The organism is Streptomyces sp. NPDC006193 (assembly GCF_040613915.1).
Lineage (GTDB): Bacteria > Actinomycetota > Actinomycetes > Streptomycetales > Streptomycetaceae > Streptomyces.
Genome location: NZ_JBEXTB010000023.1, coordinates 53652 through 107542 on the forward strand (window position 1 = coordinate 53652; position 53891 = coordinate 107542).

Here is a 53891-nt window from a genome sequence, read left to right on the forward strand (position 1 = left end):
TCAGCCAGTTCACGCTGTACGGCGACGCCCGCAAGGGCCGCCGGCCCACGTGGAACGCGGCGGCCCCGGGCGAGGTCGCCGAGCCGCTGGTGGACGAGGTCGTGGCCCGGCTGCGGGCGCTGGGCGCGACGGTGGCGACGGGCCGGTTCGGCACGCACATGCGGGTGTCGCTGACGAACGACGGCCCGTTCACCGTGCTGCTGGAGGTCTAGCGGGTCGCGCTTACGCCGCGCGCCCCCGGCCGGCCCCTACGGTTCCACGACGACTTCCTGCGCGGCCGCCGTGTCCCCGGCGAGCAGGCGGGCGTCGGCCGGGACGTTGCGCTTGACGAGCGCGAGGGCGACCGGGCCCAGCTCGTGGTGGCGCACGGACGTGGTCACGAAGCCGATCCTGCGGCCGTCGGGGCCCTCGTCCGCGAGGCGTATGTCCGTGCCGGGCGCCGGCAGGTGCACCTCGCTGCCGTCCAGGTGCAGGAAGACCAGCCTGCGGGGCGGCTTGCCCAGGTTCTGCACGCGGGCGACCGTCTCCTGGCCGCGGTAGCAGCCCTTCTGCAGGTGCACCGCCGTGCCGATCCAGCCGAGTTCGTGCGGGATGGTGCGGTGGTCGGTCTCGAAGCCCAGCCGGGGGCGGTGGTGCTCGACGCGCAGCGCCTCGTACGCCAGCAGACCGGCCGCGGGACCGTGCCCGGCGGCGAAGTCCTCCAGCGCCTCCCGCGGCAGGAACAGGTCGCGCCCGTACGCCGTCTCGCGTACGACGGCCCCGTCCGGCGCCTCGGCGATCGACCCGGCGGGCAGGTGCACCACGGCGATGTCGCCGGTGCGGTCGGCGACCTCCACCCGGTAGAAGAACTTCATCGACTCCAGGTACGCGACCAGCGCCTCCTGGGTGCCCGGCTCCACGTGCGCCCAGACGGTCGCGCCGTCGTCCACCAGGTACAGCGCGTGCTCGATGTGCCCGTGCGCGGAGAGGATCAGCGCCTCGGTGGCCTGCCCGGGGGGCAGTTCGCTGACGTGCTGGGTGAGCAGCAGGTGCAGCCAGCTCAGCCGGTCCTCGCCGCTGACGGTGACGACGCCGCGGTGGGACAGGTCGACGAATCCGGTGCCGTCGGCGAGGGCGCGCTGCTCGCGGAACAGGTCGCCGTAGTGGGCGGCGACGCCTTCGTCCACGCCCTCGGCGGGGACGGCGCCGGGCAGGGACAGCAGGGGGCTCTTCATACCGCAAGCCTACGACGTGGTAGTTGAACCCTTCAGGGAACAGTCCCGGCACCGGCCGAAGATCGCGAAGTGCTTCATGTCGGTGTCGAACCCGAACCGGTCGCGCAGCTTGGCCGTGAACTCCGCGGCCACGTCCAGGTCGGCCTCGATCACGTTCTCGCAGTCGCGGCAGACCAGGTGCAGGTGGTGGTGGCGGTCGGCGAGGTGGTAGGTGGGCGCGCCGTGGCCCAGATGGGCGTGGCTGACCAGGCCCAGCTCCTCCAGCAGCTCCAGCGTGCGGTACACCGTGGAAATGTTGACCCCCGACGCCGTCTTCCTCACTTCCACGAGGATGTCGTCGGGGGTCGCGTGCTCGAGCGCGTCCACGGCTTCGAGGACAAGCTGCCGCTGCGGCGTCAGCCGGTAGCCGCGCTGCCTGAGGTCGCTCTTCCAGTCGGTGCTCACCACACCGAAGAGTCTAGGACCACTCGGGCGGACCTACCGGGAGACGGACCTGCGCGGTGGCGGGCCTACTTGAAGAAGGCGATGCCGTCGTCGGGGAGGTCGTCGGGGAGGGCCTTCGCCCAGCGCTCGACCTCTTCGGGGGTGACGACCTTCTTCAGCTGGGCGGACATGTAGGGGCGCAGCGTGACCTCGGGGGTCTGCTTCTCACCGACCCACATCAGGTCGCCCTTCACGTACCCGTACAGCCGCTTGCCGCCGCTGTAGGGCTGCGAGGCGGGCGTGCGGGCGACCGCGTCCGTCGCCAGGTCGATCTGCGGCTTCTTGTCGGCCAGCTCGCCGTACCAGATCTCCACCACACCGTCGTCGCGGACCATGGTGACCTCGACCTTGCGGTCGGCGTCGATCCGCCAGTAACCGTACTCCGACTCCAGCGGGCGGACCTTCTCGCCCTGCTGGTCCAGCACCCAGGTGCGGGAGTGGTACTCCAGGAAGTCACGGCCGTCGTGGGTGAAGCTGACCTCCTGCCCGAAGTTGCACTTCTGCGAGCCGGGGAAGTCGTGCACGCCCGCGCCGGCCCAGTTGCCGAGCAGGAAGGCGAGCGGGACGAGGTCCTTGTGCAGGTCGGACGGGATCTCGATCATGTACGGCAGCTTTCCTAGGGGTGGGTCAGCGCTGGCCCTGGTACAGCTTCTTCACGGTCAGACCGGCGAAGGCGAGCACGCCGACGCAGACCAGGACCAGCAGGGTTTCGAAGAAGATCTCCACGGGTGCTCCTTGAGCGGGGTGGGCGGACGACAGAGCCGCAGCCCAGCTTACGCGGCCGGGCCCGGGGCTCCCCTGGCGAGGTGGGCCGTAGGGCTACGCTGCCCGCATGGCGAAGAAGCTGGTGATCAAGGTGACGGCCGGGGCGGACGCCCCCGAGCGCTGCTCGCAGGCGTTCACGGTGGCCGCGGTGGCCGTGGCCAGCGGGGTCGAGGTCTCGCTGTGGCTGACCGGGGAGTCCTCCTGGTTCGCGCTGCCGGGGCGGGCCGCGGAGTTCGAACTGCCGCACGCGGCGCCGCTGCCGGACCTGATCGACTCGGTCCTCGCCGCCGGACGGATCACGCTGTGCACGCAGTGCGCGGCCCGGCGGGAGATCACGGAGCGGGACGTCATCGAGGGCGTGCGGATCGCGGGCGCGCAGGTGTTCGTCCAGGAGGCCCTGGAGGACGGCGCCCAGGCGCTGGTGTACTGACCCGCGCCGGGACGGCCGGCCCCGGCCGGCCGGGTTGCCGCCGCGCGCGGGAGCTAGGGGCGCGGGCGCTTCCTGCCGTCCAGCTCGTCCCACCACTCGTCGGACTGCGGGTCGCCGGAGGGGTCGTCCCACCAGCGGTCCTCCGGGCCCCGCCGGTTGGCGACCATCGCCGCGACCGGCGGGATGACCATGGCCAGGACGCACAGGCCGACGGCCGCGGGGACGGACCAGAGGCGTACCACCCCCCACGCCAGGACGAAGAGGCCGATACAGGTCCCCATCATGGCGAAGTAGACGTGCCGTCGCCGGGCGTACATGCTTCCAGGGTAGGTCCGGCGGGCCCGTCACGACTGATCCACAATCCCCCGCGGGCCGGGGCCGGCCGGGTTACCGTTTCGGTGCAGCACCGCTTCCTGAGACCGCCACCGACCCGGGGGAAACCACCACATGCGCGCCCTGCGAATACTTCTGATCCTCGTCGTGGTCCTGGGCGGGTTGTTCGTGATCGCGGACCGGGTCGCCGTGCACTTCGCGGAGGGCGAGGCCGCGGAGAAGCTGAAGGCGAGGGAGAACCTGTCGTCCACCCCGGAGGTGGACATCAAGGGCTTCCCGTTCCTCACCCAGCTCGCGGGCGGCTCCCTGGACGACGTCGAGGTCGGCATCGAGGACTACGAGGCCGCCACCGGCGCGCCCGGCCGGACCCTGCGGATCGACGGCCTGAAGGCCGACATGAAGGGCGTCGAGTTCTCCGGCGACTACAGCTCCGCCACCGCGGCCACCGCCACCGGTACCGCGACGGTCTCCTACGCCGAACTGCTGAAGACCGCCAAGCCCGAGCCCACCGAGGTCGTCCCCGGCCTGAAGGCCCAGGTCACCAAGCTCGCCGACGGCGGCAACGGCAAGATCAAGGTGACGGCCCACCTGTCCGGCTCGCTCGGACCCGTCCCGGTCGACCAGACCGTCTCCGTGCTCAGCTCGGTGAGCGTGGTGGACGGCCGTGTCGAGGTGCACGCCGACTCGCTGCCCCAGCTGGGCGCCGCCGCGATCGCCGAGAGCCGCGTCCGCCGGATCACCGACTTCCGGCAGGCCATCGACCGGCTGCCCGGCGGCATCGAGCTGGACAGGGTGGAGGCGGCGCCGGACGGCGTGAAGATCCACGTGAAGGGTTCGGACGTCAAGCTGGCGGGGTAGGGATCGGCGTCGCGGCCCCGCGGCCGCCGGTGGGCGTCCGCTGTCCGCCTGGCGAGACGGTTCCGTCCGCAGCGTAGATACGACGCCCCGCACACGCGCCCGGGAGGCCGCCGGCCGGCCCTCCGGGCGCGTTTTCGTTCCGCCATACGGACAATCGTGTCTCGCCATGTGACACACCGGTGACACGCCCGCCCGGACGTCCCTACGATCGGGACCATGAGGCGACAGGCGGATCTCACGAAGCGGCGGGCAGTGGACCTGTGCCGCGTTGCCGCCATGCTCTGTCGCCCGTTCTGAGCGGACCCCGTTTCCGCGTCCCACCCCGCCCCGCATCAGGGCCCCCGTGCGCCGCTCGGCCGTCGAGCGCGCCCTCTCCAGTCGCACGCCCCGCCGCAACTGCCCCGGAGGAGAAACAGCATGAGCCGCAGCGACGTCCTGGTCGACGCCGACTGGCTCCAGGAGCACCTGGACGACCCGACCATCGCGATCGTGGAGGTGGACGAGGACACGTCCGCCTACGAGAAGAACCACATCAGGAACGCGATCCGCATCGACTGGACGAAGGACCTCCAGGACCCGGTCCGCCGTGACTTCATCGACCAGGAGGGCTTCGAGAAGCTCCTGTCGGAGAAGGGCATCGCCAACGACCACACGGTCGTCCTCTACGGCGGCAACAACAACTGGTTCGCGTCCTACGCCTACTGGTACTTCAAGCTCTACGGCCACGAGAGCGTCAAGCTCCTCGACGGCGGGCGCAAGAAGTGGGAGCTGGACGCCCGCGAGCTGGTCCCCGGCGACGAGGTGCCCGAGCGCCCGAAGACCGACTACCGGGCCAAGCCGCAGGACACCTCGATCCGCGCGTTCCGTGACGACGTCGTGGCGGCCATCGGCTCCCACAACCTCGTCGACGTCCGCTCGCCCGACGAGTTCTCCGGCAAGCTGCTCGCCCCGGCCCACCTGCCGCAGGAGCAGTCGCAGCGCCCGGGCCACGTGCCGAGCGCCAAGAACATCCCGTGGTCGAAGAACGCCAACGACGACGGCACCTTCAAGTCGGACGAGGAGCTGAAGGCCCTCTACGCCGAGGAGAACGTGGACCTCGCCAAGGACACGATCGCCTACTGCCGCATCGGCGAGCGCTCGGCCCTGACCTGGTTCGTGCTGCACGAGCTGCTCGGCGTGGAGAACGTCAAGAACTACGACGGCTCCTGGACCGAGTACGGCTCCCTCGTCGGCGTGCCGATCGAGCTCGGCTCCGGCAAGTAACCCACCCAGCCACCCATCCCGACCGACCTCCTGGTCAGACCCTTCTGGAGAAACAGCATGTGCGGAGCGAAGGCCGGCGGCCCGGACGCCTCGACGATCAAGCCCGGTGAGACCACGATCCAGGGCCAGGTGACCCGCGACGGCGAGCCGGTGACCGGATACGTCCGACTGCTCGACTCGACCGGCGAGTTCACCGCGGAGGTGCCGACCTCCGCGACCGGTCAGTTCCGCTTCTACGCCGCCGAGGGCACCTGGACGGTGCGCGCCCTGGTGCCGGGCGCCACCGCCGACCGCACGGTCGTCGCCCAGAAGGGCGGGCTCGCGGAGGTCGCCATCGCGGTCTGAGCCGCCTTCGAACGGGCTCTGTGACGGCTGAGGGCCGCATCCCCTGGGTTGGACGCCGGTGGGGGTGCGGCCCTTCGGCCGTTTCCGGTGTCCCCGGTGGCCGCGGGCCCGTTCAGCAGCGCGTCCGCACCGCCGCGAGGGCGACCGCCGCGAGCAGCGCGGCGACGCACAGGGCGGTGAGCACGCCGCTCATCGCCGCCCCGTCGGCCGTCCGGCGCCCGGACCGCCGCCTGCGGCGACGGCCGGAGCGGGCGGCGTGCCGGGCGACGGGACCGCCGCGGGCCTCGCCGGGGCCGGGACGGAACGGCGGGAGCGCGTAGCCCGGCCACGGGGCCGCCGCGTCCCGCGGCGCGGTGCGCCGCCCCTGCCGCCTGCACTCCTCGTACGGCAGACCCCCGGTGGCCGTCATGCGCGGTGCTCCTTCCCGTGGTGCCGGCGCAGCAGCACGTCCGCGTCGGTCTCGGCGCTGCGGTCGTACGCCGCCCGCGCCGCCTCCCGCCGCTCCGCCAGCCGCAGGCAGACGGCGCAGCCGGGGACGGGGCGCGGCGGCCGGACCGCGTCGCCCGGGAGCGGCATCGGCACGGCCCGGGTGCGCCGGTTGACCGCCCGGACGCTCGCGTCCAGCCGCTCCCGGTCGCTGGCCGGACGGCACAGCTCCGGGTCGGCCTCCCACTCCGGCCCGCCGCCGAGGGGGCGCAGCAGCAGGTAGGGCCCGGCCGCGTCCCGGTACTCACCGACCTCGCCGGTCGCCGGGTCGTAGAGGAGGCGTCCGGGCTCGTGGGGTTCCGGCTTCGTCGTCACAGGGCCGGCTCCTTTCCATGAAGGCATGAGCGCAGCGCGAAGCTGCAGCTACGCTGCGTGTTCGGGGGTGCTCACGAGCATGCCGCACGGAGAGGGCCGCCGAGCCGACGAAGGGGCCAAATTCAACGCAGGGCCCGCCAAATTCAACAAATTCAACAGGAGCGCGATGCCACAGCGGTTGGTGATCACGGGACGCAGTCAGGAGCCGAGGGCACGGTTCACCGAGGAGCTGCGGCGCCTGCGGAGCGAGCGCGGGCTGAGCCTGCGCGACCTCGCGAAGGAAGTGGGCTGGGACTCCTCCCAGTTCAGCAAGATGGAGAGCGGCCAGACACTCGGCGGCCCCGAGGTCGTACAGGCGCTGGACCAGTTCTACGGAACGCCGGGTCTGCTGGTCACCCTGTGGGAGCTGGCGGTGGCCGACCCGACCCAGTTCAAGGAGCAGTACCGGCGGTACATGGTGCTGGAGTCCGAGGCGATCAGCCTGTGGCACTACGCGGTAAGTGCGCCACCCGGACTTCTGCAGACGGCAGGCTATGCGCGCGAGGCGCTCGGTGCGGGCTGGCTCAAGGGCCCGGAACTGGACCAGCAGGTCGAAGCACGCCTGGGACGACGACAATTGTTGGAGGGCGATGACCCCCCGCCGTTCCGTGTCATCCTCTCCGAGGCGGTGCTGCGCACGTCACTGAGCAATGTGAGGGCGTGGCGCGAGCAACTGAAGTACCTGACGGAGGCTGCCGAGCGCCCGAACATCACTCTTCAGGTGCTGCCCTTCAGCGCTGGTCCCCACGGCTTGATGAACACGACTGTGAAGTTCTTGCGACTGCTGGACGGCCGCACGGTCGCGTACACCGAAAACGATCTGCGCGGCGAACTGGTCGAGGAAAACGGCGAAGTTGAGCTGCTACAGCGTAGGTACGATGCGATGCGCGACCTGGCGCTGTCCCCTGCCGAGTCGCGTGACTTCATCCTGCGGATGCTGGAGGAAATGCCGTGCGAGCCATCGACCTGAGCGGTGTGGCCTGGCGCAAGAGCAGCTACAGCAATACGAGCGGCGGTGACTGCGTCGAAGTTGCCGACGCCGTCCCCTCCGTCGTCCCCGTCCGCGACAGCAAGGCCCCCGCGCGGGGAACGCTCGTCTTCCAGGCCGGCGCCTGGGCCGCCTTCGTGGACGCGGTCAAGCGCCAGGGGCCCCGGTCCCGCTGAAGGCGTAGGCGCGCTCCACCCGGGCGATCTCGACGCTGTAGGAGGCGTACCAGCGTTCGCGCCCGAGCCGCTGCGCTTCGAGGTGTTCGGGATGCGCCTTCCACGCCGCTATCGACGCCTCGTCCGCGTAGTAGATGACGACGAGGTCCCGGCCGTCCTCGCCCGTCAGCGACTCGCGGCCGAGGTAGCCGGGCTGCGCCTCGCCGAGTTCGGCCATGCGCGCGCTCATCGCCGCGTAGCCCTCGGAGTCCGCGGTGGGGCGGGTGGTGATGATGACTGCGTAGTACGGAGGTTCGGGGCGGACGAACGAGGCGGTCATACGGGCGGCCCTCCGCGGGTAAGGAGCGTATGCCGCCAAGGCTACTGACAAGATCCTCCGGTGACCACCGCGTCGGACCGAGGGCCGGACACCGGAGCGGATGCGGGAGGAAGCGCCGTGCGAACCATCGACCTGAGCCACGCCCAGTGGCGCAAGAGCAGCTACAGCAACTCGGACGGCGGCGCCTGCGTCGAAGTCGCCGACGCCGTCCCCTCCGTCGTCCCCGTCCGCGACAGCAAAGCGCCCGCGCGGGGAACGCTCGTCTTCCAGGCCGGCGCCTGGGCCGCCTTCGTGGACGCGGTCAAGCGCCCGCGGCCCTGACGACGGCGTAGGGACCGTCTAGCCCAGCACCTGCCCGAGGGCCCAGACCGCAGGGGCCGCCGCGGACAGGGGGAGGGCCACGCCCGCGGTGAAGTGGACGAAGCGGGACGGGTAGTCGTAGCTCGCCACGCGGTGGCCGATCAGGGCGCACACCCCGGCGACCGCGCCCAGCACCGCCCCGCCGGTGCCGTAGCCGGTCATCCCGCCGACGGCGATCCCGGCGCCCGCCGCGGCCAGCAGGGACACCACGACCGACGCCGGGGTCGGCAGCGGCAGGGACCGCGCCAGGACGGCCACGGCCACCGCCGCCGCCCCCACCGACACCGCGTGCGCGTGCGCGGCCAGGTAGCCGGTGGCGAGCACGGACAGCGCCGCCGAGGCGACCGTCGCCATCAGGCCGTACATCCGCTCGTCCGGCGAGGCGTGCGAGCGCAGACCGAGGACGAGGGACAGCAGCACCCAGAGGCCGAGCGCGCCGAGGATGGCCACCAGGGCGTGCTCGCGGCCCGCCGCCAGGACCGCCACGTCGGCCGTCAGCGCGCCCGCGAAGGCCAGCGCGATGCCCTGCCGGGCCGGCCACATGCCGTTCAGCCGGAACCAGCCGGCCGCCGTCACCGCCTGCAGCACCACGAGCGGCACGACGAGGGCGTACGAGGCGACCGGCGCCGCCGCGGCCAGCAGCAGACCCAGCAGCGCGGTCAGCGCCGCCGGCTGCATGCCGGGCTCGATGATCGGCGAGCGGCCCTCCAGCCGGGCCCGCTGGGCGTCGGTGATCCGGGCGTTGCCGCCCATGGTGGCGGGGCCGTAGGCCGGCCCGTCCGCCGGCGCGGGCGCCGGTGCGGGCGCCGGTTCGGGCTGCGGCGCGGGCGCCGGTTCGGGCTGCGCGGCGGGCGCGTAGGCGGTCCCGTGCCCCTCGCCGTACGGCCCGCCGTAGGCGTCCGTGTACTGCTGGCGCGGCTGCTGGTAGGGCGCCTGCTGGTACGGCGCCTGCCCGGTGGGCTGCGGGTACGCCGGCTGCTGGTACGGCTGCTGCTCCAGCCGGGGCATATACGCCGTCTCCGCCGCGTGCACCGGCGGCTGCACGGCCGGCTGCACCGGCGGCTGCATCTGCGTCTCCCAGGTCTGCCCCTGCCACTGCTGGGTGAGCTCCGGGTCCTGGCCGGGCTGCTGCCCGTACTGCTGCGGGTCGTGCTCCGGCCAGTGCTGCTGCTGGTACGGGTCGTGGCCCTCGTACGGGCCGTGCCGGTACGGCTGATCGCTCATCGCGCCCCTCCTGCGAACGGCGGAAGCACCTCGACCGTGCCGCCCTCGGCCAGCCGTACCGTCTCGTGCGCGCGCGTCCCGACGGGGCCGCCGTCGACGAGGAAGGAGCATCGCTGCAGCACGCGCGTCAGTTCACCGGGGTGGCGCGTACGCACGGCCGCCAGCGCACCGGCCAGCGTGTCCGCCTCGCACGGTTCCTCGGCGACCCCGGCCGCGGCCTTGGCGGCGGCCCAGTAGCGCACCGTGACCTTGGGCATCTGAATCCTCAATCGACGGCAAGGAAAGACAATGGACAAAGACAGTGTGGGATCAGGCTAGCCCGCCGCCGACACCGCCCAGGCCCCGATCCGGGCCAGCAGGGCGTCCGGCGCCGCGTGCTCCGCGTGCCCCATGCCCGGTTCGACCCAGAGCTCCCCGTGGCCGCCGGCCGCCTCGGCCAGCATCCGGGGGTGGTCGAGGGGGAAGTAGCCGTCGCGGTCGCCGTGCACGATCAGCAGCGGCGTCGGGGCGATCCGCGCGGCCGCCTGCACCGGGGAGAGGGGCACCGGGTCCCAGTGGCGGTGGTGGATGCGCGTGCGCAGGCCGTAGCGGCCGACCAGGCGGCCCTCGGGGCGGGTGACCAGCCAGTGCAGCCGGCGCATGGGGGCCGTGCCCCGGTAGTACCAGCGGGCCGGGGCGCTCACCGAGACCACCGCGTCGACCGCGCCCGGGTGCAGCGCCGCGTGGCGCAGGACCACCGAGCCGCCCATCGAGAAGCCGACGGTGGCCACCCGCGCGTGCCCGAGCTCCCGGGCCCACTCCACGGCGGCGGCCAGGTCCAGCACCTCCTTGTCGCCCACCGTGGAGCGGCCGCCGGAGCGCCCGTGGCCGCGGAAGGAGAAGGCGACGACCGCGCCGTGGCCGCGCAGGACGCCCGCCACCCGGCGCACGTGCGGGCGGTCCACGTCCCCCGTGAAACCGTGGGCGACGACGAAGACCGGGCCGCGACCGGACGGACCGGAGGGGTCCGCGGCGGGCGCGGACCCGGCGGGCCCGGGGTCGTACACGCAGTCCACGGCGATGCCGTCGGCCGTGCGCAGGAACGTCCGCAGCCGGCCCCGGCCGCCCGTCTCGGAATGCGGACGAACGGTGGAACGCGCCCCATGACCTGCCGGACCGTTGCTCATGTGGGCTATTCTGCTGGGCAGAGGACTCGGGCAGCGCAGCCCCCGGGTCCTTTTGTGCTTTCGGACGCGTTGTATGCGCAGCGGAGAACCTCAGGTGACCGCGGTGTACGGGGCCTTCGGGAACGCAGAGCAGTACCCGTCCGCACAGTCCTCGCAGGACCGAGGAGGAACCAGACGTATGAGTTCTCTGCTGCTCCTGACCAACGCCCTCCAGCCGTCGGCGGAGGTGCTGCCCGCCCTCGGCCTGCTCCTGCACAACGTGCGGGTGGCCCCCGCCGAAGGCCCCGCACTCGTCGACACCCCCGGCGCCGACGTCATCCTGGTCGACGGCCGCCGCGACCTCCCGCAGGTGCGCAGCCTGTGCCAGCTGCTGCGCTCCACCGGCCCCGGATGCCCGCTGCTCCTCGTCGTCACCGAGGGCGGCCTCGCCGCCGTCACCGCCGACTGGGGGATCGACGACGTGCTGCTCGACACCGCCGGTCCCGCGGAGGTCGAGGCGCGGCTCCGGCTCGCCCTGGGCCGCCGGCAGATCGCGAACGACGACTTCCCGACGGAGATCCGCAACGGCGACCTGTCGGTGGACGAGGCCACCTACTCCGCCAAACTCAAAGGCCGGGTCCTGGACCTGACCTTCAAGGAGTTCGAGCTGCTCAAATACCTCGCCCAGCACCCGGGCCGGGTCTTCACCCGGGCCCAGCTGCTGCAGGAGGTGTGGGGCTACGACTACTTCGGCGGCACCCGGACCGTCGACGTCCACGTGCGGCGGCTGCGGGCCAAGCTCGGGCCGGAGCACGAGTCGCTCATCGGAACCGTGCGGAACGTCGGTTACCGATTCGTTACGCCGGAGAAGCCCGACCGGTCCGCCGACGAGCCCGCGGCCGAAGCCGGCCGGGCAAAGACGGAGGAGGCGGACGCAACCGCCGTCCTCGACGGCGCCGAGGTCCCCGCCGAGGCCTAGACCGCCCGAGGGGCTTCCCGCACGGGCACCGCGTCCGCCCTGCCGAGAAGGCGATAAGCCCTGCCCAGAGCGGTGCAATCCGCGTAGACTCCGCGCCGTGGCCAAGGTGACTCGGGATGACGTGGCACGGCTGGCGGGGACCTCCACCGCCGTCGTCAGTTACGTCATCAACAACGGACCCCGGCCGGTCGCCCCGGCCACGCGCGAGCGCGTCCTCGCCGCGATCAAGGAGCTGGGGTACCGGCCCGACCGGGTGGCCCAGGCGATGGCCTCCCGGCGCACCGACCTCATAGGGCTCATCATCCCGGACGCCCGCCAGCCCTTCTTCGGCGAGATGGCGCACGCGGTCGAGCAGGCCGCCTCCGAGCGCGGCAAGATGGTCCTCGTCGGCAACACCGACTACATCGGCGAACGCGAGGTCCACTACCTGCGCGCGTTCCTCGGCATGCGGGTCTCCGGACTCATCCTCGTCTCCCACGCGCTGAACGACCTCGCCGCCGCCGAGATCGACGCCTGGGACGCCCGGGTGGTGCTGCTGCACGAGCGCCCGGAGGCCATCGACGACGTCGCCGTGGTGACGGACGACCTGGGCGGCGCCCAGCTCGCCGTCCGCCACCTGCTGGAACACGGCTACGAGTACGTCGCCTGCCTGGGCGGCACGGCGGAGACACCGCCCGTCGGCGACCCGGTCTCCGACCACGTCGAGGGCTGGCGCCGGGCCATGGCCGAGGCGGGCCTCCCCACCGAGGGCCGGCTGTTCGAGGCGCCGTACAACCGCTACGACGCCTACCGCGTCGGCCTGGAGGTCCTCGGCGGCCCCGACCGGCCGCCGGCGATCTTCTGCTCCACCGACGACCAGGCGATCGGCCTGCTGCGGGCCGCGCGCGAACTGCGCATCGACGTGCCCGGGCAGCTCGCGGTGGCCGGCTTCGACGACATCAAGGAGGCCGCGCTCGCCGACCCGCCGCTGACCACGGTCGCCTCCGACCGCTCGGCGATGGCCCGGGCGGCGGTGGACCTGGTGCTGGACGACGGGCTGCGGGTCGCCGGGTCCCGCCGCGAACGGCTCAAGACGTTCCCGTCCCGCCTGGTGGTACGCAGGTCCTGCGGCTGCGCCTAGCCCATACCCGGCCCGAGCAAGGCGGTGCGCTCGTCGAGCAGGGCGCGGATCTGCCCGCACGACGGCCTGGCCAGCTCGGTGTGCGGACATACGTGGCGGGACTGACGGCCTTGCCCGGCCCCGGACGGCGGTGAGTCATGAACACCGGCCAGCGGGATCGTCCCGTGAGCAGCCGCGCGATGCCGGCGGCCCAGCACACGGTGGCCGGCATGAATGCGTGATGGAGGGGCCTGCAGGTGATCGCTCCATGCGCGAGGTCTCGGTGTGATGTTGCGTCGGGCTGGTGCGGTTGAGGCGTCAGCGGGTGGTGATGTGCTGGGTGAGGAAGAGTGCGGCGCGGTCGAGTGCCTGGTCGGCTTCGTCCAGGGTGCCGCCGGCGAAGGCCTGGAAGACGTGGGGGGCGTCGGCGGTGATGTCGAGGATGACGTCGACTCCGGCGTCGCGTGCGCGGGCGGCGAGACGGGTGGAATCGTCGAGGAGGATCTCGTTGGTGCCCACCTGGATGAGGAGCGGGGGGAACCCGGTCAGGTCGGCGAAGAGAGCCGGACTGAGCAGGGGCTGCTCGGGGTCCTGGCCGGCGAGGTACATGGCCCCGGTGTGCATCACGGCCTCGCGGGTGAAGATCGGATCGATGCCGTCCTTGGTCGTCATGCTCTCCCCGGTACGAGTGGCGTCCAGCCCCGGGGAGAAGGCCACGATCGCGGCAGGCAGCGGAAGCCCCGCGTCGCGGGCGGCCAGGGCGGTGGTGACCGAGTAGCCGCCACCGGCGGAGTCCCCGGCGAACGCGATGGCGGACGGGTCCAGGCCGTTGTCGAGGAGGGCGCGGTAAGCGCTCAGGTTGTCCTCCAGGCCAGCCGGGAACGGGTGTTCGGGGGCCAGCCGGTAGTCCACCGAGTACGCGTCGAACCCGGTCCTCGAGACGAGCTGCGCGGTCAGTGACAGCGCGGTCTCGGGGGAGCCGAAGACGAAACCGCCACCGTGGAAGTACAGGATCGCGCCCGGACGCGCGCCGTTGTCCGGTGCGACGTGCAGGGCGCGTCGGCCGCCGAGCGTGGTCGAGGTGGTGCGGACGCCGTCGGGGACGATCATCGTGTCCATGAGCGCCCTGAACCCGGCGCGCAGTTCCTCGACGGAGCGCTGGCCCTCGGGTCGGGGCCGGCGGAGCATCGCGTCGACCTTGGCGAGCTGTTCCTTGCTCATCTGCTTCCTCCTGTGGAATGGCTTCCTCTACACTATATGCCGTGGCATATAAATCAACCGGCGTTGCCGACCTCCAGAGCTTCTTCGCTGACCTCGTCCGCTGCGAGACGCGCCTGTACAACGCGCTGAACGACCGGCTGCGCGAGCGGCACGGGATCGTGACGTCGCAGTTCGAGTTCCTGCGGTTCCTGCGCGATCACCCGGGGTCCCGGGTGGCCGACCTCGCCACGGAATTCGCCATCGGCGTCGGCGCGACCAGCAAGAGCGCCGACCGCCTGGAGAAGCAGGGATGGATCGCCCGCCAGACCAACCCGGCGGACCGCAGGTCCTCGCTTCTGACGCTGACGGACGGCGGCTCACAGCTCCTCGAAGCCGCCGAGACCACTTTCGCCGCAGGCCTGAACGAGCTGATCGGAGGAGCCCTCGACCAGTCCACGACGGCCGCCGCCGCCAAGGCCCTCCACCACCTGCGCTCCGCACTCGAACGCAACCAGGTCGGCATCCCCACCGGCTGAAAGCATCAGCCCAGCCGGCGGCTCGACGCCATCCCGAGGACGCCGTACAGCACATCACCGGAGGTTCGGACGGCTGGCAGACACCCTGCGACCAGAAAGAACCAACAGCAAGCACAGCCTGCGATCGAAGCGGCGGACGCTCCTACGACCAGGGTCTGTTGCGAAAGTGGATCTTGTTCGGTGGTGATCACGTCCTGTGGGACGTGGGGATCTGACGAACGGCCAGTGGGCCCGGCCTGAGCCTCTGCTGCCGACGGGCATCCAGCCGGGCCGGCCTGCGGCACCTCGCCGGCGAGTCCGGCGCCATGGCGGCGCAGGCGGGCGATCGTGTCGTGGATGTCGTCCACGGCGAACATGAGCCGGTGCAGGCCCGGCGTGATGGCGCTGCGGACCCCGTCGAGGCCGACCGTCAAGGCGACGGCGGCCTCCGGGTCGTCCACCACGATGCCGACGTCGTCCGTCCGCTGGACCGTCACGGGATGCCCCATCGGTTCGCGTGCGGATCATCGGGCGGGCCGGGCGGGCCGGGGGAAGGCTCCGGGGAGGCGGAGTCCGGCGCGCCCAGGGGTTCGACCGTCCGCGTCGCGGTGTCGTAGCTGCGGGCCGCGGTGAACGCACCCTCCCACGGCTCGGACAGTTCGGCGGGGAGCAGTCCGTCCGGCCACCGGGCCCGGTCCGACCGGGTCCGGCCCAGGGTGATGTGCGGCGACCAGAAGCCCGGTGCGGGCGGCGGACCGCCGCTCCCCGTGCCGTGCCCGTGGAGCAGCTCCCCCACCCGCCGATGCAGGGCCGCCAGTTCGGCGTCCGGCACGACCCGCCAGGCCAGTACCCTCGTCCGCCCGGAGAAGCGGATCGCGCCCTCCAGTCTCAGCGGCAGAGGGAGCACCGCCAGCACCGCCGGCAGTTCCCGCCATGCGGCCCGCGGCGGCCCGTCAGCCGTCGCCAGGGTCAGGTGCGGCCGGTTCGTGGGGTGCCGGTGACCGGCCAGGCTGGGCAGCCCGGCGGCGGCCAGTTCCTGCCAGACCCGGCGCACCCGCGCCTCGGTCACCGGGTCGGGCAGCAGCTCCACCGTGCGCACGGCACCAGCCTAGGCGCCGCCGGAGTCCGCCGCGGCTGGACCGCCGTCCGGAGCATTGACATGTTCAGTGCGAGTTCGGATGCTGGTGAGCACTGGTGAAAGCGCTCTCACCTCCGTAGCACCCGGCTTCGCCGGCTCGGTCGCCGAAGCGGGGACCGACCTTGGACGGACCCGATGACGCTTCCTCGTCCCCTCTCCGGCGCCGCGGCCTTCGTGCTGTCCGGCGTCCTCGCGGCGGTGCTGTGCCTGACGTCCGCCGGCCCCGCCGCGGCCGGGCCGACCGGTCTGCGCGCGGCGGACCCCAGCGTGCTGCGGGTGGGCGGCACCTACGTCTCGGTGGAGTCGACCGGCGACGGCATCGCCGTGCGGCAGGCCCCGTCGACGGACGCCCTGGCCTCGGCCCCCGCCCGGCGCATCTGGTCGGACACCCGGAACCTCGGGGAGATCTGGGCCCCGGAGATCACGACGGACGGTGGCCGCTTCCACGTCTACTTCTCGGCCGGGCGCGGAGCGGCCCACCGCATGTACGCGATCAGCTCCGCCACCGCGGACAGCGGGTACACCGCCGAGACGAAACTGGCCCTGCCGGAGGACAAGTGGGCGGTCGACGGGACCCTGTTCACGTTCGGCGGGCAGCGCTGGTTCGTCTGGTCGGGCTGGGCCGGCGACACCGATGTGGAGCAGAACCTCTACATCGTCCGGATGAGCGGCCCGACCACGCCGACCGGCGCGCGCCACATCATCTCGCAGCCGCGGGAGAGCTGGGAGCGGGTGGTCGGCAACCCCTTCGTCAACGAGGCGCCCGAGGCCGTCAAGGACCCCGACGGCCGGCTGCACATCGTGTACTCGGCCAACGGGAGCTGGAGCGACCACTACTGCCTGGCCGACCTGAGGCTGCGGGCCGGCGGCGACCCGACGTACGTGTGGGACTGGTACAAGTCGAACGGCTGCCTGTTCGGCTCCCACCGCGAGACGATGATGGCCGGCTGGGACCCGACGCTGTACGTCGACGGACCGGGGCACCACAGCTTCGTCCTGCTGAACGGCGACATCGGCACGAGCCCTCCCGCCGGCCCGAGGTTCCCGCTGATGTTCCACGCGGTGCCCAAGGGCACGCCGTACTCGTGGGAGAACCGGCACTGGTACACCGGCACGTTCTGCTGGTGGGGCGGCACCGCCTACCGCCGCGCCGACGTCCCCGGCCCCACCACCGACACCGGGTGGGGCCTGAAGTTCTTCGAGTAGCGGCGCGGGGTCACCTGGCGCCGAGGAACTCCAGCGTGTCGACCACGCGGTTGGAGAAGCCCCACTCGTTGTCGTACCAGGCGACCACCTTGATGTGGCGGCCGTCCACACGGGTCAGGGCGGAGTCGAAGATCGACGATGCCGGGTTGCCCGTGATGTCGGACGACACCAGCGGGTCCTCCGAGTACTCGAGGACGCCGGCCAGCGGCCCCTGCGCCGCGGCGCGGTACGCCGCCAGCACCTCGTCGCGCGTCACCTCGCGGGCGACGACGGTGTTGAGCTCCACCAGCGAGCCCACCGGAACCGGCACGCGGATCGAGTCGCCCGACAGCTTGCCGTCCAGGTTCGGCAGCACCAGGCCGATCGCCTTGGCGGCGCCGGTCGTGGTGGGCACGATGTTGACGGCGGCGGCGCGGGCCCGGCGGGCGTCGCGGTGCGGGCCGTCCTGCAGGTTCTGCTCCTGGGTGTAGGCGTGCACCGTCGTCATGAAGCCGTGCTCGATGCCCGCCAGCTCGTCGAGCACCGCGGCCAGCGGCGCGAGCGCGTTCGTCGTGCAGGAGGCGTTGGAGACGATCGTGTGCAGCGCCGGGTCGTACGCGTCGGTGTTGACCCCGAACGCCAGCGTGACGTCGGCGCCGTCCGACGGCGCGCCGACGAGGACCTTCCCCGCGCCGGCGTCCAGGTGCGCCCGGGCGGCCTTGGCCGAGGTGAAACGGCCGGTCGACTCCAGCACGATGTCGACGCCCAGCTCGGCCCACGGCAGCCGCGCCGGATCCCGCTCGGCGAGCACCTTGATGCGACGGCCGTCCACGACGAGGGCGTCCCCGTCGGCGCGCACCGGGCGGCCGAGCCGGCCGGCCGTCGTGTCGTAGGCGAGCAGCCGCGCCAGAGCGGCCGGTTCGGTGAGGTCGTTGACGGCGACGACGTCGAGGTCGCTGCCGCGCTCCAGCAGCGCCCGCAGCACGTTGCGTCCGATGCGGCCGAATCCGTTGATGGCGATACGTGTCATGAGCCAATCCCTTCGGTTCGCTCCCAGGTTCGCGTGCGGCGCGGGCCCGCGGTAGCGGCGCGATCGCCAGGGTTCGCAAGGATCGTGCCAGGCGGCGGCCCCCGTCACTCGCCCCGGCTGAAGGTGCGCCGGTACTCGCTCGGCGTGGTGCCGAGGACCCGCCCGAAGTGCAGCCGCAGATTCGCGCCGGTGCCCAGGCCGACGGCGGCGGCGATCCGCTCCACGCTCAGCTCCGAGCGCTCCAGCAGCTCACGGGCGGCGTCGATACGGGCCCGCATGATCCACTGCATCGGCGTGTATCCGGTGTCCTCGACGAAGCGCCGCGAGAACGTGCGCGGCGAGACCGCCGCGTGCCGGGCCAGTGCCTGAAGCGTCAGGGGCTCGCCGAGCCGGCGCAGCGCCCACTCGCGGGTGGCGGCGAACCGCTCGCCGAGCGGCTCGGGCACGCTGCGCGGCACGTACTGCGCCTGACCGCCGCTGCGGTAGGGCGCCGCGACCAGGCGCCGCGCCGCGTGGTTCGAGGCGGCCACGCCGAGGTCGCCGCGCAGGATGTGCAGGCACAGGTCGATGCCCGAGGCGGCGCCGGCCGACGTCAGCACGCTGCCCTCGTCGACGAACAGGACGTTCTCGTCGACCCGGACCCGGGGGTGCTTCGCCGCGAACGCCCTCGTGTAGTGCCAGTGCGTCGTGGCGCGCCTGCCGTCGAGCAGGCCCGTGGCGGCGAGCGCGAAGGCGCCGGTGGAGATAGCGGCGAGCCGCGCGCCGCGGTCGTGGGCGGCCGTCAGCGCCTCGACCACGGGCCGCGGCGGGTCGTCGCGGTCCGGGAACCGGTAACCGGGGATGAAGACGGTCTCGGCCCACGCCAGCGCGTCCAGCCCGTGGGCGACGTGGTAGGACAGCCCGTCGCCGCCGGTGACGAGACCGGGCGCCGCACCGCACAGCCGCACCTCGTACGGCATGCTCGCGCGGGTGGTGAAGACCTGCGCGGGGATGCCGACGTCGAGTGGTTTCGCGCCCTCCAGCACAAGGACGGCGACGCGTCGCAGACGGGAGGCTGACACGGGCACCAGCGTAAGCGTGACCGCGGCGCCGCCACGCCCGCTCTCCGGCGGCCGCCGGCCAGGACCCGCCGGAACGGCGGCCGACGCGCCGCCCCGCGCCGTCCACCGGTCTCGCGGGTGCCCCCCTGCCCGCGCCCGGCGCCGCCGGAGCGACACGGCGACCGCCGACCCCGCACACCCCCCACCGGACCCGCGCCACGCACCGGCCATGCCCTACCGCCGACGCCCGGCCCCCTCAGCCACCCGGCACGCCCGCCTCCGCGCCCAACGCCCCCAGCCCTCGCACGACCGCGCCCGCTCAGCCGTCCTCCCGGGTCGGCGACCGGCCGCGTGGCCTCCGCCCGCGCCCTCACGCAGGTCTCCCGCTCGGCCGTCTCTCTTCGCCGGCCGCCGGCCCACCGGCGACCGGCCAGGGGCCGCGCATCCGGTGTTCCGGCTCCGTCGTGCCCCGCACTCTTCTCATAACGGGCGAAGGAGGTTCTGCCGGGCTTCTCAGGCTGGACTCAGGAAGCTCTCATGGTCGCGGGACATGCTTACTGCATGACCGAGAGCCAGGGCGTTCCCCCGCAGCAGCACAGCCACCCCGCTCCCGTGCACCCCGAGTGGCCGCCCCCGCCGCCGTACCGGCCCGCCGGCTCACCGGACCCCGCGCCGGTGCGGAGGCGCGGCCGGGGCCCGGCGGGCCTGCTGGCGGCGGTCGCCGTCGTCGCGGCGGCCGTCGGCGGCGGCACGGCCTACGCCTTCCAGGAGCTGGCCGGCACGGACACGGTCGCCACCGCCTCCAGCGGCACCCCCGTGGTGCCGTCGGGCAGGAAGGGCGACGTCGCCGCGATCGCCGCCGCGGTCAGCCCCAGCGTGGTCGAGGTCGACGCGACGCTCGGCAACGGCTCCTCCACCGGATCCGGGGTGGTCATCACGTCCGGCGGCGAGATCGTCACCAACAACCACGTCGTCTCCGGCGCCACCTCCATCAAGGTGCGCACCAGCGACGGCAGGAGCCACACCGCCGAGATCGTCGGCACCGACAGCTCCAAGGACCTCGCGCTCCTCAAGGCGGAGGACGCCTCCGGCTGGAAGCCGGCGGCGCTCGGCGACTCCGGCAGCGTCAAGGTCGGCGACACCGTCGTCGCGATCGGCTCCCCGGAGGGCCTGACCGGCACCGTCACCAGCGGCATCGTCTCCGCCCTGGACCGCGAGGTCACCGTCCCCACCGACGACGGGCAGGGACAGGGCCGGGACGACGACGGGCAGTGGCCGTTCCAGTTCGGCGGCCGCGAGTTCAACGGCGACACCGGCTCGTCCACCACCACCTACAAGGCCATCCAGACCGACGCGTCCCTGAACCCCGGCAACTCCGGCGGCGCGCTGATCGACGCGGGCGGCCGCGTCATCGGCATCAACTCCGCCATGTACTCGTCGTCGCAGGCCGCCTCGTCCTCGGACGCCGGCAGCATCGGCCTCGGCTTCGCCATCCCCATCGACACCGTCAAGGCCGACCTGGCCGCGCTCCGGTCGGGCACGCAGAACTAACCCCCGTACCCCGTGTACGGCCCGGACAGCAGGGAGTACGCCATGATCCCCCAGGTTTCCCACCACAGCGCGGGCCGCGGCCCCGCCCACCTCGCCCTGGCCCTCTCCGTCGCCCACGAGCTGCACGTCCCCGTGCCGGCCCCGCGCGCCCCGCAGGTCGCGACGCCCGCCCCCGAGCTGATGGGCCTGCGCATCCCCGCCGACCGGCCGCACCGCCGCAAGGTCCCGCTGCACCGGCTGGCCACCATGCGCGGCATGGCCGTGCTCGGCGCCTGAGCCCGGCGCCCGCGCCCCGGCCCCCGGACGTGGCAGGCTGGGGCCACCCCGATCCGGACCCCGCCGCACCCCGAGGAACCGCCAGCGATGAGCCCCGCCGAAGGCGACCGTGAACCCCAGCGCATCCTGATCGTCGACGACGAGCCGGCCGTACGCGAGGCCCTGCAGCGCAGCCTCGCCTTCGAGGGGTACGGCACGGAGGTCGCCGTCGACGGCGCGGACGCACTGGAGAAAGCGGCCGCCTACCGGCCCGACCTGCTCGTCCTCGACATCCAGATGCCGCGCATGGACGGCCTGACCGCGGCCCGCCGCATCCGTGGCGCGGGCGACACCACCCCGATCCTGATGCTCACCGCACGCGACACCGTCGGCGACCGGGTGACCGGCCTGGACGCCGGCGCCGACGACTACCTGGTCAAGCCGTTCGAGCTGGACGAGCTCTTCGCCCGCATCCGCGCGCTGCTGCGCCGCAGCTCCTACGCGGCGGCCGTGTCGGCGCAGGCCCAGCGGGACGAGGCGCTCACCTTCGCCGACCTCCGCATGGACCTCGCCACCCGGGAGGTCACACGGGGCGGCCGGCCGGTCGAACTGACCCGCACCGAGTTCACGCTGCTGGAGATGTTCATGGCACACCCGCGCCAGGTCCTCACCCGTGAGCAGATCCTGAAGGCGGTGTGGGGCTTCGACTTCGAGCCGACCTCCAACTCGCTCGACGTCTACGTCATGTACCTGCGCCGCAAGACCGAGGCCGGCGGCGAGCCGCGCCTCGTGCACACCGTGCGGGGCGTGGGGTACGTGCTGCGCCAGGGCGGAGCCGAGTGAAGCGGCTGCTGCGCCGGTACCGGGCGCTGCCGATCCGGGCGCGACTGGCGATGCTGGTGGCGGCGGCGGTGGCGTTCGCGGTGGCGGCGGTCTCGGTGACGTGCTGGTTCATCGTGCAGGGGAAGCTGTACGACCAGGTCAACAACGACCTGACCAGGACGCTGAACATGCCGCGGCTGCAGTCCCAGGCCAACGACGCGGTCAACGACTGCACCCAGACGCCGTCCAACACCCAGGGCGACGGCCCCCGCAACATCTACGCCGAGGTGGTCACGGAGACGGGCCGGCCCTGTGTGCTGTCGTACTCCCTCGGCTCGGTCGCGGTCACGCACACCGACCGGGAACTGGTCCGGCGGGGGGACCCCGGTGACGGGTACTTCCGCAACGGCAGCGACGCGGACGGCAACGACGTGCGCGTCCTCGCCGTGCCCGGCCTGGTGATCACGGACCGGGCCACGGGCGACACCGCCAACGCCGCGCTGCTCATCGCCCTCCCGCTGAAGAACACCCAGAACACCCTCAACGACCTCGCCCTGGTCCTGCTGCTGGTGTCCGGCATAGGCGTGCTCGGCGCCGGCGCGGCCGGCCTCGCGGTCGCGCGGGCCGGGCTGCGTCCCGTCGACAAGCTCACCGAGGCCGTCGAGCACGTGGCCCGCACCGAGGACCTGACGATCCGCATCCCGGTGGAGGACGACAGCGAGGACGAGGTGGCCCGGCTCTCCCGGTCGTTCAACTCCATGACCGCCTCCCTGGCCAGCTCCCGCGACCTCCAGCAGCAGCTGATCGCGGACGCGGGCCACGAGCTGCGCACCCCCCTGACCTCGCTGCGCACGAACATCGAACTGCTCACCCGCAGCGAGCAGACGGGCCGCCCCATCCCGCCGGCGGACCGCAAGGCGCTGCTGGAGTCGGTGAAGGCGCAGATGACCGAGCTGGCCGCGCTCATCGGCGACCTGCAGGAGCTGTCCCGCGCCGAGTCGCAGCGCGGCGAGCGCGTCCAGGTGGTCGCCCTGCAGGACACGGTGGAGGCGGCCCTGCGCCGGGCGCGCCTGCGCGGCCCCGAACTGTCGATCACCGCCGATCTGGAGCCCTGGTACGTGCGGGCGGAGCCCTCCGCGCTGGAGCGGGCGGTCGTCAACATCCTGGACAACGCGGTGAAGTTCAGCCCGGCGGGCGGCACGGTCGAGGTGCGGCTGAGCGCGGGCGTGCTGACGGTCCGCGACCACGGTCCCGGCATCCTCGAGGACGAACTCCCGTACGTCTTCGACCGCTTCTGGCGCTCGCCCGGCGCCCGTGCGCTGCCCGGCTCGGGACTGGGCCTGTCCATCGTCGCCCGTACGGTCCGGCAGGCGGGCGGCGAGGTCGCGCTGGCCCGCGCGGAGGGCGGCGGCACGGTGGCGACGGTACGCCTGCCGGGCGCGCCGACGCCGCCGCCCGAGACACCGGCCGGCTGAAGCGGGCCCGGTGCAAGCACGGGAACGCCCCCGAGAGGGATCTCGGGGGCGTTCCCGCAGCCGCCGGACCGGACGTGCGGGTTCCCTACTGCACGACGGTGATCCGGTCCGCCTTCGGCGGGGCGATCGGGTCCGACGCCGAGGAGTTCGCCGTGAGGTACTTCTCCAGCGCGGTCAGGTCGTCCGCGCCGACCAGGTCGCCCGTGCCCTGCGCCAGCGTCGGGAAGCCGTCGCCGCCGCCCGCGAGGAAGCTGTTGACGGCGACGCGGTAGGTGGCCGCCGGGTCGATCGGGGCGCCGTTCAGGCGGATCGAACCGGTGACCACGCGGTCGGCGCCGGACCGGGTGAGGTCCAGGGTGTAGGTGAGGCCGGCGGACGGCTGGAGGATCTTCGGGGCCGCCGCGTTGGCGCCGCTCACCTGCTCCTTGAGCACCTGGATCAGCTGGGCGCCGGTGAAGTCCTGCAGGTTCACCGTGTTGGCGAACGGCTGGACCGTGAAGCCCTCCGCGTAGGTGACCACGCCGTCGCCCTCGCCGCCCTTGGCCGCGTAGGTCAGGCCGGCCCGGACGCCGCCGGGGTTCATCAGGGCCAGGCTCGTCCTCGGGTCGAGTGCACGGCCGTGGGCGAGCTGCGCGTCGGCGATCAGGTCGCCCATCGGGGACTCGGTGCCGGTGTTGGTGATGTCGGCGGAGACGTAGCCGATGGGACGGTCGCCGATCGGGGCGGCCAGGGTGTTCCACCGGGCGATCAGGTCCGTCAGGTCCGGCGCCCTTTGCACGTCCCGCGTGACCGCGTGGTTCGCGGACTTCACCGCCGTGCGGACGATGTCGCCGGTGAAGCGGTCGTACGTGAGCGTGGTGTCGGTGTACAGGCGGCCGAAGGAGGCCGCGGAGGTGACCGTGCGGGGACGGCCGGCGGGGTCGGGGACCGTGCAGACGTACGCCTGGTGGGTGTGGCCGGTGACCAGGGCGTCCACGGCCGGGGTCACGTTCCTGGCGATGTCCGCGATCGGCCCGGAGATGCCGGCGCCGGGGCCCGGGGAGTCGCAGTCGTAGTTGTAGGCGCCGGAGGCCGGGTAGCCGCCCTCGTGGATCAGGGCCACGATCGACTGCACGCCCTGGCGCTGCAGCTCCCTGGCGTACCTGTTGATCGTCTCGGCCTCGTCCTTGAAGCTCAGGCCCTTGACGCCGTCGGCGGAGACGATGCCCGGGGTGCCCTCCAGCGTGACGCCGATGAAGCCGATCCTGACGCCCTTCTTCTTCCAGACCCAGTACGGCTTCAGGATCGGCTTGCCGGTCTTCTCGTCCTGGACGTTCGCGGCCAGGTACGGGAAGTCCGCGCCCCGGAACCTCCGGCCGGTGTAGCAGCCGTCGACCGGGTGGCAGCCGCCGTTCTGCAGGCGGGCCAGTTCCTTCGCGCCCTCGTCGAACTCGTGGTTGCCGACCGAGGTGACGTCCAGGTCCAGTTCGTTGAGCGCCTCGACGGTGGGCTCGTCGTGGAACAGGCCCGACAGCAGCGGGGAGGCGCCGACCATGTCGCCGCCGGCCGCGGTGACGGAGTACGGGTGGCCCCGGCGGGCCTGGCGCAGATGGGTGGCGAGGTACTCGGCGCCGCCCGCCTCGACCGTCTTCGTCGTGCCGTCCGGCTGGAGTTCGGTGACCCGGCCGGAGGAGCCGGACGGCGGCTCCAGGTTGCCGTGCAGGTCGTTGAAGGACAGGAGCTGGACGTCCTGGTAGCGGCCGTGACGGCCCGTGCCCTCGTGCGCGTCCGCCGGCAGGGCGGTGGTCAGCGCGGCGGCGGTGGCGAGACCGGCGGCGGTGGCGAGGAAGGCGAACCTACGGCGTCTGGTGCGCCGGGGTGCGGCAGGCATGGGACCCCCCTGTGGATCGGCTGTGGTGGCTCGGTGGTGGTGGCTCGGCTGAGGTGGACCGGCTGTGGTGGCTCGGCGCAGCCTAAGGTCAACGCGCGTAGCACGACAGGGGGTTCGGGGTCACATCCTGGTTTCCCTTCGCCGGCGTCCGGCGACGCCCCCTCCCGTTGCGCTGCCCGCGCCAAGCCGCGCCCTCCCCGTACCCTCGTACGCATGAGCAGCGACGACACCGTACGGGCCTTCCCCGCCCGCTCCATCGAGACCTCCTCCGCGCTCGCCCCGGACCGGGCCGAGGCCGTGCTGCGCCTGCTCGGCGAGGCCGCCCGGGTGGACGGGCAGCAGCCGGTGTCCGAACAGGGCCGGCTGCAGCTGCGCGGCGGCCCCCGCGAGGGCGTCTCCCACCTGCTGCTGAGCGTCGACGGCGAACTCGTCGGCTACGGCCAGCTGGAGGACACCGACCCGGTGGAGGCGCCGACCGCCGAACTCGTGGTGCATCCGAGGCACCGCGGGCACGGGCACGGCCGGGCACTGGGCTCGGCGCTGCTCGCCGCCTCCGGCAAGCGGCTGCGGGTGTGGGCGCACGGCGGACACCCGGCCGCCCGGCACCTCGCCCAGGTCCTCGGGCTCACCCTGTTCCGCGAACTGCGGCAGATGCGGCGGCCGTTGACCGGCCTGGAGCTGCCCGACCCGGTGCTGCCCGCGGGCGTGACCGTGCGCGCCTTCGAGCCCGGCAAGGACGACGCGGCCTGGCTCGCGGTGAACGCGGCCGCCTTCGCCCACCACCCCGAGCAGGGCTCGCTGACCCAGCGGGACCTGGACGACCGCAAGGCCGAGGCGTGGTTCGACCCGGCCGGCTTCTTCCTCGCCGAGCGCGACGGCGAGCTGATCGGCTTCCACTGGACCAAGGTGCACGCCGAGGAGGGACTCGGCGAGGTGTACGTCCTCGGGGTGCGGCCCGGCGAGCAGGGCGGCGGGCTCGGCAAGGCCCTCACCACGATCGGGCTGCGCCACCTGGCCGGGCTGGGGCTGCCGACCGCGATGCTCTACGTCGACGCCGACAACACGCCGGCCGTGTCGGTGTACGAGCGGCTGGGCTTCACGGTCCACGAGACCGACCTGATGTACCGCACCGAGACCTGACAGCCCCCTCGCACGCCGACGTGGGCCGGAGCCGGCTCCGGGTGCCCGAGGCCCCCGGCCCACCAGGACACCCGGCCCCCCACCCCAGGCCGGGGCTCGGCCCACCCGGACACGCCCCCTGATCACCGCGCACCGACCGGCGGCTCGCCCCACCCGGACACGCCCCCTGATCACCGCGCACCGACCGGGGGCTCGCCCCACCTGGACTCGCCCACGGCAGCCGGTCACGCCTCCGAACCTGCTCCGGCCGCGTGCCGCACCCTGCCCGCGCACACCTCGAGGCGCCACCGACTCGGCCCCCGGGTCCGGCAGCCGACAGGCCCGGCCACCCGGACACCCGCCGACGCGCACGCCTCCTCCGAACCTGGCGGCCTGTCCACCCACGGCCCGCGTGAATTCCGAGGCACCGCCGACTCGGCTCCAGGTCCGACAGCACACAGCCGACAGGCCCGGCCCTTGATCACCGCGTCCCGGCCCAAGACCTGGCACACCCGGACACGCACCCCCCGATTGCCACGCCATGGCCGACCGGCCCCGGCCCGCCGGACACGCGGCCCCCCTGGTCCCCCGGCCCCTGCCTGGGGGCCCGGCCCACCCGGACACCCACACGGCAGCCGGTCACGCCTCCGAACCGGCCCCGGCCGCGTGCCGCACCCTGCCCGCGCACACCTCGGGTGGCCCGGCCCACCCGGACACCCACGCGGCAGCCGGTCACGCCTCCGAACCGGCTCCGGCCGCGTGCCGCACCCTGCCCGCGCACACCCGGGGCACCGCCGACTCGGCCCCCGGGTCCGGCAGGCGACAGCCCCGGCCGCCCCACCGCGATGACGACACCGCACGTCACCGGCCCACCCCCACGGCACGGCCGCGCTCGGAACAGCGGTCCCGCCGTCCGCACCGGAGCCGGGGCAGCGTCGTGCGGCACGGCGGAGACCTGACGACGGTGTCGCCCCGTGAGGGCACTGCGCCGCCCACCGGAACCCCGACCCGACCCGGTGAACTCGCCCCCGCGGCTCCCGTACCCCGCCGGGCCGGCTCAGCCCCGCGCTCCCGCCCGACCCGCTGACCTCCAGCCCCCGGCCGGACCGGCCCCCGGGCCCCCGCCGTGCGGCAGGGCGGACCCGTGGCACCGGCACTGCGGCCGCCGGGGTCCGAGCCGGTGAAGCCCCCCGCACCACCCCGCACAGCCGTACGCCGGACCGGCCCGCAGGCCCCCAGGCTCCCCGGCCCCCCGTCGGCCGGCGGGCCGGGGCTCCTGGGGGCCGCCTCGCGCTAGCCCGCACGTCATGTCCCCGTAACCGTCGATTCAGACAGCCTTGCGACGCTCGGCGAGTGAAGCCCTCCGTGCCAGAGCCGTCGCCGCCCGCCGAGGCGCCCGCGGGGAACGGGCCGTGCCGCTGCCGCCCGCACATTCCGACGAGCCTGCGCCGCCCCTCGCGCGGAAGAATGGGTCCATGAGCCAGTCAGACACCCAGGCCGAGGTACAGCACCCCCAGCCCTCCGTGGGCTCCATCGCGGCGCACCGCCCGCACACCGTGGCCGCCGTGGTCTCCGATCTCGAACCGGACCTCGACGCCGACCTCGACGCCTACGAGGAGTCCCGCGCCGACGGGGCGGCGCCGCTGCCGCAAGGCCGCTTCCTCGACCGGGAGCGCAGCTGGCTCGCGTTCAACGAGCGGGTCCTGGAGCTGGCCGAGGACCCGGACACGCCCCTGCTGGAACGCGCGAACTTCCTCGCGATCTTCGCCAGCAACCTGGACGAGTTCTTCATGGTCCGGGTGGCCGGCCTGAAGCGCCGCATCGCCACCGGCGTCGCCACCCGCTCCGCCTCCGGCCTGCAGCCGCGCGAGGTGCTGGAGATGATCTGGGCCCGCTCCCGCGAGCTGATGGCCCGGCACGCCGCCTGCTACCACGAGGACGTCGCCCCCGCACTCGCGGAGGAGGGCATCCACCTGGTCCGCTGGAACGAGCTGACGGAGAAGGAGCAGGCCCGCCTGTTCACCCTGTTCCGGCACCAGATCTTCCCGGTCCTCACACCGCTCGCGGTGGACCCCGCGCACCCCTTCCCGTACATCTCCGGCCTCTCCCTGAACCTGGCCGTCGTCGTGCGCAACCCGGTCAGCGGCCACAGGCACTTCGCCCGGGTGAAGGTGCCGCCGCTGCTGTCCCGCTTCCTGGAGAGCAGCCCCGGCCGCTACGTCCCCGTCGAGGACGTCATCGCCGCCCACCTGGAGGAGCTGTTCCCGGGCATGGAGGTGCTGGAGCACCACGCGTTCCGGCTCACCCGCAACGAGGACCTGGAGGTCGAGGAGGACGACGCCGAGAACCTCCTGCAGGCGCTGGAGAAGGAACTCATGCGCCGCCGCTTCGGCCCGCCGGTGCGCCTGGAGGTCGAGGAGTCCATCGACCGGGAGGTGCTGGACCTGCTGGTCCGCGAGCTGAAGATCTCCGAGGCCGAGGTGTACCCGCTGCCGGGCCCGCTGGACCTCACCGGCCTCTTCCGCATCCACAGCCTGGACCGGCCGGAGCTGAAGTACCGCAAGTTCGTCGCCGGCACCCACCGCGACCTCGCCGAGGTCGAGTCGGCGTCCCCGCCCGACATCTTCGCCGCCCTGCGCACCCGCGACGTGCTCCTGCACCACCCGTACGACTCCTTCTCCACCTCCGTGCAGGCCTTCCTGGAGCAGGCGGCCGCCGACCCGGACGTCCTCGCCATCAAGCAGACCCTCTACCGCACCTCCGGCGACTCCCCCATAGTCGACGCGCTCATCGACGCGGCCGAGTCCGGCAAGCAGGTCCTGGTGCTGGTGGAGATCAAGGCCCGGTTCGACGAGCACGCCAACATCAAGTGGGCCCGCAAGCTGGAGGAGGCCGGCTGCCACGTCGTCTACGGCCTGGTCGGCCTGAAGACGCACTGCAAGCTGTCCCTGGTCGTCCGCCAGGAGGGCGAGACGCTGCGGCGGTACAGCCACGTCGGCACCGGCAACTACCACCCGAAGACGGCCCGGCTCTACGAGGACCTGGGGCTGCTGACGGCCGACCCGCAGGTCGGCGCCGACCTCTCCGACCTCTTCAACCGGCTCTCCGGCTACTCGCGCCGCGAGACCTACCGCCGCCTCCTCGTCGCCCCCAAGTCCCTGCGCGACGGCCTGGTCGCGCGGATCGACAAGGAGGTCCAGCACCACCGCGCGGGCCGGCCGGCGTTCGTCCGCATCAAGGTCAACTCGATGGTCGACGAGGCGGTCATCGACGCGCTCTACCGGGCCTCCCAGGCGGGCGTGCCGGTCGACATCTGGGTGCGCGGCATCTGCGCCGTCCGCCCCGGCGTCGCCGGCCTGTCGGAGAACATCCGGGTCCGCTCGATCCTCGGCCGTTTCCTGGAGCACTCCCGTGTGTTCGCCTTCGGCAACGGCGGCGAACCCGAGGTGTGGATCGGCAGCGCCGACATGATGCACCGCAACCTCGACCGCCGGATCGAGGCCCTGGTCCGGGTCGTCGACCCCGGGCACCGCGCGGCGCTCAACCGGCTCCTGGAGACCGGCATGTCCGACACCACCGCCTCCTGGCACCTGGGCCCCGACGGCGAGTGGACGCGCCACGCGACCGACGCGGACGGCCAACCCCTGCGGAACGTACAGGAGATGCTCATAGACGCCCGGAGGCGCCGGCGTGGCACAGCGACACCTTGACCCGACGGACCCCACGGCCGGCACGCCCCACGGGCCGCCGGCCCCGCTCGAGCAGGGAGGCACTCCCACCGGGGACGCCCTGGCGGCCTATCTGCGCAGCCAGGCCACGGAGTTCCTGCGCGCCCTGCGCCTGCACCGGGAGACCGGGGGCCAGGCCGGGGCGGCCTCCGCGCGGACCCACCCGGGCGGAGAGGGCGCCGGGGAGGCCGTCGACGCGACGCGCGCCCTGCGCCGCGCGGCCCGCCGCATCAGCGGCAGCCTGCACACCTTCCGGCCGCTCCTCGACGCCGGCTGGTCCGAGGAGATGCGCCCGGAACTGGCCTGGCTGTCGGGCACGCTGGGCCTGGAGCACGCGTACGAGGCGCGCCTGGAGAGGCTGTTGCTGGCGCTGCACCGGCTGTCGGGGGCCGCGGTCCTGCCCGGCCGGGCGCAGGCCCCGGCGGCCGTGGCGGCCGCCACGGCGGGCGCCGGGACCTGCGCCGCCGGCGGCCCGGCCCTGCCGACGGCGCCGGCCGGGCGCGGCAGCCTGACGGTCGGCGCGGCCAAGGCGGGCGCCCTGCTGGAACGCCAGCTCACCCTGGCCCGGACCCGGGCCCACTCCACCGCCCTGCAGGCCCTCGGATCGAGCCGCTTCCACGCCGTCGCCGACAAGGTCGCCGTCCTCGCCAGCGAGGTCCCGCTCACCCTCACCGCCCGCGCCACCGACCTCGGCCCCCTCGCCGCGGCGGCCGGGGAACGCCTCACGGACGCCGTCGCCGCCCTCCCCCTGGTCACCGCCGGCCACCCCTACAACGCGCAGGCCCTGGCCGACGGACTGTCCCCGGACCCGCCCCCGCACCCCCAGGACGGCCCCTGGCACCAGGTCCGCCTGCTGCTGCGCCTGTACCGCTACGCCCGCGAGGCGCTGCACGGCGGCGCCGGCGACCCGCCGGCGGACCCGCGGCTGCTGGCGGCGGGCCGGGCGCTCAACCGGCACCGGGACGCCTCGGAGGCGGCAGCGGCGGCGGCGCAGGCGGCGCGCACCCCGCGGATCACCCCGGCGACGGCGTACGCGCTCGGCGTGCTCCACGCCGACCAGCGGCACGAGGTGGAGGCCGCCCGGTTCGCCTTCCAGCAGGCGTGGCAGAAGAAGACCGCCGACCGGCCCTGACGTCCTCGAGGAGACCGTGTGAACGACACCGTGGTGCAGGCGGCCGGCTGCGTGCTGTGGCGCCGCTCCCCGGCGGGCGACCTGGAGATCTGCCTGGTCCACCGCCCCCGGTACGACGACTGGTCCCATCCCAAGGGCAAGCTCCGGCCGGGTGAGGACCCGCTGGCCGGCGCCCTGCGCGAGGTCGCGGAGGAGACCGGCTGCACCGCCGAGCCCGGCGGCGCGCTGCCGGCCGTGCGCTACACGGCCCACGGCCGCCCCAAGCAGGTGCGCTGGTGGGCGGCCGAAGCGGTGTCCGGCGGCTTCACGCCGAACGACGAGGTGGACCGCGTCGCCTGGCTCCCCCCGGCCGCGGCCCGCGCCCGCCTCACCCAGCCCCGCGACCGGGACCTCGTCGACGCCCTGCTGCGGTCGCTCGGCGGGACGCCGCCCGGCGGGGCGCCACGGCGGGACTGAGCCCCGTCACGGGGCCGCCGCGTGCCCCTCCGCGTCCGTGCGGGCCTGACTGCGGGCCCGGCGGGCGGGACCGCGCCAGCCGCAACTGCAGCGGGCCACGCAGAAGCGGCCCTGCTCGCCGGTCGTCGTGAGGTGTTCCGGTCCGGACCGGGCGCGCTCCGGCCCGTCCTGCTGCCCCGCGGTGACTGCCACGCCGACAACCGTACCCAGCCGGGCCGCGGCCGAACGGTGCCCGCGGGCCCCGCCGCGCGTGACGACGCCGCCCCACCCGTCGTTATCCGGACGACGGGGGCCCGTGACGGACATACCGGCTGGGGGTAGGCAGGCGATGGAGCGGCGGCAGCGCAGGCGCGGCGGGACGGCCGTGGCGGTGGGCATCCTGCTGGGCCTCGGGACGGGCGCCACGGGCTGCTCCGGCAGCGGGGCCGCCGCCGAGGACACCGGGGACGTCAAGGGCGCCGGCGATCCGGTCGCCGCCCTGCACCGGGCGGCCGACGCGCTGCGCTCGGCCGGCAGCTCCAAGGCCGGCACGTCGATGGAGATGGCCGCGGGCGGCACCCGGGTCACCATCCGCGGCAGGGGCGTCTACGACTACCGGCGCCGTCTCGGCCGGCTCACCGTCATGCTGCCCGAGGACCCCACCGGCGCCTCCGGGCACCGGCCCATCACCGAACTGCTCGCCCCCGGCGCGCTGTACATGAAGAACCGGGGCGCGGGCGTGCCCGCCGACAAGTGGGTGCGGGTGGACACCGCGACGCTGTCCGACGGAAACCTGGTCACGGGCGGCGCGACCGACCCGTACGCGGCGGCCGAGGTGCTGCGCGGGACGCGGGAGGCGACCTTCGTCGGCCGGACCGAGGTCGCGGGGACGGCGGTGCGGCACTACCGGGGCACCGCCGACCTGGCCCGCGCCGCCCGGTACGCCGCCCCCGGCGTCAGGGCCTCCCTGGCGGCGGCGGCCGAGGGGTTCGCCACGGCCGCGGTGCCGTTCGACGCCTACCTGGACGACCAGGGCCGCATCCGCAAGCTGCGGCAGCGCTTCAGCTTCGTCAACGGCCGCCGCAGGGCCGCCGTGGAAGTCGCCTCGACCCTGCTGCTGTACGGCTTCGGCGCCCCCGTCGAGGTGACGCTGCCGGCCCCGGCGGACATCTACGCGGGCCGGATCGCCGAGGACGGCCCCGGCGCCGGCGGGAACCGGCCGGTGCACTAGTCCGGGACGCCACCCCGTAAGTAGCCCGTCCGTGCCATGCGCGGCGCGTGGGCCGCTGCCTACTCTAGGAAGCCGGTGACGGCGGGGAAGAGGTGAGGCGGGTGGCGGCGGTCGGCGGTACGGCGGTGCAGGACCACGTGGCACTCGCCGAGATCGAGCTGTGCGGAGAGCTGATCATCGCGGCCTCGGCAGCCGAGGACCGTCTCAGCCTGGAGAGCATCGACCAGGTGCTGCGGGTGGCCGAGGAGCGAAATCCGGCCTGATCGGTGACACGGCCTGAGCGGCGTACGGCCTGACCGGCGTCACGGCCTGACCGGCTTGCGCCCTGGTCGGCTGGCGCCCCGCGGCTCAGGTGCGCAGCAGGCGGCCGATCGCCTTCGTCGCCTCGTCCACCTTCGCGTCGATCTCGTCACCGCCCTTGAGCGCCGCGTCGGCGACGCAGTGCCGCAGGTGCTCCTCCAGCAGCTGCAGCGCGAAGGACTGCAGCGCCTTGGTGGAGGCGGAGACCTGCGTGAGTATGTCGATGCAGTAGGTGTCCTCCTCCACCATCCGCTGCAGCCCGCGGATCTGGCCCTCGATCCGGCGCAGCCGCTTGAGGTGCTCGTCCTTCTGCTTGTGGTAGCCGTGCGTGGCGCCGGCCTCGGTCGTCGTCATCGCGGGCCTCCGTCTCGGGACGAGCAGCGGACAAAAAGGACACATACCCCTACCGGGTATATCGTAACGAACTTTCCGGGGTAACAGGGCCTTGGTACGCCCCCGTACCGAGCACTTCACCGCATGGGCGACACTGGGATGCGGCCCGATAGCCGTGGCCGGATGATGCGCCTAGCATCAGCCTGACCGAAACCGAAGCACCCCGAGGATCCCACGTGCGCTTTCGTCTGACCCCCAGGGAGACGAGCTTCTACGACATGTTCGCCGCGTCCGCGGACAACATCGTCACCGGCTCCAAGCTCCTGATGGAACTGCTCGGGGCGGACTCCTCCGCCCGGGCCGAGATCGCAGAGCGTATGCGGGCAGCGGAACACGCAGGTGACGACGCCACGCACGCGATCTTCCACCAGCTGAACTCCTCGTTCATCACGCCGTTCGACCGGGAGGACATCTACTCCCTCGCCGGTTCGCTCGACGACATCATGGACTTCATGGAGGAGGCCGTCGACCTGGTCGTCCTCTACAACATCGAGGAACTGCCGAAGGGCGTCGAGCAGCAGATCGAGGTCCTGGCGCGTGCGGCCGAGCTGACGGCGGAGGCCATGCCCAACCTCCGCACGATGGACAACCTCACCGAGTACTGGATCGAGGTCAACCGGCTGGAGAACCAGGCCGACCAGATCCACCGCAAGCTGCTCGCCCACCTCTTCAACGGCAAGTACGACGCCATCGAGGTGCTGAAGCTCAAGCAGATCGTGGACGTGCTGGAAGAGGCGGCGGACGCGTTCGAGCACGTGGCGAACACGGTGGAGACCATCGCGGTCAAGGAGTCCTGAGGCGTCGATGGACACCTTCGCCCTGATCGTGACCATCGCGGTCGCGCTCTTCTTCACGTACACCAACGGCTTCCACGACTCGGCGAACGCGATCGCGACATCGGTGTCGACCCGGGCGCTCACCCCGCGGGCGGCGCTCGCGATGGCGGCCGTGATGAACCTCGCCGGCGCCTTCCTGGGCTCCGGGGTCGCCAAGACGGTCAGCGAGGGGCTGATCGAGACGCCCGCCGGGTCCACCGGCATGGGCATCCTGTTCGCGGCCCTGGTGGGCGCGATCGTCTGGAACCTGGTCACCTGGTACTTCGGCCTGCCGTCCTCCTCCTCCCACGCGCTGTTCGGCGGCATGGTGGGGGCGGCGCTGGCCGGCGGGACGACGGTGATCTGGCACGGGGTCCTCGAAAAGGTCGTCATCCCGATGTTCGTGTCCCCGGTCGTCGGCCTGGTCGCCGGTTACCTGGTCATGACAGCGATCCTGTGGATCTTCCGCCGGTCCAACCCGCACAAGGCCAAGCGGGGCTTCCGCATAGCCCAGACCGTCTCGGCGGCGGGCATGGCGCTGGGACACGGCCTCCAGGACGCCCAGAAGACCATGGGCGTCGTGGTGATGGCACTGGTGATTTCCGGCCACCAGACGTACGGCGATCCGATCCCGGTCTGGGTGAAGATCGTCTGTGCGGTGATGCTGTCCCTCGGCACCTACGCGGGCGGCTGGCGCATCATGCGCACCCTCGGCCGGAAGATCATCGAGCTGGACCCGCCGCAGGGCTTCGCGGCCGAGACCACCGGTGCGTCGATCATGTTCATCACGGCGTTCCTGTTCAAGGCGCCGATCTCCACGACCCATGTGATCACCTCCGCGATCATGGGCGTGGGCGCCACCAAGCGCGTCAACGCCGTCCGCTGGGGCGTGGCCAAGAACATCGTCCTGGGCTGGTTCATCACGATGCCGGCGGCCGCGGCGGTCGCGGCGCTGGCCTTCGGACTGGTCAACCTCGTGGCGCTGTGACCGCGCCTTCCGACACGCGCTGGGCCCGCCCCCGACGATCCGGGGGCGGGCCCTCCTGCATCCTCGCGGCGGCACCGCCATGCAGCACCGCGAGGGGTCGTGCTCCCGTCTAGCCGAAGCGGCCGGAGATGTAGTCCTCCGTGGCCTGGACGGACGGGTTGGAGAAGATCCGCTCGGTGTCGTCGATCTCCACCAGGCGGCCCGGCTGCCCGACGGCGGCCAGGTTGAAGAAGGCCGTACGGTCCGAGACGCGCGCCGCCTGCTGCATGTTGTGCGTCACGATGACGATCGTGAACCGCTCCTTCAGCTCACCGATCAGGTCCTCGATGGCGAGCGTCGAGATCGGGTCCAGGGCCGAGCAGGGCTCGTCCATGAGCAGGACCTTCGGTTCCACCGCGATCGCCCGCGCGATGCACAGCCGCTGCTGCTGGCCGCCGGACAGACCGGAGCCCGGCTTGTTCAGGCGGTCCTTCACCTCGTTCCAGAGGTTGGCGCCCCGCAGCGACTTCTCGACGACGTCGTTCAGCTCCGACTTCTTGTGGTCGCCGTTCAGCCGCAGGCCCGCCGCCACGTTGTCGAAGATCGACATCGTGGGGAAGGGGTTCGGGCGCTGGAAGACCATGCCCACCTCGCGGCGGACCGACACCGGGTCCACCCCGGCGCCGTACAGGTCCTCGTCGTCCAGGAGCACCTTGCCCTCGACGCGGCCGCCCGGGGTGACCTCGTGCATGCGGTTCAGCGTGCGCAGGAACGTCGACTTGCCGCAGCCGGAGGGGCCGATGAACGCCGTCACCGAACGCGGTTCGACGGTCATCGAGATGTCCTCGATCGCCTTGTGGGAGCCGTAGTAGGCGGTCAGACCGCTGACGTCGATTCGCTTGGCCATGTCTGCTTCACTTCCAGGGATCAGTCGCCGGGGCCGCGGGTCAGCGACCGGTGTTCGGGGCCTTCCAGCGGGCGATGCCGCGGGCCACCAGGTTGAGGATCATCACGAAGGCGATCAGCGTGAGGGACGCCGCCCACGCGCGGTCGTACGCCGCGTTGGCGCCCGCGCTCTGCGCGTACTGCTGGTAGATGTACAGCGGCAGCGACGCCTGCGCGCCCTCGAAGGGGTTGTTGTTGATGAACGGGTTGCCGAACACCAGCAGCAGCACCGGCGCGGTCTCGCCCGCGATACGGGCGACGGCGAGCATGATGCCCGTGGTGATGCCGCCGATGGAGGTCGGCAGGACCACCTTCAGGATGGTCCGCCACTTGGGCACGCCGAGCGCCAGGGACGCCTCGCGCAGCTCGTTCGGGACGAGCTTGAGCATCTCCTCGGTGGAGCGGACCACGACCGGCATCATCAGGATCGCCAGCGCCAGCGAGCCCGCGAAGCCGAACGGCTGCGCCTCGAGGATCAGCATCAGGCTGAGGATGAACAGGCCCGCGACGATCGACGGGATGCCCGTCATGACGTCGACGAAGAAGGTCACCGCCTGGGCGAGGCGGCCCCGCCCGTACTCGACCAGGTAGATCGCGGTGAGCACGCCGATCGGGGCGCCGAGGAGGGTCGCGAGGCCCACCTGCTCCAGGCTGCCGATGATGGCGTGGTAGATGCCGCCGCCGGGCTCGGAGTCGGCGACGACGCCCATGGAGTGGGTGAGGAAGTAGCCGTCGAGGACCTTCACGCCCCGCGAGACGGTCGTCCAGACCAGGGAGACCAGCGGGACGACGGCGAGCAGGAAGGCGACCCAGACCAGCGAGGTGGCGATCCGGTCCTTGGCCTGCCGGCGCCCCTCGACCCGGGCGGCGACGCCGTAGGTGCCGAGGACGAAGAGGATCGCGGCGATCAGACCCCACTGGATCCTGCTGTGCAGACCGGCGGCCACGCCGATGCCGGCCGCGGCGGCGGCCGAACCCGCGGCGATGGCCCACGGGGACCACTTCGGCAGGCTCGCGCCGCGCAGCGAACCGCCGGGGCGCTCGTCGGTGACGGCTGTCGTGCTCATGCGTTGGCCCCCGAGTACTCCTTGCGGCGGGCGATGATCGCGCGGGCCGCGCCGTTGACCAGCAGGGTGATGACGAAGAGGACCAGACCGGAGGCGATCAGCGCGTCCCGGCCCTGCTCGGTTGCCTCACCGAACTTGCTGGCGATGTTCTGGGCGAAGGTGCCGCCGCCCGGGTCGAGCAGGCTGGCCTGGATGTCGTAGCTCGGGGAGAGCACGGTCGCCACGGCCATGGTCTCGCCGAGGGCGCGGCCGAGGCCGAGCATGGACGCGGAGATCACTCCGGAGCGGCCGAACGGCAGGACGGCCATGCGGACGACCTCCCAGCGGGTGGCGCCGAGGGCCAGCGCCGCCTCCTCGTGCATCCGCGGGACCTGCCGGAACACCTCGCGGCTGACGTTGGTGATGATCGGCAGGATCATGATCGCCAGCAGGATGCCGACGGTCAGCATCGCGCGGGGGGCGCCGCCGTTCCAGGCGAGCACGCCGGTCCAGCCGAAGTACGCGTCCAGCCAGCCGTACAGGCCCTGCATGTGCGGGACGAGGATCAGGGCGCCCCACAGGCCGTAGACGATGGACGGCACCGCGGCGAGCAGGTCGATCACATAGGCGATGGGACCGCTCAGCCGGCGCGGGGCGTAGTGGGTGAGGAACAGCGCGATCGCCACGGCGACCGGTACCGCGAGGGCCATGGCCACGACCGAGGAGACGACCGTGCCGAAGGCCAGCACCGCGATGCCGAACACCGGCGGCTCGAGGTTGGTGTTCCACTCGAAGGTGGTCAGGAAGTTCCCGTGGTCCTTGCTGATCGCGAGGGTGGCGCGATAGGTGAGGAAGACCGCGATCGCGGCCATGATCACCAGCAGCAGGATGCCGGAACCGCGGGACAGGGCCAGGAAGACGCGGTCACCGGGGCGGCTCGCGCCACGGGCCGCACTCCGGCGCCCGGCGACCGCGGCCCGCGGGCTCGGGGGAGGTACGTCGGTTGTCGTCGATATGTCCATCGGGTTCTCCGGTCTGCGAAGCCGCGGGCCCGCACGGGGCCGCGGCTCGTGGCGGCGGTGCACCGGACGGTGCGGCCCGGCCCTGCCGGGCGCGGGCCGCACTCTCGGATCAGGTCAGCTCAGGCCCTCGATGGTGGTGCGGACCTTGGCGATGATCTCGTCGGGGATGGCGGCGTAGTCGTTCTGCGTCAGCACCTTCTGGCCGTCCTCGCCGGCGATGTAGCGCAGGAACGCCTTGGTGGCGGGCAGGGTGGCGGCCTTGTTGCCCTTGTCGCAGACGATCTCGTAGGTGACCAGGGTGATCGGGTAGGCGCCCTCGGCCTTGGTCTTGTAGTCGAGCTGCAGCGCCAGGTCCTTGCCGGTGCCGACGACCTTGGCCGCGGCGATGTCGGCGGTGGCGGACTGAGTGGACGGCTTCACCGGGGCCTTGGCGCCGGTGGCGATCGCGACGGTGTCCATGTCCTTGGCGTAGGACAGCTCGAAGTAGCCGATCGCGCCGGAGTTCTGCTTGACGCCCTGGGCCACGCCGGCGGAGCCGGAGGCCGCCTGGCCGCCCTTGGCCTGCCAGGCCTTGCCGCCGGAGTACTTCCAGTCGTCCGGGGCGGTGGCGATCAGGTACTTGGTGAAGTTGTCCGTGGTGCCGGAGTCCTCGGAGCGGTGGAACGCCTGGATCTTGAGGTCGGGGAGCTTCGCCGACGGGTTCAGCTTCTTGATCGCCGGGTCGTTCCACTTGGTGATCTTGCTGTCGAAGATCCGGGCGATGGTCGGGGCGTCCAGCACCAGGTCGTCGACGCCCGGGACGTTGTAGCCCAGGGCGATCGGGCCGCCGACCATCGGCAGGTCGATGCCCTGGCCGCCGGAGCAGACCTTCCTGGAGGCGGCGACCTCCTCCGGCTTCAGCGCGGAGTCCGAACCGGCGAACGCGATCTGGCCCTGGTTGAAGGAGGTCACGCCCGCACCGGAGCCGGCGCCCTTGTAGTTGATCTGCACGTGGCAGGCCTGGGAGAAGGCCTTGACCCACGCGTCGATCGCGTTCTTCTGCGCGGAGGAGCCGTCTGCGAGCAGCTGACCCTTGGCGTCGTCGCACTTGACCGAACCCGCGGCGGCGGACGCGGAGGAGCCGGAGGACGCCGTGCCGCCGTCTCCGTTGTCGTCGGAGCCGCACGCCGTCAGGGCCAGGGCGCCGGAGACGGCGACAGCACCGAGGGAGAGGGCGCGCAGCCGGTTCTTGCGCTGAAGCTTCACTTTCGGGAGTTCCTTCCAGGAGCCGCCGCTGTCGGCGGCGCGCGAGGTCATAGAGGTGCACGAGCGCGTTCAAGGCCGCACGCAGCACCCGGTACGGCCGAAATTAGGCAGAACAGGTGAAGCCGCCGATGGCCGGAAGTGAACGAGGAGTGAACCCCTGCCGTCAGCCCGGTGAGGTCACGGAATGCTCACGGGGAGAGCACGTGGAGGTCCCGGCGGCCGGGCCGCGCGGACGGCTGCGCGACGCCCGCGCGTCCGCCGAGGGAACCCCCGCGCGCGGCACGCCGTCTCGTTCCACGACAGCCGAGGAAAGGCGACGGACATGGAACGGCGTACGTTCATCTCGGGCGGCACGGCCGCCCTGGCCGCGACCGCACTGACCGGGTGCAGCTCCGGCCCCCGCGCGTCCGCCGGGTCCTCCCCCCGTTCGCTCGCCGCCTCCGGCCCGGCGCTGCGGACCACCGGCCAGGCCGCCGCCGCGAACTGGGCGGCCCTCGCCCGCGACCTGGACGGCACCCTGGTGCGGCCCGGCGACGCCGCCTGGAAGACCGCCCGCCAGCTCTACAACACCCGCTTCGACGGCCTGAAACCGGCCGCCGTGGCCTACCCGGCCCACGCCGACGACATCCGCACCGCCCTCGCCTACGCCCACGCGCACCGCGTCCGCGTGGCGATACGCAACGGCGGGCACTCCTACGCCGGTTACTCCTCCGGCGACGACCGGCTGATCCTCGACGTGTCCCGGCTGAACCGGGTCCGGGCCGGCGGCGGCCAGGCCGTCGTGGGCGCCGGCGCCAAACTGATCGACGTCTACCGCGCGCTGGCCGCGAAGGGCGCGACCATACCCGCCGGCTCCTGCCCCACCGTCGGCGTCTCCGGCCTGGTGCTCGGCGGCGGCCACGGGGTCGCCTCCCGCGCCTACGGCCTGACCTGCGACAGCCTCACCCGGGCCACCCTGATCACCGCCGACGGCAAGCAGATCACCGCCGACGCCACCCACCACGCCGACCTGTTCTGGGCGCTGCGCGGCGCCGGCAACGGCAACTTCGGCGTGGTCACCGAACTGCACTTCAGGACGCACCCCGCACCGCAGGCGGTCACCGCCTACCTGACCTGGCCCTGGGCGAAGGCCGCCAAGGTCCTCAAGGCCTGGCAGGAGTGGGGCCCGAGCCAGCCCGACGAGATCTGGTCCTCCCTGCACCTGTCGTGCTCGCCGGGCCGCACCCCGGCCGTCTCCGTGTCCTGCTTCTCCCTCGGCACCTACGGCGAACTGCAGAACGCCGTCGACCGCCTGGCCCACCTGGCCGGCGCGAACGCCGCCTCCGTCTCCCTGCGCCGCCGCGGCTACGAGGACGCGATGGAGGTCTACGCCGGCTGCTCCGGCTTCGCCGCCGACGCCCAGTGCCATCTGCCCGGCTCCACCCCGGGCCGCTCCCCGCAGGGCAGGCTCGGCCGCGAGACGTACGCCGCCCGCTCCGACTTCTTCGACCGCTCGCTGTCCGCGGCCGGCATCCAGACCGTGCTGAAGCAGATCGCCGGGGTGCGGGGCGGCGCGGGCAGCATCGCGTTCACCGCGCTCGGCGGCGCGGTCAACCGGGTCGCGCCGACCGCGACGGCCTTCGTCCACCGGCGCTCCCGGATGCTGGCCCAGTACATCGCCTCCTGGGGCGCGGGGGCCTCCGGCGCCGCCGCCCAGTCCTGGCTGACCTCGGCGCACCACGCGATGGAGCCGTACGCCTCGGGCGCCGCCTACCAGAACTACACCGACCCGACGCTGAAGGACTGGCGCACGGCGTACTACGGCGACGCGGCGCCCCGGCTGGCCAAGGTCAAGCAGCAGTACGACCCCCGACGCTTCTTCACCCACCCCCAGGGCCTGTGACCCGGGACGTGGGCGTGCGCCGCGACCGGGGCGTGTCACCGTCGGCGGGGGCCGGGACCGCTGCCGGGGACTGCGGCCGCGAGGAGGGGCCGGGACCGCGGCGGGGCCGCGGGCGTTCCCCGAGGGCGCGGTGGCGGGGGTGGGGGCCGGCGCGGGGGGACGGTTACGCGGCCAGGTCCCGTTCCTCGGTGCCCAGGGGCGGGCGGGAGCCGGACATCAGGGCGTCGCCGTCGCTCCCGGCCGCCGGCCGGCGGCGGATCAGCCGGCCCGCCCGGGGGGAGCGTTCCACGGCCCGCATCAGCGGGGTGAGCAGCGCCGTGGCGAGCGGGGACAGGAGCAGCACGACCGCCGTGCCGAGCGCGAACCCGCCGACGACGTCCGTCGGGTAGTGCACACCCATGTAGACCCGGCAGAAGCCCTCCAGCAGGGCCAGGCCGATGCCGGCGAGGCCGAAGCGGCGGTGGGCGACGAACAGGCCCACCCCGAGCGCCATCGTGATCGTCGCGTGGTCGCTGACGAAGGAGAAGTCGTCCTTGCCGGAGACCAGGACGTCCAGGCCCTGGTGGTCCACGAACGGGCGGGGGCGCCGCACGAAGCCGCGTATCGGCACGTTCACCAACACCGCCAGGCCGGCCGCGAGCGGGGCCCACACCAGCGCGGCCACCGAGGGCGCCGCCTCGTCACCGCCCCGGCGCCGCACCGACCACCAGCACCACAGGATCAGCAGCGCCATGGCGAGCAGCAGGCCGTACTCGCCGACGAACTCCATGACCCGGTCGAACCAGTGCGGTGCGTCCTTGGCCAGGCCATTGATGTCGTAGAGCAGGCCGACGTCGGGGTTCGATCCGGATTCGGCGAGTCCAGCCATGGTGCTGCGGCCCCTTCGTCGTCTTCCCGGACGCACCTCGTGTGCGTCGCTCCTGCCCCCCGGTGGTTCGTAGATCCGCTTCCGCTGCACTGCCGCACTGACGTCCGCTCGGCTACGTCAACAGGAACGCACAGCCACCATTGATACGTTCCACTCTCCACTGAATGATCACGCAGACGTTATCGAAGAGAAACTCGTCACCCCAGCTCAGGGGGTGGGTTCACGCTCGGTTCACACGTTCGTCGGCAGTGCTTTCGCGCCATCTTCGGTGACCCGGGTCGCGCCGAAGTAGTCGGGGGTGTCGACCGGGTCGAAGCGGATGACCGCACCCGTCCGCGGGGCGTCGATCATGTATCCGCCGCCCACGTAGATCCCCACGTGCCGGATGGCCCGGGAGTCGGTGAGGTCGTCCGAGAAGAACACCAGGTCCCCGGGGAGCAGCTGGTCCCGCGAGGGGTGCGGGCCGGCGTTGTACTGGTCGTTGGCGACCCTCGGCAGGGTGATACCGACCTTCTCGTACGCGGCCTTGGTCAGACCCGAGCAGTCGAAGCGTCCGCCCTGGTCGGCGGTGCCCTCGCCGCCCCACAGGTAGGGGGTGCCGAGCTTGCTCTGGGCGAAGGCGATGGCGCCGGCGGCCTGCCGGGTGGGGTCGATCCGGGTGACCGGCGCGGCGAAGCTCTTCTCCAGGCTGCGGATGCGTTTGACGTAGTTCCGCGTCTCGCTGATCGCGGGCACCCCGCCCGACCTGATGACGCGGTAGGCGCCCGCGTTGTAGGCGGCGAGCATGTTGTCGGAGACGTCGCCGGGAACGTCCTTGACGTACTTGGCGAGTTCGCAGTCGTACGACGCGGCCGACGGGATCGCGTCATCCGGGTCCCAGATGTCGCGCCGGCCGTCGCCGTTGCCGTCGATGCCGTGCGTCGCCCAGGTGCTGGGGATGAACTGGGCGATGCCGCGGGCGTCGGCCGGGCTGACGACGGTCGGGTTCCACCCGCTCTCCTGGTACAGCTGGGCGGCGAGCAGCGCCGGGCTGAGCGCCGGGCACAGGTTGCCCCACCGCTGCACCAGCGACTTGTAGGCGGCCGGCACCGCTCCCTCGGCGAGCCCCCGGCTGCCCTGGGTCACCCCGTTGACGAGATTCCCGGCGACGACGTACACACCGACGACGAGCAGCATGACGAAGCCCATGCCGAGCCCGACGGCCGCCCCACCGATCACCCATACCTTCCGCACGGTTCAACTTTCCCCCATGCGGGCGCGTTTCAAGGCCATTCGGCGGTGAAGTGGCGTCAATTCACAGCTGCTGCCGCGGGAATGACGCCCGCTCGGCCGCGTCAGCCGGCCGTCGCGTCCCGGTACAGCCCGGCCGCCTCGCCGCCCAGCACCACGCTGTAGGAGACGTCGGCCGTGGCGCCTCCCTGCTCATGCCCGCCGAGGACGCCGACGACCCGCCCGTCGCCGTCGATCCAGGGGCTGCCGCTGGTGCCGCCGGTGAAGTCCGGGCACTCGACGCGCTGCTGAGTCCTGCCGTACGGGACCGGCTTGTCGGTGCAGACGATGGGCGTCTCACGAGAACCGGGGTAACCGGTGACGGTGACCGCGGTGGCGCCGGTGGCCACGCCGGCCGCGAACCGGTTGGCGCCGACCACGTCCTCGAGCCGCTCGCCGTCCCGGCCGGCGACGGTGACGAAGGCCAGGTCGCTGTCCTCGTCCCGGCCCGCCGCCCACCCGCCGGGCACGAACCGCCGCGTCACCCGCCATACCCCGTACGGCGCCTGCCCGTCCCGGTACCCCGGCACGAACACCAGTCCGCCGCCGGCGCGGTCCACGCAGTGCGCGGCGGTGACGACGAGGTCGCCGCGCGGGCTGTGCACCACCGAGGCGGTGCAGAAGTGGCCGCCGGCCGGCCGGCCCGCGCCGTCCGCGCCGAACAGGGCGCCGACCCGCGCGCTCTGCCGGGTGGCGGCCGCGTCCACGGTCACCTTGAAGGGCCCCGGCCCGTCGTCGGCCGCGGCCACCGACGCCGAGGTCAGCGCGAGCAGCACCACGGCGCCGAGCAGAGCCGGCCGCGAGGCGGCCGATCCGCGTGAGATGCGGGAGATGCGCTTCATCAGGCCCCACTCTGTCCCACGGAGGTGAGAAACCCGCTCCGACTTCCCTGAGATTCTCCTGTGGACCCCGGGTGCCCCGCCACCGCAGCCCCGCAAACCCGCACGCCCGGGGGCGGCACGGGCCCGGAGCCGGCGGTTCCGTCCCGGCGCGGCGCAGCCGGCGCCGCCGGGGGGGCCGGACGGGCCGGACGGGCCGGACGGGCCGGACGGGCCGGTCCTGCCGCGGCGCCGGCACGGCAGGCGGCCGCGCGGGCCGGCCGGCCGAGGGCGGCGCGCTCCGCCCGCCCCGAGCCGGCCGGCGGGCGTCACGGCGCCGGCGCTGTCCGCGCCCGCGTTCCCCGGCGGGCCCCCGCAGGGAGCCCGGCCGCCGCAGGGAGCCCGCCCGTCACCGCACCGGCGCCCTCAGCGGCCACCGGACGCCCGTCAGCTCCTCCGACAGCGTCCACAGCCTGCGGGCCGCCTCCGGGTCGCTCGCCGCCGCGCTGCGGCCGACCAGGGCCGGGGCGCCGCGCATCCCGCCGAGGCCGCCGGGGCCGACGAAGGCCGCGCCGGGCAGGTCCTGGGTCGCCGCGAAGAGGGTGGGCAGGGCGCCCGCCCGGTCGTCCTGGGCGAGGAACCGGTTGCCGGCCCGCATGAACGCGCGGGCGAACGGGTTGGCGGCACGGCTCTGCAGGTTGGTCGCCGCCCAGCCGGGATGCACCGCCAGGGCCCGCACCGGCGAGCCGGCCTCGGCGAGGCGCCGCTGCAGTTCCAGGGTGAAGAGGAGGTTGGCCAGCTTGGACTGGGCGTAGGCGCGGGTGGGTCCGTAGTTCCCGCGCAGGTTCACGTCGTCGAAGTGGATCACCCCGTCGCCCGCCCGGTGCGCACCGGAGGACACGGTCACCACCCGGTCCGTCACGTACGGCAGCAGCAGGTTGGTCAGCGCGAAGTGCCCGAGGTGGTTCGTGCCGAACTGCAGCTCGAAACCCTGCGCGGTGCGCTGCTCCGGCACCATCATCACGCCCGCGTTGTTGACCAGCACGTCCAGCGGGCGGTCCCAGCCGGCGGCGAACGCGCGCACCGAGTCCAGGTCGGCGAGGTCCAGGAGCCGCACCTCGGTGCTGCCGCCCGCCGTCGCTGCGGCGGCCCGGCCGCGCGCGAGGTCCCGCACGGCGAACACCACGTGCGCCCCGGCGCGGGCCAGCGCCTGCGCGGCGGTGCGGCCGATGCCGCTGTTGGCGCCGGTGATCACGACCGTGCGGCCGTTCATGTCGGGCAGGCGCGTCGCGTCCCACCCGGCGCGCCTGCCGCGCGCTGCACTCGTCTTGGTCATACCTCGAATGTAGACAGCGCCAACAATGCTGTCAATGACAACAATGCTGACGTCGCCAACATCCCGATACGATGGTCCGCATGCCGCGCACGCCCTCGCCCGCCGAGCCCGCCCAACCTGCCCAGCCGGCCCCGTCGGTCCCCTCGCCCTCCCGCTCCCCGTCCCCGGTGAACCGCCGGTACCACCACGGCGACCTGCGCGCCGCCCTGCTGCGGAGCGCCGAGCGCACCCTGCGCGAGAAGGGCGCGGGCGCGCTGTCGCTGCGCGAACTGGCCCGCGACCTCGGCGTCAGCCACGCCGCCCCCGGCCGGCACTTCAAGGACAAGCAGGCCCTGCTCGACGCCCTCGCGCTCGACGGCTACGAACGGCTCGCCGCCGCCCTGGAGGCCGCGGACCGCCCCGAGGCGGCCCTGGAACAGCGGCTGACCGGGCTGGCCAAGGCCTACGTCGGGTTCGCCGTCGAGAACGCCGCCCTCCTGGAACTGATGTTCACGCGCAAGCACGACCCCGAGGCCTCCGCGCAGCTCGCCGACGCCGTGGACCGTTCCGTCGGCGCCTTCATGCGGCTGGTCGCGGACGCCCAGGCCCGGGGCGAGATCGTCGCCGGCGACCCGGAACGCGTCACCCTCGTCGCCGCCTCCAGCCTGCACGGGCTCGCCGCCTTCGCCGCGAACGGCTCCATCCCCCCGGAACAGGTCCTCACCGGCCTGGACGAGCACGTGCACCACCTGCTGCACGGCCTCGCACCCCGCCGGCCCCCGGGCGCGTGAGACCATCGAGGCGACGCCCCACCCGACCGGCCGTCAGAAACCGCGCCGGGCCTGAAGGAGGTCAACGACAGGACCACACCGCAGGTTCCGGTCCGACCTCGTTGCCCGCGGTTACCCGCCGTGATACACAGAGTGACCGTACGCGCCATTCGCACGAAAACCGCCCGTCAATGACGTCAAGTCGACATACGTTGGCGGGGTTGTCGGCGACAATGAGGCCTGTCCTCTGCACACCGCAGGGGCACTCGCGGAACTACCCACCAGGGGCGGTGACTTACATGCTCTTTGCGGCCGACAAGGGAGACATCAACACCATCATCGGCGGGATCGCTCCGGACTGGGGCCCCTTCGGCAGCCTGGGCAACGAGGCCAAGGTCATGATCGAGGTGGTCATGGCCGTGGCCATCCTCCTCTGCCTCGGCATCGCGGTATGGGGCGCGGCGAAGCAGCGCATCGGCGCGACGGCGCTGCGGGACACCTTCAGCGCGGAACAGGGCAAGGGCCTCATCATCGCCGGCCTCACCGGGGTCTTCATCATCGGCAGCCTCGGCACCCTGTTCACCATCGTGTACGGCATGGCGGTGTAACCCCTCCCCCTCCCGGGCACGCCCGGCCACGGCTGTCCCCCTCCACCCCCACCCACCCGTCGTGCCCACCGGCTGAGGTTGCGTCTCCCTGATGTCGAGTCACCACACCGCGCCCGCGCGGCAACCAGCACGGCTACCGTCGTATGTCTACGAGGTGGAGGGGGCGTACGCGGCATGAGTCCCACAGACGAGCAGGGCTACGCGGAATACACCGGCACGGGCCACACCCGGACCCGCCTGCCCGACAACGACCCCTACGGCGGCGCCCCCCGCCGCCCCCACCGCTCCTCCTCCAGAAGCCTGGTCACGGTGGTCGGCGTCGTCGTCCTGCTGATCGCCGCGATCGCCTTCGCCAACCGAGGCGACGACACCCCCACCCCCGGCCCGACCACGAAGGGCTCCCGCCCGGACACGTCGTCCACGGCGGCGTCCGGCACCCGCCCGGTCGAGACGAAGACCGGGGGCATCCCCTCCGGCTTCCCCCACACAGAACAGGGCGCCCAGAGCGCAGCAGCGAACTACGCGGTGGCGTTGGGCTCGGCCGACATGTTCAACAAGACTCGGCGGGACGCGATCCTGCAGACCGTCATGGCTCCCTCTCGCGTGGCGCCTTCCGAGACGGAGTTCGACAAGGCCTACACGCCCGCCTTCAGCAAGAGCCTCGGCCTGAACACGGATGGCACGGCCCCGCCGGGCTACACGTTCGTCTCCCGTACGAGCCCCATCGGTACGAAAGCCACCGAGTCCACCAGCGACACGGCCACCGTCGAAGTCTGGTGCAGCGGCCTGCTCGGCCTCGCAGGCGACAAGTCCACGAATCCGGTCACCAACAGCTGGTTCACCATCACCATGAAACTCGAGTGGACCGCCGGTGACTGGAAGATCGTCACGCACTCCCAGCACGAGGGCCCGGCGCCCGTTCCCGGTGACGACAGGGCCTCCAGTTCCGATGAGATGTCGAAGGCCGTCGATGAGTACGGAGGGTTCACCTATGCCCGCTAGTCGCCGCGTACTCACCCTGGCCGGAGCCGTCACAGCCGTGCAGACTGTGGCGGCGCTCATGGCAGCGCGTGCCTACGCCGCCCCCACCCCGTCACCGTCCAAAAGCAACGATCCGTGTGATCTCATCCACGGGGCTGCCCGCGACTTCTGCGAGAAGGACAACGGTTCGTCCAAAGGCTCCCGCGGCCTCACCACCAACCCCCTCACCGACACCCTCGACCCGCTCTCCTCCCTGGCCAAGGGCTGCGCGGACGCCGCCTCCTGGACGATCGGCAAGCTCAGCGACGCCGTCAAGGAGACCGCCACCGTCGACTTCACCAACGCGAAGTTCCTGCAGCAGTACGCCATCGTCTTCGCCGCCTCGACGATCCTCACCCTCGTGCTGTGGCTCCTCGCCGTGGCCAAGCGCGCCGTCCGCGGCGTGCCCCTGACCACCGCCATCTCGGAGGCCGTCGGCTTCCTGTGGCTGACGGTCCTGGCGTCCGCGTTCACCCCGCTGATCCTGTACACGGTGGTCTCGGCGACGGACGGAGTGACCGACGTCCTGGCGAAGGCCACCGGCGACCAGGCGGACACCTTCTTCGGCACCTTCTCCGGCGCCCTGAAGAAGGGCGACGACATCGGCGGCGGCCCCATCATGCTGATCGTCGTCTCGCTGGTCAGCATCCTCGCCGCCGGCGTCCTCTGGCTGGAGCTGGTCATCCGCGCCGCCCTGCTCTACGTCGGCGCCCTCCTCGGCACCGTCGTCTACGCGGGCCTGGTCGACAAGAACCTGTGGGGCCACGTCAGGCGCTGGGCGGGCATCATGATCGCCGTCATCCTGGTGAAGCCGGTCATCGTGATCGTGCTCGGCCTCGCCGGCGCCCTCTCCACCGGCAACGGCCCCGACGCCTTCTCCGCGGTCGTCTCCGGCCTCGCCATCATCCTGCTCGCCATCTTCGCGAGCGCGATGATCTACCGCTTCGTCCCCGGCTTCGGCGACGAGATCGCCGGCTCCCGCAGCAACCGCATCATGCAGGGCGCCGAGAGCAAGGCCGCCGCCGTCATCAGCTCCCCCGCCACCCTCGTCGCCCAGGGCATCAAGACCCACAGCAGCCGCGCCGACCACCACGGGGGACAGGCGGGCAGCACCCCGCGCCCGGCCAACCCCGCCTCCGGCGGTGTCGCCGCCCACAGCGGCCGCACCCCCACCGGCGCCCCCGGCGGAGCCGTCCCCTCCGCCGCGCCTGCGCCCCGCGCGGCCAGCCCGGTGAACACCCCGCACGCCAGCAACACCCGCAACAACCGCTCGGGAGGTGAAGGGCGTTGACGACCGAGTCCCACCTGTCCCATCCGGTCACGCCCCGCCGTACGTATCTGATCGGCCGCGCCCGGCCGAACGCGATCATCGGCCGCAACCGCGAGTCCGGCGAGATCGCACTGATCGTGGCCGGCGCGTTCCTCGGCATGATGTGCGGACTCCTGGTCCCGGTGCTGTCCCTGCGGATCGTGCTGCTGACGGGCTTCCCGCTGCTCGCGCTGGCCGCGGTCTACGTGCCGTACAAGCGCCGCACCTTCTACAAGTGGTTCGAGATCAACCGCTCGTACAAGCGCACCCTCAAGCGGGGCGCCGTCTACCGTTCCGCCGCCATGGAGGCCGGCACCCGGCTCGACGGCCGGGAGGTGGAGATCGGTCCGCCGCCCGGCATCGGCCGCATCACCTGGCTCGCCGCGCCCTTCGGGCCGGACGAGATCGCCGTCCTGCTGCACGCGGACCGCAAGACCGTCACCGCCGCCATCGAGATCGAGGGCCCCGGCGTCGGCCTGCGCGACTCCGAGGACCAGGAGGCCCTGGTCGACCGCTTCGGCACGCTGCTCAAGCACGTCGCCAACGGCGACGGCTTCGTGACGCGGATCCAGATGCTCGCCCGCACCCTGCCCGCCGACCCCGACGCGCACGCCAAGGACGTCGCCCAGCGCGGCGACAGCCGCGCCCCTCAGTGGCTGCAGCAGTCGTACGACCAGCTGCAGTCCATGGTGTCCACCAGCAGCGAGCAGCACCGCGCGTACCTCGTCGCCTGCATGCACTACACCCGCGAACTGGCCGCCGAGGCCCACGCCATGGCCCGTGCCGTCCGCGCCCACGGCGCCAAGGTCGACCGGGACGCGGGCCTCGCCGTCGTCATGGCCCGCGAACTGACCGACATCTGCTCGCGGCTGCAGGAGGCCGACATCCGTGTGCGGCAGCCGCTCGGCCAGGGCCGCCTGGCGTCCCTCATCCACTCCATGTACGACCCGGACCACCCCATCGACCACATCCAGGCGATGACCCGGCGCAACGCCTGGCCGGCCGAGCTGGACGCGATGGAGCCCACCTACCTCCAGGCCAAGACCCGGGAGTCCAGCACCCGCGCCCCCTGGTGCCACGCCACCGCCTGGGTGAAGGAGTGGCCGATGACCCCCGTCGGCGTCAACTTCCTCGCTCCGCTCCTCGTGCACACCCCGGACGTCATCCGAACGGTCGCCGTGACGATGGATCTCGAGCCCACCGAGGTAGCCATCGAACGCATGCTGACCGAGAAGACCAACGACGAGGCCGAGGCGTCCCGCGCCGCGAAGATGAACCGGACGGTGGACCCCCGCGACGTCGCCGCGCACTCCCGTCTCGACCAGAGGGGCGAGGACCTCGCCAGCGGCGCGGCCGGCGTCAACCTCGTCGGCTACATCACCGTCTCCGCGCGTTCCCCGGAGGCCCTGGCCCGCGACAAGCGCACGATCAGGGCCTCCGCCGGCAAGTCGTACCTCAAGCTGGAGTGGTGCGACCGTGAGCACCACCGCGCCTTCGTGAACACACTTCCGTTCGCCACCGGCATCCGAAGGTAGGGGCTGATCAGCCGATGCGGGATCCGCTGTCCGTCCTCACCGACGCCTTCACCTCCTTCCTCTTCGGGAAGGTCGAGACGCAACGGCTGCCGGTCCGTACCTCCACGGGCCAGGCCCAGGCCGTGTACCTGCCGACGGCCGCGCCCGGCCTCGGCGACTCCGGCGTCATCATCGGCCGCGAGGTGTACTCCGGCAAGGGCTACATCTACGACCCCTTCCAGCTGTACGGCCAGCAGCTGCCGGCCCCGCACTGGCTCGTCCTCGGCGAGTCCGGCAACGGCAAGTCGGCGCTGGAGAAGACGTACGTGCTGCGCCAGCTGCGGTTCAAGGACCGCCAGGTGGTGGTCCTGGACGCGCAGGGCGAGGACGGGGTCGGCGAATGGAACCTGATCGCTGAGCAGCTGGGGATAACACCCATCCGGCTGGACCCGACGGCCGCCCTCAACCACGGGATCCGTCTCAACCCGCTGGACCCGGCGATCACCACGACCGGCCAGCTCGCCCTGCTGCGGACCATCATCGAGGTGGCGATGGGGCACGGCCTGGACGAGCGGTCCGGCTTCGCCCTGAAGGTCGCCCACTCGTTCGTCAACGAGACGATCGTCGACCGCCAGCCCGTCCTGTCCGACATCGTGGAGCAGCTGCGGCACCCCGAGCCGGAGTCGGCGGAGGCGATGAACGTCGCCATAGACGACGTACGGGCCTGGGGCCTGGACGTCGCGCTGGTCCTGGACCGCCTGGTCGACGGTGACCTGCGCGGCATGTTCGACGGCCCGACCACGGTCGGCATCGACCTGGACGCCCCTCTGATCGTCTTCGACCTGTCCCACATCGACCGCAACTCCATCGCCATGCCGATCCTCATGGCGATCGTCGGCGTGTGGCTGGAGCACACCTGGATCCGCCCCGACCGGAAGAAGCGCATCTTCCTGGTCGAGGAGGCCTGGCACATCATCAACAGCCCCTTCGTCGCGCAGCTGTTCCAGCGTCTGCTGAAGTTCGGGCGGAGGCTGGGCCTGTCCTTCGTGGCCGTCGTCCACCACCTGTCCGACGTGGTCGACGGCGCCGCGGCGAAGGAGGCGGCGGCCATCCTGAAGATGGCGTCGACCAGGACGATCTACGCCCAGAAGGCCGACGAGGCCCGCGCCACCGGCCGGGTGCTGGGGCTGCCGAGGTGGGCGGTGGAGATCATCCCGACCCTCACCCCCGGCATCGCCGTCTGGGACGTCAACGGCAACGTCCAGGTCGTCAAACACCTGGTCACGGAGACGGAGCGGCCCCTGGTCTTCACCGACCGGGCGATGACCGAGTCCTCCAGCGACCTGGCGGCCGACGACGCCCTGCGCGCGGCCGAGCTGGAGGCGGAGCAGCGGGCGGCGGCCTTCGTGGAGCAGCACCTGGGCGACTCCGAGTCGACGGTGGCGTAGGGGGAGCACGGGGTGAGACCGGAACACGGACGCGACGACCGCCGTGACAGCCGCAGCGGCGCCGCGGGGGGCGTCCCCGACGGCCTGCTGCTCGGCATACTCGCGTTCCTCCTCGGCATCACCCTGCTGGCGTGGACGGCCACGGGCCTGGCGGCATGGTTCGCCCGGGGCGCCTGGCCCGACGGCGTGACGTTCACGCGCACCCCCCTGGCCATGCGCCACCTCGTCGGCCGCCCCCACGACCTCGCCGGCGCCTGGCCGGACACCCCGCCCGCCCAGCTCTCCGGCTGGGGCCTGTTCTGGGGCCTGCTCATCGGCCAGTTGATGATCCTCGTCGTCCTCGCCGTGTTCGTGCTGGGGGCGGTGGCCCGGTGGCGGGCGGCCAGGACACGCCGGTCCGCGGAGGCGGCGGCCGCGGCCCGCCCCGCACCCGCCGCTCCGCACGCGGCCACCCCCGCAGCCGCCGGGCACGATCCGGGCGGCGATACCCGCTTCGGCGGGCTGCCGCCCGACGCTGGACGGGCCGGCGGTGAACGGGCGCACGGGGCAGGGGCGTACGGGACAGGGGCGTACGGGACAGGGGCGTACGGTCCGGGGGCCGGCAGCGGACATGCCGGCGGTGAACCGCCCGCCGCCGGGGAGACCGACCGCGCCGAGGGCGCGGTGCACTACGGTCCGCCCGCGGCCCGCCGCCCGGCCGCCATCCGCGCCGTCCAGGACGCCCCCGGCCCCACCCTGGTCGTCACGTCCGACCCCGCGCTCTGGGCCGACACCAAGGACGCCAGGGCCAAGCTGGGCCCCACGCACCTCTACGACCCCACCCACCTCTGCGACACCCCGGCCCGCCTGCACTGGTCCCCCACCGCGGGCTGCGAGGACAAGCGGACGGCACTGCACCGGGCGACGGCCCTCCTCGCCCCCGTACAGCCGACCGCCAGGATCGACCAGGCGGTCGCCGACACGGCGACCACCCTTCTGCGCAGCTATCTGCACGCCGCCGCCCTGGAGAACCGCACCGTCCGCCACGTGCACCGCTGGGCCCAGGGAACCCAGGTGCAGGACGCCGTGCGCACCCTGCGCACCCACCACCGGGCCGCGCCCGGCGCCGCGGGCGAACTGGAGGCTGCCCTCACCGCCCACCCGGAACGCCGGGACATCGCCCAGGAGTTGATCAGCCGGGCGCTGTCCGCGCTCGGCACGGTCAACGTCCGCGAGGCCTGCACGCCGAACCGAACCGATGCGCTCGCCCTGGATTCTTTCGTCCAGGAAGGGGGCACGCTCTATGTGGTCGGTGAATCCGTCGAGGACCCCAGGAGCGGCCCGGGTGCGATGCCGCTCCTGACGGCCCTCGTCTCCAGCGTGGTCGAGCGCGGCCGGCGCATGGCCGAACGGTCATCCTCCGGTCGGCTCGACCCACCACTCACGCTGGTGCTGGAGGACGTCGCGGCCGTGGCCCCGTTCCCCGAACTCCCGGATCTGCTCGCCACCGGGGCCGACCGCGGCCTGCACGCGGTCGCCCTGCTCCGCTCCCGCGAACAGGCCCGCGCCCGCTGGCCGCACCGGGAACTCCCGGTCTGACGGGCTCGCCGCCCCTGACAGGCCGCTCGCCCCCTGACCGGCCGGACGCGTCCGGCGAACGGTGTCACTACTCCAGGACGAACTCCACCTCCTTGGCGGCCTCGTCCTTCGAGAACGACATGACCACCCCGCTGGGCGCGAACCCGGCCTTGCGGTACGCGTTCTGCGCCCGCTCGTTGTCCTCGTGCACGATCAGCCGGATCCGCTCGGCC

The 53891-nt window shown here is 72.8% G+C and carries 59 protein-coding genes and 2 pseudogenes (2 of these 61 cut by a window edge); 33 read left to right on the top strand and 28 right to left on the bottom strand.

Going from position 1 to position 53891, the window contains the following annotated elements; translation table 11 throughout:
* Positions 1–212, top strand: the 3' end of a protein-coding gene (gene dtd / locus ABZ261_RS20805; protein WP_356861199.1) for a D-aminoacyl-tRNA deacylase. It extends 214 nt beyond the left edge of the window; only the last 212 of its 426 coding nucleotides appear in the window; its start codon lies off the left edge, out of view; the stop codon is at positions 210–212.
* A 36-nt stretch (positions 213–248) separates the two neighbouring features.
* On the opposite strand, the gene ABZ261_RS20810 is transcribed toward dtd, so the two are convergent.
* The 3 genes from ABZ261_RS20810 to ABZ261_RS20820 form a co-directional block, all read right to left on the bottom strand.
* Positions 249–1214: a folate-binding protein gene (locus tag ABZ261_RS20810; protein ID WP_356861201.1), complete on the bottom strand. Its 966-nt coding sequence runs from the start codon at positions 1212–1214 to the stop codon at positions 249–251.
* A gap of 9 nt (positions 1215–1223) precedes the next feature.
* Positions 1224–1661: a transcriptional repressor gene (locus tag ABZ261_RS20815; RefSeq protein ID WP_356861203.1), complete on the bottom strand. Its 438-nt coding sequence runs from the start codon at positions 1659–1661 to the stop codon at positions 1224–1226.
* A gap of 62 nt (positions 1662–1723) precedes the next feature.
* The gene (locus tag ABZ261_RS20820; RefSeq protein WP_356861205.1) at positions 1724–2299 is read right to left on the bottom strand and encodes an FABP family protein; all 576 of its coding nucleotides are present in this window, start codon (positions 2297–2299) and stop codon (positions 1724–1726) included.
* Positions 2300–2529: 230 nt separating this feature from the next.
* Between ABZ261_RS20820 and ABZ261_RS20825 the strand changes: the two genes are divergently transcribed.
* Positions 2530–2892: a DsrE family protein gene (locus ABZ261_RS20825; RefSeq protein WP_356861207.1), complete on the top strand. Its 363-nt coding sequence runs from the start codon at positions 2530–2532 to the stop codon at positions 2890–2892.
* A 53-nt stretch (positions 2893–2945) separates the two neighbouring features.
* On the opposite strand, the gene ABZ261_RS20830 is transcribed toward ABZ261_RS20825, so the two are convergent.
* Positions 2946–3209, bottom strand: a complete 264-nt coding sequence (locus tag ABZ261_RS20830; RefSeq protein WP_356861209.1) for a DUF3099 domain-containing protein — start codon at positions 3207–3209, stop codon at positions 2946–2948.
* A gap of 130 nt (positions 3210–3339) precedes the next feature.
* On the opposite strand from ABZ261_RS20830, the gene ABZ261_RS20835 reads away from it, so the two are divergent.
* From ABZ261_RS20835 to ABZ261_RS20850, 4 genes are all read left to right on the top strand, one after another.
* Positions 3340–4083, top strand: coding sequence for a DUF2993 domain-containing protein (locus tag ABZ261_RS20835; protein ID WP_356861211.1), 744 nt, complete (start codon positions 3340–3342; stop codon positions 4081–4083).
* Between the two features lie 216 nt (positions 4084–4299).
* The gene (locus ABZ261_RS20840) at positions 4300–4380 is read left to right on the top strand and encodes an Ms5788A family Cys-rich leader peptide (RefSeq protein ID WP_351055874.1); all 81 of its coding nucleotides are present in this window, start codon (positions 4300–4302) and stop codon (positions 4378–4380) included.
* Between the two features lie 120 nt (positions 4381–4500).
* Entirely contained in the window at positions 4501–5346 is an 846-nt protein-coding gene (locus ABZ261_RS20845) for a sulfurtransferase (RefSeq protein ID WP_356861212.1), read from the top strand.
* Positions 5347–5403: 57 nt separating this feature from the next.
* Complete coding sequence (locus ABZ261_RS20850) at positions 5404–5691, top strand: DUF1416 domain-containing protein (protein WP_028421436.1); 288 nt, start codon at positions 5404–5406, stop codon at positions 5689–5691.
* Between the two features lie 112 nt (positions 5692–5803).
* Here the strand turns inward: ABZ261_RS20850 and ABZ261_RS20855 are convergent, their stop codons facing one another.
* Entirely contained in the window at positions 5804–6100 is a 297-nt protein-coding gene (locus ABZ261_RS20855; protein WP_356861215.1) for a hypothetical protein, read from the bottom strand.
* Complete coding sequence (locus ABZ261_RS20860) at positions 6097–6492, bottom strand: hypothetical protein (RefSeq protein ID WP_356861217.1); 396 nt, start codon at positions 6490–6492, stop codon at positions 6097–6099. Before ABZ261_RS20860 ends, ABZ261_RS20855 begins: the two co-directional genes overlap by 4 nt.
* Positions 6493–6658: 166 nt before the next feature.
* On the opposite strand from ABZ261_RS20860, the gene ABZ261_RS20865 reads away from it, so the two are divergent.
* Both ABZ261_RS20865 and ABZ261_RS20870 read left to right on the top strand, forming a co-directional pair.
* The gene (locus ABZ261_RS20865; protein ID WP_356861307.1) at positions 6659–7501 is read left to right on the top strand and encodes a helix-turn-helix transcriptional regulator; all 843 of its coding nucleotides are present in this window, start codon (positions 6659–6661) and stop codon (positions 7499–7501) included.
* Complete coding sequence (locus ABZ261_RS20870; protein WP_356861219.1) at positions 7483–7695, top strand: DUF397 domain-containing protein; 213 nt, start codon at positions 7483–7485, stop codon at positions 7693–7695. Before ABZ261_RS20865 ends, ABZ261_RS20870 begins: the two co-directional genes overlap by 19 nt.
* Here the strand turns inward: ABZ261_RS20870 and ABZ261_RS20875 are convergent.
* A complete protein-coding gene (locus ABZ261_RS20875; protein WP_356861221.1) occupies positions 7667–8014 on the bottom strand; it encodes an antibiotic biosynthesis monooxygenase in 348 nt (115 codons plus the stop codon). The genes ABZ261_RS20870 and ABZ261_RS20875 overlap by 29 nt on opposite strands.
* 117 nt (positions 8015–8131) lie before the next feature.
* Between ABZ261_RS20875 and ABZ261_RS20880 the strand changes: the two genes are divergently transcribed.
* Complete coding sequence (locus ABZ261_RS20880) at positions 8132–8335, top strand: DUF397 domain-containing protein (RefSeq protein ID WP_356861223.1); 204 nt, start codon at positions 8132–8134, stop codon at positions 8333–8335.
* Between the two features lie 18 nt (positions 8336–8353).
* Here the strand turns inward: ABZ261_RS20880 and ABZ261_RS20885 are convergent, their stop codons facing one another.
* The 3 genes from ABZ261_RS20885 to ABZ261_RS20895 are packed head-to-tail and all read right to left on the bottom strand — an operon-like array spanning position 8354 to position 10764.
* Complete coding sequence (locus tag ABZ261_RS20885) at positions 8354–9598, bottom strand: hypothetical protein (RefSeq protein WP_356861225.1); 1245 nt, start codon at positions 9596–9598, stop codon at positions 8354–8356.
* Complete coding sequence (locus ABZ261_RS20890; RefSeq protein ID WP_356861227.1) at positions 9595–9855, bottom strand: MoaD/ThiS family protein; 261 nt, start codon at positions 9853–9855, stop codon at positions 9595–9597. Before ABZ261_RS20890 ends, ABZ261_RS20885 begins: the two co-directional genes overlap by 4 nt.
* 57 nt (positions 9856–9912) lie before the next feature.
* On the bottom strand, positions 9913–10764 hold the full coding sequence (locus ABZ261_RS20895; RefSeq protein ID WP_356861229.1) for an alpha/beta fold hydrolase: 852 nt from the start codon (positions 10762–10764) through the stop codon (positions 9913–9915).
* Positions 10765–10942: 178 nt separating this feature from the next.
* On the opposite strand from ABZ261_RS20895, the gene ABZ261_RS20900 reads away from it, so the two are divergent.
* Positions 10943–11722, top strand: coding sequence for a response regulator transcription factor (locus tag ABZ261_RS20900; protein WP_356861231.1), 780 nt, complete (start codon positions 10943–10945; stop codon positions 11720–11722).
* 97 nt (positions 11723–11819) lie between these two features.
* On the top strand, positions 11820–12842 hold the full coding sequence (locus ABZ261_RS20905) for a LacI family DNA-binding transcriptional regulator (RefSeq protein WP_356861233.1): 1023 nt from the start codon (positions 11820–11822) through the stop codon (positions 12840–12842).
* On the opposite strand, the pseudogene ABZ261_RS20910 reads toward ABZ261_RS20905, so the two are convergent.
* Positions 12842–13017, bottom strand: a pseudogene (locus tag ABZ261_RS20910) (site-specific integrase); the annotation flags it as partial. The gene ABZ261_RS20905 and the pseudogene ABZ261_RS20910 sit on opposite strands and share 1 nt — an antisense overlap.
* Before the next feature lie 122 nt (positions 13018–13139).
* Positions 13140–14042 (bottom strand): alpha/beta hydrolase, encoded by a 903-nt coding sequence (locus tag ABZ261_RS20915; RefSeq protein WP_356861235.1) that lies wholly within the window; start codon positions 14040–14042, stop codon positions 13140–13142.
* 41 nt (positions 14043–14083) lie between these two features.
* Between ABZ261_RS20915 and ABZ261_RS20920 the strand changes: the two genes are divergently transcribed.
* Positions 14084–14557: a MarR family transcriptional regulator gene (locus ABZ261_RS20920; RefSeq protein WP_356861237.1), complete on the top strand. Its 474-nt coding sequence runs from the start codon at positions 14084–14086 to the stop codon at positions 14555–14557.
* 275 nt (positions 14558–14832) lie between these two features.
* On the opposite strand, the pseudogene ABZ261_RS20925 reads toward ABZ261_RS20920, so the two are convergent.
* Positions 14833–15045 (bottom strand): annotated as a pseudogene (locus ABZ261_RS20925) (VOC family protein); the annotation flags it as partial.
* The gene (locus tag ABZ261_RS20930; protein WP_356861239.1) at positions 15030–15635 is read right to left on the bottom strand and encodes a 2'-5' RNA ligase family protein; all 606 of its coding nucleotides are present in this window, start codon (positions 15633–15635) and stop codon (positions 15030–15032) included. The pseudogene ABZ261_RS20925 and the gene ABZ261_RS20930, both read right to left, overlap by 16 nt.
* Positions 15636–15809: 174 nt before the next feature.
* On the opposite strand from ABZ261_RS20930, the gene ABZ261_RS20935 reads away from it, so the two are divergent.
* A complete protein-coding gene (locus ABZ261_RS20935; RefSeq protein WP_356861241.1) occupies positions 15810–16880 on the top strand; it encodes a glycoside hydrolase family 43 protein in 1071 nt (356 codons plus the stop codon).
* 10 nt (positions 16881–16890) lie between these two features.
* Here ABZ261_RS20935 and gap read toward each other — a convergent pair whose 3' ends face one another.
* Entirely contained in the window at positions 16891–17889 is a 999-nt protein-coding gene (gap, locus tag ABZ261_RS20940; RefSeq protein WP_356861243.1) for a type I glyceraldehyde-3-phosphate dehydrogenase, read from the bottom strand.
* Positions 17890–17993: 104 nt separating this feature from the next.
* Positions 17994–18950, bottom strand: a complete 957-nt coding sequence (locus ABZ261_RS20945) for a helix-turn-helix domain-containing protein (protein ID WP_356861245.1) — start codon at positions 18948–18950, stop codon at positions 17994–17996.
* A gap of 540 nt (positions 18951–19490) precedes the next feature.
* Here ABZ261_RS20945 and ABZ261_RS20950 point away from each other — a divergent pair.
* The 4 genes from ABZ261_RS20950 (at position 19491) to ABZ261_RS20965 (ending at position 23032) form a co-directional block, all read left to right on the top strand.
* Positions 19491–20480, top strand: coding sequence for a trypsin-like peptidase domain-containing protein (locus tag ABZ261_RS20950; RefSeq protein ID WP_356861247.1), 990 nt, complete (start codon positions 19491–19493; stop codon positions 20478–20480).
* A 42-nt stretch (positions 20481–20522) separates the two neighbouring features.
* The gene (locus tag ABZ261_RS20955; protein WP_356861249.1) at positions 20523–20756 is read left to right on the top strand and encodes a hypothetical protein; all 234 of its coding nucleotides are present in this window, start codon (positions 20523–20525) and stop codon (positions 20754–20756) included.
* A gap of 87 nt (positions 20757–20843) precedes the next feature.
* On the top strand, positions 20844–21578 hold the full coding sequence (locus tag ABZ261_RS20960; protein WP_356861251.1) for a response regulator transcription factor: 735 nt from the start codon (positions 20844–20846) through the stop codon (positions 21576–21578).
* Complete coding sequence (locus ABZ261_RS20965) at positions 21575–23032, top strand: HAMP domain-containing sensor histidine kinase (RefSeq protein ID WP_356861253.1); 1458 nt, start codon at positions 21575–21577, stop codon at positions 23030–23032. Before ABZ261_RS20960 ends, ABZ261_RS20965 begins: the two co-directional genes overlap by 4 nt.
* Before the next feature lie 85 nt (positions 23033–23117).
* Here ABZ261_RS20965 and ABZ261_RS20970 read toward each other — a convergent pair whose 3' ends face one another.
* On the bottom strand, positions 23118–24902 hold the full coding sequence (locus ABZ261_RS20970; RefSeq protein WP_356861255.1) for a bifunctional metallophosphatase/5'-nucleotidase: 1785 nt from the start codon (positions 24900–24902) through the stop codon (positions 23118–23120).
* Positions 24903–25115: 213 nt separating this feature from the next.
* Here ABZ261_RS20970 and mshD point away from each other — a divergent pair, with 213 nt between their 5' ends.
* The 4 genes from mshD (at position 25116) to ABZ261_RS20990 (ending at position 31337) form a co-directional block, all read left to right on the top strand.
* Entirely contained in the window at positions 25116–26042 is a 927-nt protein-coding gene (gene mshD, locus ABZ261_RS20975) for a mycothiol synthase (RefSeq protein WP_356861257.1), read from the top strand.
* Between the two features lie 1454 nt (positions 26043–27496).
* Positions 27497–29731, top strand: coding sequence for an RNA degradosome polyphosphate kinase (locus ABZ261_RS20980; protein WP_356861259.1), 2235 nt, complete (start codon positions 27497–27499; stop codon positions 29729–29731).
* Positions 29712–30881: a CHAD domain-containing protein gene (locus tag ABZ261_RS20985; protein ID WP_356861261.1), complete on the top strand. Its 1170-nt coding sequence runs from the start codon at positions 29712–29714 to the stop codon at positions 30879–30881. Before ABZ261_RS20980 ends, ABZ261_RS20985 begins: the two co-directional genes overlap by 20 nt.
* Before the next feature lie 18 nt (positions 30882–30899).
* Positions 30900–31337 carry an NUDIX hydrolase gene (locus ABZ261_RS20990; RefSeq protein ID WP_356861263.1) on the top strand — a complete coding sequence of 146 codons (438 nt, stop codon included), beginning with the start codon at positions 30900–30902 and terminating at the stop codon, positions 31335–31337.
* Positions 31338–31343: 6 nt separating this feature from the next.
* Here ABZ261_RS20990 and ABZ261_RS20995 read toward each other — a convergent pair whose 3' ends face one another.
* Positions 31344–31529 carry a hypothetical protein gene (locus ABZ261_RS20995; protein ID WP_356861265.1) on the bottom strand — a complete coding sequence of 62 codons (186 nt, stop codon included), beginning with the start codon at positions 31527–31529 and terminating at the stop codon, positions 31344–31346.
* A gap of 136 nt (positions 31530–31665) precedes the next feature.
* On the opposite strand from ABZ261_RS20995, the gene ABZ261_RS21000 reads away from it, so the two are divergent.
* The gene (locus ABZ261_RS21000) at positions 31666–32547 is read left to right on the top strand and encodes a hypothetical protein (protein ID WP_356861267.1); all 882 of its coding nucleotides are present in this window, start codon (positions 31666–31668) and stop codon (positions 32545–32547) included.
* Positions 32548–32648: 101 nt separating this feature from the next.
* Entirely contained in the window at positions 32649–32810 is a 162-nt protein-coding gene (locus tag ABZ261_RS21005; RefSeq protein ID WP_356861309.1) for a hypothetical protein, read from the top strand.
* 85 nt (positions 32811–32895) lie between these two features.
* Here ABZ261_RS21005 and ABZ261_RS21010 read toward each other — a convergent pair whose 3' ends face one another.
* Positions 32896–33201, bottom strand: coding sequence for a metal-sensitive transcriptional regulator (locus ABZ261_RS21010; RefSeq protein WP_073901267.1), 306 nt, complete (start codon positions 33199–33201; stop codon positions 32896–32898).
* Positions 33202–33416: 215 nt separating this feature from the next.
* Here ABZ261_RS21010 and ABZ261_RS21015 point away from each other — a divergent pair, with 215 nt between their 5' ends.
* Together ABZ261_RS21015 and ABZ261_RS21020 are read left to right on the top strand one after the other, a co-directional pair.
* Entirely contained in the window at positions 33417–34037 is a 621-nt protein-coding gene (locus ABZ261_RS21015; RefSeq protein ID WP_356861269.1) for a DUF47 family protein, read from the top strand.
* Between the two features lie 7 nt (positions 34038–34044).
* Positions 34045–35043: an inorganic phosphate transporter gene (locus ABZ261_RS21020; protein WP_356861271.1), complete on the top strand. Its 999-nt coding sequence runs from the start codon at positions 34045–34047 to the stop codon at positions 35041–35043.
* A 109-nt stretch (positions 35044–35152) separates the two neighbouring features.
* On the opposite strand, the gene pstB is transcribed toward ABZ261_RS21020, so the two are convergent.
* From pstB to pstS, 4 genes are all read right to left on the bottom strand, one after another.
* On the bottom strand, positions 35153–35929 hold the full coding sequence (pstB, locus tag ABZ261_RS21025) for a phosphate ABC transporter ATP-binding protein PstB (protein WP_356861273.1): 777 nt from the start codon (positions 35927–35929) through the stop codon (positions 35153–35155).
* A gap of 40 nt (positions 35930–35969) precedes the next feature.
* Complete coding sequence (gene pstA, locus ABZ261_RS21030) at positions 35970–37034, bottom strand: phosphate ABC transporter permease PstA (protein WP_356861275.1); 1065 nt, start codon at positions 37032–37034, stop codon at positions 35970–35972.
* Positions 37031–38035: a phosphate ABC transporter permease subunit PstC gene (gene pstC, locus ABZ261_RS21035; protein ID WP_356861277.1), complete on the bottom strand. Its 1005-nt coding sequence runs from the start codon at positions 38033–38035 to the stop codon at positions 37031–37033. The genes pstA and pstC overlap by 4 nt, the downstream gene beginning before the upstream one ends.
* A gap of 114 nt (positions 38036–38149) precedes the next feature.
* Positions 38150–39280 carry a phosphate ABC transporter substrate-binding protein PstS gene (gene pstS, locus ABZ261_RS21040; protein ID WP_356861278.1) on the bottom strand — a complete coding sequence of 377 codons (1131 nt, stop codon included), beginning with the start codon at positions 39278–39280 and terminating at the stop codon, positions 38150–38152.
* A gap of 322 nt (positions 39281–39602) precedes the next feature.
* Here pstS and ABZ261_RS21045 point away from each other — a divergent pair, with 322 nt between their 5' ends.
* Positions 39603–41162, top strand: a complete 1560-nt coding sequence (locus ABZ261_RS21045; protein ID WP_356861280.1) for an FAD-binding oxidoreductase — start codon at positions 39603–39605, stop codon at positions 41160–41162.
* Positions 41163–41325: 163 nt separating this feature from the next.
* On the opposite strand, the gene ABZ261_RS21050 is transcribed toward ABZ261_RS21045, so the two are convergent.
* The 4 genes from ABZ261_RS21050 to ABZ261_RS21065 all read right to left on the bottom strand — a co-directional run bounded on the left by ABZ261_RS21050 (position 41326) and on the right by ABZ261_RS21065 (position 45453).
* Positions 41326–42030, bottom strand: a complete 705-nt coding sequence (locus ABZ261_RS21050; RefSeq protein WP_356861282.1) for a phosphatase PAP2 family protein — start codon at positions 42028–42030, stop codon at positions 41326–41328.
* Positions 42031–42261: 231 nt separating this feature from the next.
* Entirely contained in the window at positions 42262–43263 is a 1002-nt protein-coding gene (locus tag ABZ261_RS21055) for a bifunctional lytic transglycosylase/C40 family peptidase (protein ID WP_356861284.1), read from the bottom strand.
* A 101-nt stretch (positions 43264–43364) separates the two neighbouring features.
* Positions 43365–44141 (bottom strand): trypsin-like peptidase domain-containing protein, encoded by a 777-nt coding sequence (locus tag ABZ261_RS21060; protein ID WP_356861286.1) that lies wholly within the window; start codon positions 44139–44141, stop codon positions 43365–43367.
* Between the two features lie 385 nt (positions 44142–44526).
* Positions 44527–45453 (bottom strand): oxidoreductase, encoded by a 927-nt coding sequence (locus ABZ261_RS21065; RefSeq protein WP_356861288.1) that lies wholly within the window; start codon positions 45451–45453, stop codon positions 44527–44529.
* An 80-nt stretch (positions 45454–45533) separates the two neighbouring features.
* On the opposite strand from ABZ261_RS21065, the gene ABZ261_RS21070 reads away from it, so the two are divergent.
* From ABZ261_RS21070 to ABZ261_RS21100, 7 genes are all read left to right on the top strand, one after another.
* A complete protein-coding gene (locus ABZ261_RS21070) occupies positions 45534–46223 on the top strand; it encodes a TetR/AcrR family transcriptional regulator (protein ID WP_356861290.1) in 690 nt (229 codons plus the stop codon).
* Positions 46224–46501: 278 nt separating this feature from the next.
* Positions 46502–46810 (top strand): hypothetical protein, encoded by a 309-nt coding sequence (locus ABZ261_RS21075; protein WP_014673544.1) that lies wholly within the window; start codon positions 46502–46504, stop codon positions 46808–46810.
* Positions 46811–46984: 174 nt separating this feature from the next.
* On the top strand, positions 46985–47812 hold the full coding sequence (locus ABZ261_RS21080) for a hypothetical protein (RefSeq protein WP_356861292.1): 828 nt from the start codon (positions 46985–46987) through the stop codon (positions 47810–47812).
* Entirely contained in the window at positions 47802–49121 is a 1320-nt protein-coding gene (locus ABZ261_RS21085) for a hypothetical protein (protein WP_356861293.1), read from the top strand. The genes ABZ261_RS21080 and ABZ261_RS21085 overlap by 11 nt, the downstream gene beginning before the upstream one ends.
* Complete coding sequence (locus tag ABZ261_RS21090) at positions 49118–50674, top strand: SCO6880 family protein (RefSeq protein WP_356861295.1); 1557 nt, start codon at positions 49118–49120, stop codon at positions 50672–50674. Before ABZ261_RS21085 ends, ABZ261_RS21090 begins: the two co-directional genes overlap by 4 nt.
* Before the next feature lie 14 nt (positions 50675–50688).
* Positions 50689–52101 (top strand): ATP-binding protein, encoded by a 1413-nt coding sequence (locus tag ABZ261_RS21095; protein ID WP_356861297.1) that lies wholly within the window; start codon positions 50689–50691, stop codon positions 52099–52101.
* 12 nt (positions 52102–52113) lie between these two features.
* The gene (locus ABZ261_RS21100) at positions 52114–53679 is read left to right on the top strand and encodes a type IV secretory system conjugative DNA transfer family protein (protein ID WP_356861299.1); all 1566 of its coding nucleotides are present in this window, start codon (positions 52114–52116) and stop codon (positions 53677–53679) included.
* Positions 53680–53746: 67 nt separating this feature from the next.
* On the opposite strand, the gene ABZ261_RS21105 is transcribed toward ABZ261_RS21100, so the two are convergent.
* On the bottom strand, positions 53747–53891 hold the final stretch of the coding sequence (locus tag ABZ261_RS21105; protein WP_356861301.1) for a GNAT family N-acetyltransferase. The gene runs 413 nt beyond the window's last position; only the last 145 of its 558 coding nucleotides appear in the window; its start codon lies off the right edge, out of view; the stop codon is at positions 53747–53749.

Bases quoted from the DNA above. Each gene is read 5' to 3' on its own strand.
- ABZ261_RS20810 (WP_356861201.1), bottom strand. From the start codon at position 1,214: ATGAAGAGCCCCCTGCTGTCCCTGCCCGGCGCCGTCCCCGCCGAGGGC.
- ABZ261_RS20820 (WP_356861205.1), bottom strand. From the start codon at position 2,299: ATGATCGAGATCCCGTCCGACCTGCACAAGGACCTCGTCCCGCTCGCC.
- ABZ261_RS20825 (WP_356861207.1), top strand. From the start codon at position 2,530: ATGGCGAAGAAGCTGGTGATCAAGGTGACGGCCGGGGCGGACGCCCCC.
- ABZ261_RS20830 (WP_356861209.1), bottom strand. From the start codon at position 3,209: ATGTACGCCCGGCGACGGCACGTCTACTTCGCCATGATGGGGACCTGT.
- ABZ261_RS20835 (WP_356861211.1), top strand. From the start codon at position 3,340: ATGCGCGCCCTGCGAATACTTCTGATCCTCGTCGTGGTCCTGGGCGGG.
- ABZ261_RS20840 (WP_351055874.1), top strand. From the start codon at position 4,300: ATGAGGCGACAGGCGGATCTCACGAAGCGGCGGGCAGTGGACCTGTGC.
- ABZ261_RS20845 (WP_356861212.1), top strand. From the start codon at position 4,501: ATGAGCCGCAGCGACGTCCTGGTCGACGCCGACTGGCTCCAGGAGCAC.
- ABZ261_RS20850 (WP_028421436.1), top strand. From the start codon at position 5,404: ATGTGCGGAGCGAAGGCCGGCGGCCCGGACGCCTCGACGATCAAGCCC.
- ABZ261_RS20855 (WP_356861215.1), bottom strand. From the start codon at position 6,100: ATGACGGCCACCGGGGGTCTGCCGTACGAGGAGTGCAGGCGGCAGGGG.
- ABZ261_RS20865 (WP_356861307.1), top strand. From the start codon at position 6,659: ATGCCACAGCGGTTGGTGATCACGGGACGCAGTCAGGAGCCGAGGGCA.
- ABZ261_RS20875 (WP_356861221.1), bottom strand. From the start codon at position 8,014: ATGACCGCCTCGTTCGTCCGCCCCGAACCTCCGTACTACGCAGTCATC.
- ABZ261_RS20885 (WP_356861225.1), bottom strand. From the start codon at position 9,598: ATGAGCGATCAGCCGTACCGGCACGGCCCGTACGAGGGCCACGACCCG.
- ABZ261_RS20890 (WP_356861227.1), bottom strand. From the start codon at position 9,855: ATGCCCAAGGTCACGGTGCGCTACTGGGCCGCCGCCAAGGCCGCGGCC.
- ABZ261_RS20895 (WP_356861229.1), bottom strand. From the start codon at position 10,764: ATGAGCAACGGTCCGGCAGGTCATGGGGCGCGTTCCACCGTTCGTCCG.
- ABZ261_RS20900 (WP_356861231.1), top strand. From the start codon at position 10,943: ATGAGTTCTCTGCTGCTCCTGACCAACGCCCTCCAGCCGTCGGCGGAG.
- ABZ261_RS20915 (WP_356861235.1), bottom strand. From the start codon at position 14,042: ATGAGCAAGGAACAGCTCGCCAAGGTCGACGCGATGCTCCGCCGGCCC.
- ABZ261_RS20935 (WP_356861241.1), top strand. From the start codon at position 15,810: ATGACGCTTCCTCGTCCCCTCTCCGGCGCCGCGGCCTTCGTGCTGTCC.
- gap (WP_356861243.1), bottom strand. From the start codon at position 17,889: ATGACACGTATCGCCATCAACGGATTCGGCCGCATCGGACGCAACGTG.
- ABZ261_RS20950 (WP_356861247.1), top strand. From the start codon at position 19,491: ATGACCGAGAGCCAGGGCGTTCCCCCGCAGCAGCACAGCCACCCCGCT.
- ABZ261_RS20955 (WP_356861249.1), top strand. From the start codon at position 20,523: ATGATCCCCCAGGTTTCCCACCACAGCGCGGGCCGCGGCCCCGCCCAC.
- ABZ261_RS20960 (WP_356861251.1), top strand. From the start codon at position 20,844: ATGAGCCCCGCCGAAGGCGACCGTGAACCCCAGCGCATCCTGATCGTC.
- ABZ261_RS20970 (WP_356861255.1), bottom strand. From the start codon at position 24,902: ATGCCTGCCGCACCCCGGCGCACCAGACGCCGTAGGTTCGCCTTCCTC.
- mshD (WP_356861257.1), top strand. From the start codon at position 25,116: ATGAGCAGCGACGACACCGTACGGGCCTTCCCCGCCCGCTCCATCGAG.
- ABZ261_RS20980 (WP_356861259.1), top strand. From the start codon at position 27,497: ATGAGCCAGTCAGACACCCAGGCCGAGGTACAGCACCCCCAGCCCTCC.
- ABZ261_RS21000 (WP_356861267.1), top strand. From the start codon at position 31,666: ATGGAGCGGCGGCAGCGCAGGCGCGGCGGGACGGCCGTGGCGGTGGGC.
- ABZ261_RS21010 (WP_073901267.1), bottom strand. From the start codon at position 33,201: ATGACGACGACCGAGGCCGGCGCCACGCACGGCTACCACAAGCAGAAG.
- ABZ261_RS21020 (WP_356861271.1), top strand. From the start codon at position 34,045: ATGGACACCTTCGCCCTGATCGTGACCATCGCGGTCGCGCTCTTCTTC.
- pstB (WP_356861273.1), bottom strand. From the start codon at position 35,929: ATGGCCAAGCGAATCGACGTCAGCGGTCTGACCGCCTACTACGGCTCC.
- pstA (WP_356861275.1), bottom strand. From the start codon at position 37,034: ATGAGCACGACAGCCGTCACCGACGAGCGCCCCGGCGGTTCGCTGCGC.
- pstC (WP_356861277.1), bottom strand. From the start codon at position 38,035: ATGGACATATCGACGACAACCGACGTACCTCCCCCGAGCCCGCGGGCC.
- ABZ261_RS21045 (WP_356861280.1), top strand. From the start codon at position 39,603: ATGGAACGGCGTACGTTCATCTCGGGCGGCACGGCCGCCCTGGCCGCG.
- ABZ261_RS21050 (WP_356861282.1), bottom strand. From the start codon at position 42,030: ATGGCTGGACTCGCCGAATCCGGATCGAACCCCGACGTCGGCCTGCTC.
- ABZ261_RS21060 (WP_356861286.1), bottom strand. From the start codon at position 44,141: ATGAAGCGCATCTCCCGCATCTCACGCGGATCGGCCGCCTCGCGGCCG.
- ABZ261_RS21065 (WP_356861288.1), bottom strand. From the start codon at position 45,453: ATGACCAAGACGAGTGCAGCGCGCGGCAGGCGCGCCGGGTGGGACGCG.
- ABZ261_RS21070 (WP_356861290.1), top strand. From the start codon at position 45,534: ATGCCGCGCACGCCCTCGCCCGCCGAGCCCGCCCAACCTGCCCAGCCG.
- ABZ261_RS21075 (WP_014673544.1), top strand. From the start codon at position 46,502: ATGCTCTTTGCGGCCGACAAGGGAGACATCAACACCATCATCGGCGGG.
- ABZ261_RS21080 (WP_356861292.1), top strand. From the start codon at position 46,985: ATGAGTCCCACAGACGAGCAGGGCTACGCGGAATACACCGGCACGGGC.
- ABZ261_RS21085 (WP_356861293.1), top strand. From the start codon at position 47,802: ATGCCCGCTAGTCGCCGCGTACTCACCCTGGCCGGAGCCGTCACAGCC.
- ABZ261_RS21095 (WP_356861297.1), top strand. From the start codon at position 50,689: ATGCGGGATCCGCTGTCCGTCCTCACCGACGCCTTCACCTCCTTCCTC.